This window comes from Xanthomonas sp. BRIP62409, from assembly GCF_003992965.1.
Classification (GTDB): Bacteria; Pseudomonadota; Gammaproteobacteria; order Xanthomonadales; family Xanthomonadaceae; genus Xanthomonas; species Xanthomonas euroxanthea.
The window spans coordinates 1-57,671 of the sequence record NZ_QEZJ01000026.1 but is presented as its reverse complement, the minus strand read 5'-3'; the positions used below and the strand labels follow the sequence as shown (position 1 = coordinate 57,671).

Sequence of the window (57,671 nt, the reverse complement as noted above, 5' to 3'; positions counted from 1 at the left end):
GGCATGAGCGAGTTGCTGCTGCAGACGCCATTGGACGGACGTCAGCAGGGCTATGCCAGCGCGATCCAGTCGGCAGGCAAGCATCTGCTGCGGCTGGTCAACGATGCGCTGGATCTGGCGCGGATCGAAGCCGGCAAGCTGCCGCTGGATTATCGCGACTTCGACCTGCGCCAGCTGATCAGGCAGGTGGCCGAGCTGGTGCGCCCGAGCGCCGAGCAGAAGCAGTTGGCCTTTGCGTGCGAGCTGGATGACGCGTTGCCGCCGGCATTGCACGGCGATGCCAGCCGGGTGCAGCAGATCCTGCTCAACCTGTTGTTCAATGCGGTCAAGTTCACCGAGCGTGGCAGCGTCAGCCTGCGTGTGGCGGTGGCGCCGCAACGCCCCGGGCGAGGCATCCGGATCGAGGTGTGCGATACCGGCCCGGGCATGAGCGCAGAACAGCGCGGGCGCCTGTTCCAGCGCTTCGAGCAGGCCGAAGGCGCAGTGACGCTTGCCCGGCATGGCGGCAGCGGCCTGGGCCTGGCGATCTGCCGCGAACTGGCGGCGGCGATGGGCGGTGCGGTGACGGTCAGCAGTGAACTGGGGCAAGGCGCGTGCTTTGTGGTCGAGCTGCCGCTGCGCTGGGTGAGTGCGCTGCCCGCGGTGCCTGCGTCTGCCCGCGCAACCTCGCCGCAGGCCCAGGCGCCATTGCAGTTGCTGCTGATCGAAGACGACCCGACCGTGGCGCAGGTGATCGTTGGCCTGCTGCAGACCCGTGGCCACCAGGTCACCCATGTCCTGCATGGTCTGGCGGCCTTGGCCGAGCTGAGTACGCGCAGCTTCGACGCGGGCCTGTGCGACCTGGACCTGCCAGGCATCGACGGTGCGGCACTGGTGACGCAGTTGCGCGCGCGCGGCGTGCGCTTTCCGATCGTCGCGGTCACCGCACGCGCCGATGCCGACGCAGAGCCGCAGGCGATGGCTGCCGGCTGCAATGGCTTCCTGCGCAAGCCGGTCACCGGTGAGTTGCTGGCACAGGCACTGGCGGGTGTGCTGGCAGATGCCGCCGATGCGCACGCCGCCCGGCTGGCGACTCACGGCGGCTAACGAAACGTGGCAAGCGCGCGGCAGCTGGATGCGGCCGGCGCGCCCAGCGCCGGAGCGTACAGGTGGCACACGCGGGTTCCGAGCACTGCCGCGGCCGCCTGGCGGCGCAGCGCTTTCGTCGGCCGCTCCGAGGTCATTCCGAAGCCACCTGCCGTGGAGCCGGAACGGTGCGGTCCCGTCAGGGAGTCCGCGCGGCCGCGCAGGCGGCGATGGGGAGGGCCGAGCATGGAGGGACGTGCTGCTCTCGTCGCTTGCCCCGTCGCACCGTTGCTGCTTGGCGCGCATGCAGCAGCGGTAAACCAGATCGACCCCGTGCAGGTGCCGGTTCGGCCTCGGGGTGAAAACGGATGCGCGGCGTGGCAAGCTCGCTCGGGCTTGCTCGCACCGCGCGTGGCCCGCACTATGCGGCGACTTGTCGTGAAACCTGTCCAGTGCGCCTTTTTTTGTGTTTTTCCTATTGGTTGATCGCGGCAGCGTCGCTGTGTCTGTGCGCCACGCTGCAGCCTGCATGGGCGAGCTCGCGCGCGCTGCTGACGCCGGTCCCCAGCCAGATCACGGTTGCCGACGGGCTGCCCTCGGACACCGTCAGCGAGCTTGCCGAAGACCAGCAGGGCTATCTCTGGATCGCCAGCGATGACGGATTGGCCAGATTCGATGGGCGCAACTACCGCATCTGGCGGATGGAAGAAGGGCTGACCAGCAACGCGATCTGGACCATCTGCGTCGATCGCGACAATCGGGTGTGGATGGGTTTCGAGAACGGCGGTGCCGGTTTTCTGGAGCCCAAGACACGTGCGTTCAGGCGCTTGGAGAGCCCGCAGTTTCCGGAGCTGCGCGAGATCACGGTGTGGGCGCTGGCCCACACGCCAAACGGCGATGTCTGGCTTGGCACCGCTGCCCATGGGCTGTATCGGCGGCGTCCCGACGGCAGCATGCAGCGATTTTCCAACGTGCCCGGCGACCCGACCAGCCTGCCGTCCGACAGCGTGATCGGGTTCGCGGTCGCGCCTGACGGAACCTTGTGGATCGGCACCCATGGCGGGCTGGCTCGCTGGGACGGCACGCACTTCCAGCGGGTGCCGCTGCCTGGAACCACGCAGGCGGTCAATCGGCTGTACATGGAACGCAACGGCGGCACCTTGTGGGTATCGGATGTCGTCGGCGATGCGTTTGGTGTGGACGCCAATGGCCAGGCGCGGCCCCAGCCGTGGCAGAAGGCGGTGAGCAAGCGGCGGGTCATGGGTGTGCTGCTGCATGATCGCAACGGGCGCTATTGGCTGGACACCGACGGCGGCCTGGGCCTGTCTACTGCAGGAACCGACATCAGCAGCGTGCCGGTCTACAGCCTGTCGGCGCATGGCCTGGTCCGGCGGAACTGGATTGCGGCCTACGAGGATCGGGAGGGCGGGCTGTGGTTTGCAGCGCTCGAAGGCGGCCTGTGGCACCTGCCGCCGCATTGGGACACTTTTGCGGTCGTGGCCTCCCACGGCGGCGATCCACAGTCGCTGACCAACCCGTCCGTGCTGGCGACGGCGCCGTCGGCTGCGGGCGGCGTCTGGCTGGCCGGCTCACGGCACGTGCTGGAATATCTCGATACGGTGACCGGCCAACTGCAGACCCACCTGGACAACATCGACGCCCGTCCGCCCGACTCCATGCTCGAAAGCCGGCGCGGCTTGGTCTGGATCGCTGTCGAAGGAACATTGATTCGCTATGACCCGCAGACCCGGCAGGCCAGACGCTGGCAGTTGCGTGAGGATGTCGAGCCCGATCCCGACGGTGCTGCGGACCGACCGGGCTGGATGGCGGAGGACGCGCAGGGCCGGCTGTGGGTGACGGTGCTGGAATACGGCCTGCAGATCCGCAACCAGGAGGGGCAACTGCTGCGGACCATCGTCCATGGCAGCCATGGACTGGAGCCATTGACCATCCTGGACATACGGCTTGGCCCCGATGGTCAGATATGGCTGAGCAATAACGCCGGTCTACGGCGCTGGGACCCCGCTGCCGACCGCTTCGTCCCCGTCGACGGCACGCCGTCCCTGCCGACGTACCTGTTCCGGCTTGGAGAGGGCGGCGTGGTCTGGACCGGCTTGGCTGGCGAGATCCGGCGCTATCTGTGGGACGGAAAGCGGCTCAAGCACCTGGATACGGTCGGAAAAGAGCAGGAGTTTCCGATGGTGGCGCCCAATGGCCTGGTGGTCGACGCCAGGGGCGTGGCCTGGGTGTCCAGCCAGCGCGGCCTGATCCGGATCGATCCCGGCAGCCGACTGGTGCGTGTGTATGGGGTGCACGACGGGCTCCCCAACCAGCAGCTGCAGATCAACACCCTGGTGCAGGCCGGCAGCGGGCGGGTCGTGGCTGCATCGCCCGACGGTGTGGTGGTGTTCGATCCGGCCACGATGCGCCCCAGCACACGCCGGCCGCCGTTGATCATCGAACGCGTGGGCTTGCGGCGCGGGGAGCGTGGCCTGGATATCACCGGGCAAGAGCCGCTGACGATGCAGGACGACGATCGCGACCTGCACATCGTCGCGCGCCTGCTCAGTCTGGCCGATTCGGAGTCCAACAGTTACCGCTTCCGGCTGAGTGGCTACGACCCGGACTGGATCGATGTCGGCCCCAGTGGCGAACGGCTGTTTTCGCGACTGCCCGCAGGGCATTACACGCTGGAAGTGCAGGGCCGCACCGCCGATGGAATCTGGTCGGCCAGCCAGACGCTGCGCTTCCAGGTATTGCCGCCGTGGTGGCTGGCGCCGTGGGGGCTGGTCCTGCTGGGCGTGCTCGCCCTGTGCATCGTTGCCGCGGCGGTGCTGTTGTATCGCCGCCGCCTGCGGCGCTTGAATGCCTGGCAACTGGCGGTGCACAAGCAGGAACTGGCCGAGCAGGCGTCGTTGGCCAAGACGCGTTTCCTGGCCACGCTCGGCCATGAGGTGCGTACGCCGATGACCGGTGTGCTGGGCATGAGCGAGCTGTTGCTCAAGACCTCGCTGGACAACAAGCAGCGCAGCTATACCGAATCGATCCGCCGCGCCGGCGCGCATCTGCTGCGCCTGGTCAACGATGCGCTGGACCTGGCGCGGATCGAATCCGGGCGCCTGGAACTGGACCTGGAGCCCTTCTCGGTACGCCAGCTGGTGGCCGAGGTGGAGGGCTTGATGGCACCGCTGGCGCAGGAACGCGGCCTGCGTTTCAGCCTGGAAGTGGGGCTGCTTGGCGACATCACCGCCAGCGGCGATGTCACCCGCATCCGCCAGATCCTGCTCAACCTGCTCAGCAATGCGATCAAGTTCACCGAGCGCGGGGTGGTGGGGCTCAAGCTGACCACGCTGGGGTCGTACCAGGGGCTGCGTTTCGAGGTGGCCGATACCGGGCCGGGCATCAACGCCGATCAGAAAGCACGCCTGTTCCAGCGCTTCGAACAAGGCGACGGCGCCAAGACCACCTCGCGCTACGGCGGCAGCGGTCTGGGCCTGGCCATCTGCCAGGAACTGGCGATGGCGATGGGCGGGCATATCGAGGTGATCAGCCGGTTGGGCGCCGGCACGCGCTTCGTGGTCGATCTGCCGCTGCGCTGGGTCGCTTCCAACGCCACGCTTGGCGGCGAGGTGGCACGCACCGGAGGCGCGGTCGCCCCGCAGCGCATTCTGCTGGTCGAAGACGACCCCACCATCGCCGAGGTCATCGTCGGCCTGCTGCGTTCGCAGGGGCACTCGGTGGTGCATGCACCGCACGGGCTGGCCGCGCTGACCGAAGCGGCCGACAACCCCTTCGACCTGGCCTTGCTGGACCTGGATCTTCCCGGGCTGGACGGCTTTGCGCTGGCGCGGCAGCTGCGCGTGTTCGGTTACGACATGCCGTTGATTGCGGTGACCGCACGCTCGGACGAAGAGGCCGAGCCCACCGCGCAGGACGCCGGCTTCGACAGTTTCCTGCGCAAGCCGCTGACCGGCGACATGCTGGCCGACACCATCGCCGAGGCGCTGCAGCGCGAACGCCCGCGTGATCAGATATAGCGCCATGTACCGCGGCCGGGATCGCACACGCCATTGACCCGCGCCGCGCTAGGCGATGTCGCCCAGCCATCGCTATTCGGCAACTTCCTCCACCTGCCTGGGATGCGGCCGCGTCTCGGCCAGTTGCCAGAAGATCAGCGTCGAGGACAAGGTGATGCCACCGACGCACAGAAAGGTCGCATGCAGCGCCGCCGTGGCGCCGTGGCTGTCGCCCAGATGCGTGTTGAAGGCGGCCAGCAGACTGCCCGCTGCCGCCGCGCCGAAACCGGTGGCCAGCATCATCACCATCGACAACAAGCTGTTGCCGGGGCTGGCCTGCTCGCGATCCAGGTCGCGCAGGGTGACGGTATTCATGACGGTGAACTGCAGCGAGTTCACCGCGCCAAAGCAGGCCAGCTGCAGCAGCCGCAGCCATAGCGGCTGGCCGACATCGACCAAGGCGAAACTGGCCATCGCCAGGCCCACCAGCACGGTATTGAGCATCAACACGCGGCGGTAGCCGAAGCGGCCGACCAGCTTCACGGCGGCCCGCTTGGCAGCCATGCCGGCCAGCGCCACCGGCACCATCATCAGCCCGGCATTCATCGGGCTCATGCCCAGGCCGACCTGCAGCAGCAGCGGAATCAGGAACGGCATCGAGCCACTGCCCACCCGCGCGAACAGGTTGCCCAGGATGCCGATGCGATAGCTGGCCACCTTGAACAAGGCCAGCGGAAACAATGCCGCCGGCGTACTGGCCGCATGCAGCCAGTAACCGGCCAGCGCAGCAAGCCCGCCGATTGCCAGCAGCATGACGAAGGCGTGGCGCAGGCCGAGTTCGGAGATGCCGTCCAACGCCAACGACAGTGCCACCATGCCGAACGCCAGCATCAGATAGCCGATCAGATCGAAGCGCTGGCGCGCATCGCCGTAGTGGTCGGGCATGATCTTCAGCGCGGCAATGAAACCGATCACGCCAATCGGCAGGTTGATCAGGAACACCCAATGCCAGGAGGCGACTTCGACCAGGTAGCCACCCAAGGTGGGGCCGATCAGCGGTCCGATCAGCGCCGGGATCGCGATGAAGCTCATTGCGCGCAGGAAGTCGGCGCGCGCCACGGTCTTGAGCACTGCCAGCCGGCCCACCGGCAGCAGCATCGCCCCACCGATGCCTTGCACCACGCGCGCGGCCACCAGTTGCGGCAGCTGTTGCGCGGCCGCGCACAGCAGCGAGCCCAGCGTGAACACGATGATCGCCGCCAGGAAGGTGCGCCGCGTCCCGAAGCGGTCGGCAATCCAGCCCGAGGCGGGGATGAACATCGCCACCGCCAACGCATAGCTGAAGACCACCGACTGCATCTGCAGCGGGCTTTCGTGCAGGCTGCGCGCCATCGACGGCAATGCCGTATTGACGATGGTCGCATCCAGCATCTGCATGAAGATCGCCAGCGACACCAGCCACAGCAGCGGCTTGATGGTGTCGTAGGCGCGCAAGGTGGGCACGGGCTGGGACATGAGCATCGCCATCGGGAAGACAGCGCATTATCCCTGCGCGCGTGCAGAACGTCGCAACACTATAGACGACGCCATTGCTTGAGCCCGTCGCAGCGTCGCATCGCCGCAGCGGCAACGAGTGAGACGCGCCGCACCCAATCCAATTGCGGACAAGCCCGGTGCTACGAATCGTCGGGAACGGGCTGTGGCGGCGTGCTAATGCCAGATCTGGCTTGCACCAAGCGGTTGTTTTGCTGGCGAATCGTTTTGCGCCTGCCACCGTCCAGCCACCGCAAGCGAGCGTTGGCTCACATCAGGGTGGATCGACCGAGGGCGGGCGAGGGGAGCGTTCGTAGAAAAAGCGGAATGCACGCTTGGAGCTTTGCCGACGGTCTGGTCAGGGATGGCGCGACTTGGGTCTGGCCGCCTTCCGAGCGCGCCAGTAGATCAGGTCGAAAGCATCCATGGAAAAGCAAGTCTTTGATGTAGTGCAGCGCGCCTATTTCCCAGGCGATCCCTTGGAGAAAATGCTGGGAAGGATCGCTGCACAACTGTCGCAGAGCGCGATCACGAACGGCGCGGTATGTAAGTTTGTCGCGGTGGAGCATCACGGTCCACCGGGGCCGGTTCTGGCAGAAACCCAGCCCCCGCCCACGCAGTGTTTTCCCGTCCAGCACGGCCGGCAAGTGCTCGGCACACTGAATGTCACGCCGGCTCAAGAACGAATGACCCCGGAGGCGATGACGCTGTGCCAGCAGATCGCAAAGTATTGTGCGTACCTGATCAAGCGCGATGCCGCGCGGGCGTTCGCGCAAGACCGGTTTGGTCGCGCCCTGTCGATCGTGGGCGTGAGCGAAGAGGTCTGGACGATCGACGAATTTGTCGAGCACGCCGCATACAGTCGCTTGCCGGTCATCGTGCGCGGCGAGTTCGGAACCGAGAAGGAAAAGGTGGCCGTTTTGCTGCATGCAGCTGCACCCTGGCGGGAGGGGCCGTTCGTTGCGATCGACTGCGCCGCTCCCGGCGACGCACCGGCAGCATGGTTCGAGCGCGCAATGGCAGGAACGCTGTTCCTGCAGGGCGTGGACGAGCTCGACGACGCGCTACAGCGCCAGTTGGCCGGGCAGCTTTGTGGCCTCGGCGGGCCATGGTCCGCCGTGGACGGCGAGGACTCGCCACGCGTGGTCGCCTCCACGACCGCTGATCTGTCGCGCCGCGTACGTGCCGGACGCTTCTCGCGGGCGCTGCTGTCGCAACTGGATGTCCTGTCGATCGAACTTACCCCGTTGCGCAAGCGACGGACAGATATCGGCTTTCACGTCGAGCACGTGCTGGATCGGCATGGACTGGATCACGGCCAGGTGGTCACCGAAGTGCTGATGGACGCCCTGATTTACTACCCTTGGCCGGAAAACCTCCAGGAGCTGGAGCGGGTGGTGCTGCGCCTGGCGGTCATGACCGCCTGCAGGCCGGTCGGCAGCGCCGACATCCAGCGCCACGCACCGCGTCTGTTGGAAGGCCGGGTGCAGGGAGCGCAGCACGATGCATGCGCGACGATGTCGCAACCGGCCGATCTTCCGGCTGAGCCTACGCAGCCGGAAACGCCGGTCGACTGGATCGCCGGCCTTCCGCATCGCCCCGGCCAGCGTCTTGCCAGCCTGCACGACGCACTGCGGCGCGCATTGGTGCATCTGGGCGAGCACTATGCCGAACCGCTGACCCTGGGCGATCTGGCCCGGCAGGCGCATGTCAGCCAGTCGCATCTGGGCTTTCTGTTCCGCGACGAACTCGGCACCCCGTTCAAACCGATGCTGCAGCAGCTACGGATCGAAAAGGCCAAGGAGCTTTTGCATCAGCAGCGCAGGCTGCGCATCACCGAAGTGGCGCTGAAGGTCGGTTTCGGCGACCTGAGCCATTTCGAAAAGAGCTTCCGACGGCTGGTGGGGGTGAGCCCGCGTGAGTTCCGTAACGCCGGCACAACCGGTGGGATCGACTGACCCGAGTAGTCGGGTTCTTAGCGCTTCGTGCCGGGCCCCTTGCGGATGGCCCAGCACGAAGTTCTATTGCGATAAATCCGATGGGCTCATGCCCTTCGCTGGCACGAGCATCCACGCGCAACTTTCAAGTTTGCTGCTGGAAGGTGGCAGTTTGCATTCCACCGCCCGGCGCGCCTACCAGCTCTACGACAATCCCGGCCGCATGATTCGGGTCTGAGATGTTATAGGTGTTGCCGACGATCAGATCGTCATTGGGATAAGGCGTGATTTGCGCGACGAGATACTGCGTAGGGTTACCTGGCTGGACCTGTATATTGTTGCCGGTCGCGACGGTGTTGAAGCCAGGCACTTCTTTCACTGTGGTAGTCATGAGGCATGTCCTTCAATGCTGCGAGGCAAGATGGGCGGCCTCGTGACGCCTTTGGGCTTGTCGATAAGTTCACGCAGTCGTGTCCAGCGTGGACCAACGCAAAGGGGCGGATTTGCTCGCGATGCGCAAGCTTTTGAGACTGCAGTGGCTACCGGCAGCAAGAAATAACTCTGGCACCTGGGTATTTTTCTCAGCTTTTCTGGTCCGGGAGCCAATCGGCCGCATCCTCCTTATATGTCAAGGCCGGCGGATAATCCTTGATGTCGCCCCATGTTCTTCTCCCATTTGCGATATCTTTCATCAGTGGATATAGATCTTCAGTATTTGACAGGTGATAGCCTCTGCCGGATTCTGCCAGATGGGTGATGATTGCCAACTCAAGCAGTTGCTGAGGGAGATCCGTCAAAAGGATGTCATCCCCAATAGCCCATAAAAGAAATTGCCTAGCAAGATCTTTGCCCTGACTTGGCTGCCCCCAGGCCCAATCCGCGATGGCTACATAACTGGATGGCTTGCGTCCCTTTACTCTGATCACGGGGTCGTAATCTTGCCACCCTCGACCAAGCGTGAACCCTATCGGGTCTAACTGAGTGTTGACATGCTCTATCAATTCCTGCCGATATTGGTTTCTTTTTATTTCGTCGGCACCTCCCCATACGTTGATCCACCAATAGCGGCCATAGTCCGTCAACAGTTTTGCCTCTCTCTTGCTCATTGCCAATTACCTCTTTAGTGATGAGGGTGGTGGGTTTGAGATAATCCCGAGTGTGTTTTTTTCTGGTCCGGGAAAATGACGAGTGATGAAGTTTAATTATGTTCTGTCAACTTGGATAAACGGGGTGCCTTTTTTTAAAGGCTATTGAAACAAGGGTGTGTAAAGTATTTCCTGGCTCAATGTCGGCCAATTTGCGACACGTTGGTCTTCAGTGATATCGAGCTTTGCGACGCGTTACACCACCTGCGCCACTGTCTTGATGGCCGCAAAGCGGATTTGGGATAGTTCCCGGCGTTGCGTATCAGTTCGGTGAGCAGCCGGCCGGTGGCGCGGACTTTTTTAGTGCGATTGCTGAAAATCTTCGGTGCTAGCGCTTCTTCAACAAGCGGACGAGCGTGCGCAGTCACTGCACGCTTGGATCGGGAAGATTCGAGTAGCTGAGGTCGAGTTCCAAGCCATCGCACGGCGTGCCGGGAAGCGACAGCACCGCATCCTGTTCGTATTGCCAGAGCATGGCCTGGGAATAACCGCAGCCGGCCGGATCGAAGGGCTGGACGTGCCGGATGTCGCCGGCGTAGAGGTGACGCCCTGCCGTGGAGACCCGCCAGGCCCAGACGCGCGGGGAGGGGCCGGGGCCGATCCGCGACAGCAATTCCACTGCGCGCGCGTGCGAGCAGTACAGGCCGGGCGAAAAACCATTGCCCAACAGCGCGGCGATCCACATACGGATGTAGTCGATGGCTGCCTGTGGCGGGCTGCCGCCATCTTCCCAGTCGAGATAAACCACCGCGCCATCGGGAAATCCTTCGGCGCGTACCAGCGCTGCGGCCTGTGCACCATCAAGGCTGCCCTGCCGGGCGGTGACGTCGTGCGAACCGGGGCCGATCGTCTGCTGACCAAGGTAGACGGGCGCCAGGCCCCAGCCTTGCGCGGTCAGTGCGTCGCGTTGGCCCATCCAGCCGGTGTCGGCATGGCTTGGCGCCGGTGCCAGGTAGTAGCCGCACCACGCCAGGTCGGCCTGGGTCTTGAGCCAGTCGAGGGCGGGCAATCCGGGGAATTGATCGGTATCGAAGCCTGTGTAGAACGTCATGTCGGAATTCCTTCGGATCGGGCATTGGCTGGGCCGAGGCGAGATGGCCGCGGCAAGTGGGGCTGCGCTGCTGGATCAACGTGGCGGCGGGGAGCCGGCAGACCGGCGCCAATGGGACCGGACGGGTTCATCGCGAGACCGGCTTCATCGCAACGCCGAAACGCATCGCTCCGTCAACTGGCTATTCCGTCGTCGGCGTTCGGAGTGGCCGGCGACGTCGCCGCCATTGCCTGCTCGGTCTGCTGCTGCGCGGCGGCCACCGCCGCAGCGGCGGCCTGTTCGGCCTGCTGCAGTGCCTGTTTTGCGCTATCGATCGCCTGGTCATTGCCAGCTGCGGCAGTCGCCGCGGTTGCGGCCTGCATCGCCGCCTGCACTGCCCTATCGCTGGCCGCCATCGCCTGATCGATCTGGGCTTGCGCCGCTTTCAGCGCCGCTTCGATCTGCGAGGATCCTGACGATTGAGCAGTGGAGGCTGGTGTCTGGTTCGGGGGCGTGGGCTGGATATCGTCGGACATGCTGGTATCTCCTGAAGTGGACGCGGAATGGAGCGGGGTGACGGCATCGGCACGCGATGGCCGCATCGGCGCGGCGAGTGGTGCGGTTTCGGTTGGACGCTGCGCTGCAAGCGCGCGCAGCCTCTCGCCCAGTGCGTGTTCGGCCTGCGCCATGCCCTGGCGTGCGGCCGCCAGGGCAGCGGCGCGACCTGCATGCACCGCTTCGCGCGCCGCGTCGGCGGCGCTGGCCGCAGGCGGGGCCTGGTCGCCGGCCGCAGCAGGCGGGGGCGGTGCGCTCACTGCGTGGCCTCCGCATCCGTGTCTTGCGAGGTGGTGGGTGATGCAGGTGCGGCACCGAAGTCGCGGAGCGAGATGATGCCGCCGTTGACCTGTAGCAGTGCAGCCAGGGCGTCGTTCTGCATGGAGAACACGCAGCTGCTGCCATCCTGGCCCAGCACGCCACGGCTGGGCCGGTTGGCCGCTAGAAATGCCTGCGCAGACTGCAAATAGAGGCGGATCGCATCGCTGGCCGCCTGGTCGCCGCCGTCGCCTCGGTAGCGGGTGTGCTGGACGATCTGCTGGGCCGCCAGCGATAGCCGCGCGAAGCCGATCTGGCGACCGCGTGCCAGCCATTCGGCAACGCTGCGCTCGACTTCGTTGGGCGAAGGTAACCCCTGCACCTGTGGGCAATCCAGGGTGGTGAACAGCTGCGGCAGCAGCGTCTGCAGCGCCGACGCCGCCGCATGCGCACGTTCGTCCGCAGCGGCGATGGTGGCGGTGCAGGCCAGGTAGAAGCGGTAGTAGTCGCAGAATTCCAGCGGCGTGCGCGCCTGCTCGATGGCGAATGCCGCCGCTTCCTGCTGCAGTGCCGGCGTCACGTTGTCCGGCGGCGCGTCGGCGGCCAGCTGGCGGAGTGCCAGGCTTTCTTCCATGTCCAGCGACTGGAACACGCCGGCGCCATCAACCTTCAACTGTGTCAGCAGGCTGCGGCCTGCGGCCAGGTCGCTTGCGGTGTACAGGGCGTTGTCGCGGAAGATCCGCTGCAGCTGCGCCTTGACCACCGAGCCAGTGTCTCCGGCTTCGGCCTGCGCCAGCGTGCCCAGGTCGGTCGGACTCAAGGTCATCAGCTTGACCGGGCTGACCCTCAGCTCCAGCTGCGGCAACAAGGCCAGGCGCGAGCCATGCAGGCCTTGCTGCACCTCGTCGAGCAAGCTGCTCTCGTCGGGAAAGTCGTAGCGCACACCGGGCGCCTGGATCGCCCATGTCAGCCACTGGGTGCCTCCATCGATGAAGGCCAGGCACTGCCTGCCCAGCGTCGAGAGCATCGTCGGCATCGAGATGAGGCGGCCTGCGATCGAAACGGACATTGCATGACTCCTTGTGAGTTTAACCAGCGGGGAAATTCTTCAGCACCAGGCCGGCCGCCGAACCGATCCTGGCGAAGTCGTCGGTGGCGCCCTGCATCAGTGCCTGCGCCTGGTTAAGTGCGGTGACGTACTTGTCATCGCCGGTGGCCAGGTACTGCGCCATCGCCACGCCGACGGCGGTGGTGGCGATCGTGGAGACATTGCGTAGCGCGTCGGTGGCGTCCTGCACCGCAATGGCGGTGGACTGCGCCACCGATTGGTAGGCTTTGCCGGCTCCGCTGGTCAGCACGACCTGCGGGCTCATGGTCGCCAGCTGCACCTGGTTGATGACATCGATGACCTGCGCATTGACCTTTGTCGGTTCCATCTTGGTTCCCATGGAATGATCGGCCGCCTTTCAATGAGGCCTGGTGGTAGGGGGAGCTGACCTCATCTCTGCAGACGGCCTATGACTGAGCAGGCGGCGCAGGTGCAGGTGCAGAGCTAGATGCAGATGCAGGTGCAACAGGAGTAGCAGGTGCAGATGCAGCAGCGACAGGGGGTGTGCCTGTAGCTGCAGCTGCGGGTGAAGTTGCGGCTGCAGCAGGAGCATCAGAAGTGGCAGCATGATCGAGGCCGGCACCGGAAGCGGGGGGAGTGGCGGGCAGGGGCGGCGGGACGCTCAGCGCATGCACTTCCATGAGGTCGGCAGTTGCGGTCGCGGCATCTGCCGAGGCGCCTTGTGCTTGCGTCTTCAGCACGTCGACGGCCACCTTGGCTTCGGCCGCGGCGGCGGCGATGAGCGCTGCAGGCGGGGGCGGTACGGGGGGAGGACCTGGCAATGGCGCGACCGTCGGTGGTGGTCCGGGTGGTGCAGGCGGTGGTGGCGGCGGAACCGGGAACGGTGCCGAGATCATCTTGGCGCAGGCGGCGGTGATCGCTGCTGCATTGATCATGCCGGCGCCTTGCTGCCGATTGACGGCGTTGTGCATTGCCATGCCCAGCGTCTCCAGCATCACGGCATCGAGCATGCCGAGCGCCTGTGCCGGTGCCTGACCGGTGGTCAGCGTCACGATGCTGCTCACCGCATCGACGATCTGGCTGTTCACGCTACTGTCGTCGATCATGACGAAGTCGCTCCCTTCTGGATGATTAAGGCAAGGATTTGAGTGAGAGCTGCATCGGCGAGCACCTGTCCGCGCTGCTGGTTGGCGACCGCGTTTTCCATTGCGAGCGCGATGGAATCCGACAGCGCCAGATAGGTCGCCCCCATCGCGAAGGCCGGCGCCTGGCCGATCGCCATCGCTGCACCTGTAGCGGCGGTACCGATCAGGCTGGCGACGCTTGCGACCTGCGCGCTTGGCTCCATGACGGGGCACTGGCATCAGTGTCCTAGGCCAACGACGGCCTGCGCTGTTCAACGCCAGCCGACGCCGAGAACAGCACGGTGTTCTGTGGTTCGTGTCTGCACGCGTACTGCAAGGCCACGCCATCGGGCACGCGTTCCAGGAATGCAAAATTGCCCTGCGGCACGTCGATCATGTTGCCCAGCTTCTGGCGATAGACCAACGGCTGCGCTCCGGGAATCACAGGCAGGACGCCGTCGAACTCGACGTTGATCACTGCCTTTTGATGCGGCGCGAATGTCGCCACGATGGTGCGGCCCCGGATCAGTCTGACGACGACATCCAGGGTGTTGGACGTAGGGATATGACGTAGTTGCAGCATGAGGCGTCCTTTCTCGATTCGGCCAGCGAACTGCGTGGTGGTTGCAAAGGCTTCGCGTATCGAACCAGGCGCCGCTCGTGCGGCAGCAGCGACGCCTGGTGGCCGATTAAGTCAACCCGGCGCTGAGGATTTCCCGGGTGGCGACACCATCGGACGCGGTATCGATCGAATACAGCGTGGACACGCCCTGAGTCGTCGACGCCTGCATCGTCACGTAGGACTGCTGCTGATTGTTGGTGGCGTTGTGGGCGGCGTTGGACAGTGCCTGGCTGGTGGCAACGAACAGGTTGCCCATTGCAATCGCCGGCGCATCGCCGAGGACCTTGGTGTTGACCTGGGAAACGGAATCGGTGATCTGGCTGTTGACGGCGGTCGGAAAGGCCATGGTGATAGCTCCTTGAGGTAGTGAAAGAACGAAGACGCTGCGGCGTTAGCGGTTAACCGAACATCTTCTTGGTGGCGGCACCCGTGGCGCCGGTATCGAGCGAATACAGCAGCGAAACGCCCATGGTGGTTGCTGCCTGTGCGGTGACATACATCTGTTGTTGCGCGAGTGTTGCGTTGTGTGCCGCGTTCGCCAGCGCCTGCGCGGTGGCCTGGTACAGATTGCCCATGGCTGCGGCAGGGGAGCTTCCCAGTACCTGCAGGTTGGCCTGGGTGACCGAGTCGGTGATCTGGTCGTTGACGGCGGTGGGAAATGCCATTGGCGAATGTCCTTGGCGTTAGCCGGGCCGTCAGACGCCCAGGATCTGCTTGGTGACCACGCCGGTACTGGCGGTGTCGATCGAGTACAGGGTGGCCACGCCCATGGTGGTGGCCGATTGCGCAGTGACGTAGCTCTGCTGCTGCGCGTTGGTCGCGTTGTGGGCGGCATTGGCCAGCGCCTGCGCGGTGGCCTGATACAGGTTGCCCATGGCGATGGCGGGAGCGTCGCCCAGCACCTTGGTATTGACCTGGGTAACGGAATCGGTGATCTGGTTATTGACGGCGGTCGGAAATGCCATTTTCTTCTCCTAAAGATGTGAGTTAGCGCGACACGAGTCCGGGCACGCCGGTGCTTAGAATCTGCTTGGTGGCTACGCCGGTGGTGGCGGTGTCGATGGAGTAGAGCGTGGCCACGCCCATGGTGGTGGCCGACTGTGCGGTGACGTAGCTCTGCTGCTGTGCGTTGGTCGCGTTGTGGGCGGCATTGGCCAGCGCCTGCGCGGTGGCCTGGTACAGATTGCCCATGGCGATGGCCGGGGCGTCGCCCAGTACCTTGGTGTTGGCTTGGGTGACGGAGTCGGTGATCTGGTCGTTGACGGCGGTTGGAAATGCCATGCTTTTCTCCCTGTTTCTCGAATGAGTGAAGCGCTTGAATAAACGTGACGATGTCGAGGTTCGGCAGGCGGCCTGCCTGTCCGGAGATGTGTTGCAGTGGCACCGCATCACCGTGGAGAAACAGTAAATCTCCTTGGTCCGGGAAAATTGGTTTAAACGACGGTAATGCCGGGCTTATCGACGTGAACCCGATCCGCTTTAGAGCGGTATGCGATGTAAAGACGCGTTTTGGAACGGCGTGCGGGGAATGTCGTGGTGAATCGCAAAGGCAGTTACAGAAGGACCATGCAGAACAGGCGGGCACGGGCTGTTCCTGACGCAAAGGCAGCAAAGCTCGCGTCCGCTTGGCGACTCTCTGCGGCAAGTTAATGGGCAGCCGGTACGCTGTCGGTGCCTTGCGAAACCGGAGCCCACGCGCGTGGATGATTGATCGCGTTGCGGTTGAGCTCGGCGTGCATCACGTCGCAGTGACGTCGGCAGGGCGCTCACTGCCGCACATCACTAGAGTGGCGAGATCACGTTCAACGGAACGAGGCGGGAGGGCCGTGTTTGGAGTAGATGCAGGCTTGATGCGGGTGACGGCATGGAGGCTGGCCTTGCTATCGCTGAAGACTGCCTTCGTCACTGTGCCGCATGCCTGGGGCGGCCTGGCAGCATCCCATAAGTATCGGCGGTGCTGCCGATCTATTGCCGATGCAGCCACCGCCCGTCATCACGCTCAGCGCGCGCTGCTCGGGTGCGCGCGCTGAGCGGCGGTCGACAGCACACCGGTGCGCTGTCGACCCGTGCCTTGGATTACCGCTTGCTCAGCGTCTGCACCGCGTCCACCAGCACGCCCACATGTTCGGGATTCATGTCTGGCGACATGCCGTGGCCGAGGTTGAAGACATGGCCTTCGCGCGAGCCGCCGTTGCCCTGGGCATAGCTGTCCAGGGTCTTGCCGACTTCGGCGCGGATCGCCTCGGGCGAGCCGTACAGGGTGGCCGGGTCCAGGTTGCCCTGCAGCGCGACGCGGCCACCGGCGCGCTGGGCGGCGTCGGCCAGTGCGATGGTCCAGTCCACGCCTACCGCTTCGGCGCCGCTGGCCGCCAGCTCGCTGACGTAGGCACCGTTGCCCTTGCCGAACAACACCAGCGGGGTGCGCTCGGCACCGTCGCCGCGTTCCAGCTCGCGCGCGATGCGGGTGAGGTAGGGCAGCGAAAACTCGCGGTACATCGCCGGCGACAGCACGCCGCCCCAGGTGTCGAATACCTGCAGTGCCTGCGCGCCGGCCGCGCGTTGCGCCGACAGGTAGGCGATCACCGCATCGGTGACGGTACCGAGCAGGTGATGCAGCACCTCCGGCGCATTGAAGGCCATGGCCTTGATGCGCGCGTATTCCTTGCTGCCGCCGCCTTCGATCATGTAGCAGGCCAGCGTCCACGGGCTGCCGGAGAAGCCGATCAGCGGCACCGCGCCATCGAGCTCACGGCGGATCAGGCGCACCGCATCCATCACGTAACGCAGCTCGGTTTCCATGTCCGGTACGCCCAGCCGATGGATCGCGGCCGCATCGCGCACCGGGTGGCGGAACTTGGGGCCTTCGCCTTCGACGAAGTACAGCTCCAGGCCCATCGCATCGGGAATAGTCAGGATGTCGGAGAACAGGATCGCCGCGTCCAGCGGGAAGCGTTGCAGCGGTTGCAGCGTCACTTCGCAGGCGATCTCGGGGTTCTTGGCCATGCCCAGGAAACTGCCGGCGCGCGCGCGGGTGGCGCGGTATTCCGGCAGGTAGCGGCCGGCCTGGCGCATCAGCCAAACGGGGGTGCGGTCCACGGGCTGGCGGTTGAGGGCGCGCAGCAGGCGATCGTTCTTGAGCATGGGGAGAGATGTCCTCAAAGCGGCGCGTCGGCGCCGCCGGTGATGAGTTGGAAGCCGCGTTTGAGGTGGGTGTCGCGCGCCTTGTCGAAGGCCCGGTCCGCTTCGTCCTGCAGCAGGTATTGGTCGCGTCGCAACTGCGAGCGTCCACCGATCTCGCCGCTCTCGCGCAGCAGCTCCCAGCCGCCGAACAGATCCGGTTGCAGGGTCAGCTGGACGTAGCGAAGCGGCGCGTTGCCGCCAGGATCGTGTTGCAAGTGGATGCGCATGGCGCCGATTGTAGCCGGGCGGTGCTGAAGGCTGGGAGGCAGTGGGCGCGCCGGGTTGCTCCGGGTGCGAAGGTCCAGTGGGCAGCGGTGGCAATCGGCGCGGTGGATGTCCGCCGGCCGGCGCGTCGAGTGGCGGCTCTCCGCCGCGCTGGTGAAGGGCGGGCGGCGCGGTGGCGGATGGGCGCTCTGCTTGGTCCGTGCAGGCGATCGGCGGGCAGGTATTGCGTAGGAGCGCACCTGGGCGCGATGGGGATTTATCGGGAAGGCCCCATCGCGCCCGGGGGCGCTCCTACGAAGAGCTGAGGTCGGGCGGTCGACGGCAGCGGGGCGCGGCCATCCAGCGTTCCGTGCGTGCCCGGCCGGCCTCAGCCCGCCAGGATCTCCAGCACTGCTGCCTCGTCGACGTCGGGCACCACCTCGGCCTTGCCGATGCCGCGCCACAACACCAGCCGCAGGCGGCCGGCGATGTTCTTCTTGTCCAGCCGCATGCGCCCCAGCAGGGCCTGTGGCGACAGGCCGGCCGGAATGTCGGTGGGCAGGTCGAAGTCGCGCAGCAGGGTGCGCAGCGCCTCGGTGTCCTGTGCATCGCTCATGCCCAGCGCAGCCGACAGCCGCGCTGCCAGCACCATGCCCACCGCGACCGCTTCGCCATGGTTGAGGTTGTCGTTGCCGGGCGCGCCGTAACCTTGTTCGGTCTCGATCGCATGGCCGAAGGTGTGGCCCAGGTTGAGCAGGGCGCGCTCGCCCTTTTCCAGCGGATCGCGCGCCACGATGTCGGCCTTGTGCTCGCAACTGCGTGCGATCGCCTGTGCGAGGGCGTCGGCATCGCCCTCCAGCAACGCCCGGCGTTCGGCATGTAGCCACTGGAAGAACAGCGGGTCGCGGATGGCGCCGTACTTGATCACCTCGGCCAGCCCGGCGCGCAGCTCGCGCGCGGGCAGGGTGTGCAAGGTGTCGGTATCGGCGATCACCGCGCGCGGCGGATGGAACGCGCCGACCAGGTTCTTGCCCTGCGGGATGTCCACCGCAGTCTTGCCGCCAACCGAGGAATCCACCATTGCCAGCAGGCTGGTGGGCAGTTGCACGCAGTCCACCCCGCGCATCCAGCAGGCCGCCGCGAACCCGGCCAGGTCGCCGACCACGCCGCCGCCCAGCGCGAACACGCAGGCGTCGCGGGTGGCGCCCAGTTCGGCCAACGCCGCAATCGCGGCACCGAAATTGTCCAGTGTCTTGGAGGCTTCGCCGGCAGCGATCACCAGCTCGCCCAGCTGCAGGTCCGGGCGCGCCTGCAACAGGGCCTTGCGCACCCCGGCGGCGTAATGCGGGGCCACCTGCGAGTCGCTGAGCAGCAGCACGTGGCGGCCGCGCACATGGCTGGCCAGGCGTACGCCGTCGGCCAGCAGGCCGGGCGCGATGGTGATGGTGTACGGCTGCGCGCCGTCGACATCGACGCTGCGCGAAGAACGGGGGAGTGTCATGCGGGGGTACTCGACATGCGCCATTGCGCGGCCAGGCGCAGCACCAGCTGCGCGGTGGCCTCGGCGGGGGAGAAGTGATCGGTTTCCAGGCTGAGGTCGGCGACCTCCTGGTACAGCGGGGTGCGCTGCGCGGCCATCGCGTGCAGCACCTGCTCGCGGTCGGCGCGTTGCAACAGCGGCCGGTTGCGGTCGCGTGCCAGCCGGGTGAGCTGTGCCGGCACGCTGACATGCAGGTACACCACGAACCCACGCGCGCGGATGCGCTGGCGGTTGAGCGGGTCCAGTACCGCGCCACCGCCGGTGGAAATGAGCTTGTTGTCCTGCTCCAGCAGCGTCTGCAGGGTCTGGACCTCGTGCTGCCGGAATCGCGCTTCGCCGTGCTGTTCGAAAATGGCCGGGATGCTGCTGCCGACCTGCTCGACGATGGCCTGATCCACATCGACGAACTCCAGCCCGAAGCGCTCGGCCAGGCGGCGGCCGATGCAGCTTTTTCCGGCGCCCATCGGGCCGACCATCACGAGATTGGGAGCGGGGTTCATGCGCAGGGATCGTAGCATTCAGGCCCGTGCATCGGGCTGGTCGGCATGGACTGAAACCATTTCCGCGGGCGCGCGTCGGCTGCGCGCCGCAGCTTCGACACCCCGCTGGGTGGAGATCAACCGCAGCCATGGCTGGCGATGGATCGGCGGCGCGCTCCGCGTGGCGAGCGCCTGGCGGCCAGGCGTCAGTGGCGCGAAGACGCCGGGAAACACGCCCCCGACGTGCCTTGCCGGGGTCGGCCGCAGCCCTGGCGGCGGGCACGCCGCTGTCGGCTGCCGCGCATAGGCGAAGCAGGCGCGATGCGCCCACAATAGGCGCCAATCTTGCTGCCCTTGCACCGTCATGACCGATCTGTATGCAGAAGCCCTTGCCACCTTTACCGCGCTGTACGCCGAGGCGCACGCCGGCGCCGAGCTCGAAGCCAGCGCAATGACCGTGGCCACCGCCAGCGTCGACGGCCGGCCGAGCGCACGCACCGTGTTGCTCAAGGCCTTCGATGCGCGCGGGTTCGTGTTCTACACCCATCTGGACAGCGCCAAGGGCCGCGACCTGCAGACCCATCCACAGGCCGCGCTGCTGTTCCTGTGGCGCAGCTTGCGCGAGGCCGGCATCCAGGTGCGCATCGAAGGCGGCGTGCAGCTGGTCGGTGCAGAGGAGGCCGATGCCTACTTCGCCTCGCGCCCGCGCATGAGCCAGATCGGTGCCTGGGCCTCGCTGCAGTCGCAGACGCTGGGCTCGCGCGAGGAGTTCGACGCGGCCATCGCCAAGGTGGAAGCCACCTTCGAAGGCCGCGAAGTGCCGCGCCCGGATGGCTGGGGCGGGTTCCGGGTGGTGCCGCAGGCGTTCGAGTTCTGGTACGGCGCCAAATTCCGCCTGCATGAGCGCTGGCGGTACGAGGCCGATGCGGCCAGCCATTGGAGCAAGCGGATGCTGTATCCGTGAGCACGCCGGCCGGGTGGCGGGTGCGCGCAGCGGTCGGTGCCGATGCGCAGGCCTTGCTGGCCCTGCGCCTGGCCTTGTGGCCCGATGCCGATGACAGCGTTGCCGACGATGGCGTCGCCGAACTGCAGGCCGCGCTGGCGCGTGCAGACGCCAGCCATCTGCTGGTGGTGGACGATGCGGATGCGGCGCTCGGGTTTGCCGAGGTGTCGGTGCGCCACGACTACGTCAATGGCACCGAAAGCACGCCGGTGGGTTTTCTGGAAGGCTGGTATGTGGCTCCGGCCTGGCGCGGTCGCGGGCTCGGTCGCGCGCTGGTGGCAGCGGCAGTCGCGTGGACGCGGGATCGGGGGTGCACGGAGCTGGCCTCCGATGCGCAGCTGGACGACGGCGGCGCCCAGGCGGCGCATGCGGCGTGCGGCTTCGAGCCAACTGAACGGGTGGTCTACTACCGCCTGCAGCTGGCCTGACCGGCTGACGTCCGGCCCTTTCTGCCGGTCGCGGACAGTCTGTAGTATGTCCGCCCATTGCACGCATGTTGCTGCATCACCGCAGCTCCATCACCGCAGTTGCTTCACCACCGCCGCATGACCAAAGGACAGGACATCGTATGACGCAGTACACCACTGTCGAATTGCACGGCCTGCTGGCCGAGCGCTACCGCGACCAGCCGATCGAGGTCGAGCTGATCGATGGGCTGGAACCGGCCATCAACCTCACCCTGGCCGACCATGGCGACATGCAGATCCAGGTCGCCGCCTCCGGCTCGCAGGTGTTCGTTTCCACATTGCTGGCCAACGCCGACCAGGTCAGCGACCGCGCGGCGTTCAACGACGCCTGCCTGCGGCTCAACCCGCTCAATCCCTTGTCCAACCTGGGCCTGGTGCAGGTCGACGGCAAGGATAGCTACGTGGTCTTCGGCGAACTGTCGGCGTCGTCCACGCTGGACCAGATCGACGAGGAAATCCAGACCCTGGCGGCCAATACGCTGGATGCCGCCGAATCTCTCAAGCCGTTCTTTTCCTAAAGGCGTGTTGTCATGAGTATCTTTTCAAAGCTGATCACGCTGCTGCGTGGCACTGCACACGAAACCGGCCAGAAGGCGGTCGACGCCAACGCGCTGCGCATCCTGGACCAGGAAATGCGCGATGCCGGCGCCCAGCTCACGCGTTCGCGCGAAGAGCTGACCAAGCTGATGGCGCAGAGCAAACTCGCCCAGCAGAAGATCGACGCGCGCGCCGGCAAGATGGCCGAATACACGCGCTATATCGAAGGTGCGCTGGCCAAGGGCGACGAATCGCTGGCCCATGATGTGGCGACCAAACTGGCCGCGCTGGAAAGCGAGGATGCCGGCGACAAGGCCTCCAAGACATCGCTGGACCAGTCGGTGGTGACGCTCAAGGCCACCATCCAGAAGACCGAGGACCAGCTGCGCGGCATGCGCCAGCAGATCGACACGGTCAAGGCCACCGACGCAGTGCAGAAGGCGCAGGCGGCGATTGCCGCGCGCCATTCCGGCGCCAGCAGCAAGATGGGCTCGGCGCTGGAATCGCTGGAGCGGATCAAGGCGCGTCAGGCCGAAACCTCCGCACGCATCGAATCGGCCGAAGAGCTGGAGGCATCCAGCGGCGATGGCGATCTGAACCGGCGTCTGGCCGCGGCCGGCCTGATGGAGGGCGAATCCAACGCCGCCGCGGTGCTGGCACGCTTCAAGAAGCCGGCCCAGCTCGGCCACGACAGCGCCGGCGGCAGCGCGCCGCTGATCGGCCAGGTGCGCGACGTGCAGCAGGTTCCGCGCAGCGACAGCTGACCGGCCGCACGGCACAGGACGCGCCATGATCATCGTCGGAAAGCTGTTGCGGGTGGTGCGGCGCCACGTGCGCCGCGTCAGCTGGGGCATGGTGGCGCTGGCATTGCTGGCGCACATGGGGCTGAGCTGGGTATTGCTGCTGCTGGCCGGCGAGCACACGCTCGTCGGCCTGGACGCATTCCCGTATTACTACATGACCACGGCCACCACCATCGGCTATGGCGACCTGTCGCCGGGCTCGGTGGCCGGGCGCTACATTGCCGCATTCGTGTTGATGCCGGGCGCAGTGGCATTGTTCGCCACGGTGCTGGCCAAGACCAGCGGCGTGCTCATCACCTTCTGGAGGCGCCACCACATGGGCAAGATGGCTTACGCCGATCTGCGCGGGCACACCATCCTGATCGGCTGGCAGGGCGCCGCGTCCACGCGCTTGCTGGAGCTGCTGCTGTCCGACACCGCCACCGACGACGAAGGCGTGGTACTGATCGCCGAGGGCGTGGCCGAGAACCCGATGCCCGACCACATGCGCTTCATCGCCGCCGAGTCGTACACGCACACCGAGGTCTACCTGCGTGCGGGCATCGCGGGCGCGGCGCGGGTGATCGTCAACCCGCCCTCGGACGACCAGACCCTGGCGGCGGTGTTCGCGCTGATGGCGCATGCGCCGCGTGCGCACATCGTGGCGCACTTCGCTTCGGCCAGCGCGGCGCGGCTGGTCGGTTGCCACTATCCGGCGATCGAATGCACACGGCCGATGACTGCCGAGATCCTGGCGCGCGCTGCGCAGGACCCGGGCAGCGCGGCGATCACCGCCGAGCTGCTGTCGGTGGACGATGGCCCGACCCAGTTCGGCCTGGCGGTTCCTGCGGATGTCGATCCGCTGGAGTACCGCGTGCTGGCCGCCGATTTCGGCCAGCGTGGCGCCCTGCTGCTGGGCCTGCGCGCGCCCGATGGCGCGCTGCGCTTGAACCCGCCCGCACACACCGCCGTGCCGGCCGGTGCCATGCTGTATTACCTGGCCGAGCAGCGCGTGCCCGTGCATGCCATCGCATGGCAGGCCCTGCGCGCTGCGGCCGTGTCCCGTTCCCCATCGCCACAAGGTGCATGACGATGAGTTTTTTCAGCAAGTTGTTCGGTCAACCACAACCGCCGCCGTTGCCCAGCTCCGGCACCGGCGCCATCGGTCACGCGCTGCCGCTGGGCTTGCGCGTGGGTGGGCAGCTGGAGATCGATACCACGTTGTACCGCATGGCACCGGAGGCCATGACCGCCGAGCTGCCGGGCGGGCATCAAGGCATTCCGTGCTACGGCCACGTCAATCTGGGCGATGGCTATTCCCTGCATCGGTTCTACCTGGACGATGACGCGTTCCTGCAGGTCACCACCGTGGGCGGCGATCTGGAGGCGATGAAGGCCTTCGTGTATTGCGAGACGGTCAATCCGCCCAGCAAGCAGGCGTTTCAGGAGTTCGTGATGCAGCATCCGCATCTGGGTGCGGCGCAGATCGACTACGCCGGCAAGCGCTGGCAACGCGCCACGCAGTCCACCGACGATGCTGCGCGGATTCCGCCGATCGCCTATGACGAGGTGCTGTACCGCTATCAGCCGCCGCGCCGCGATGGCGATCTGACCCACTACGCCATGCTCTACAGCCGCGATGTGCCGGAGCTGCAGCGCGAGGAATTCCTGCTGGTCACCGGCGAGGATTCCGGCCCCAATGAATTCTGCGTCACCTATGCGGTCGGCATCGATGTCACCGTTGCCGATCTGGATATCACCTGAGCGTGCGCGCTCGTCCTCCACTTACCCTGGTCCTGTCATGAACCCGATCAACCTGCAGAGTTTTCTCGCGTTTCTTTCCTACTTCGGCACCGGCCTGGGCGTGTTGATCGTGGCGGTGGTGCTGGTGACCCTGGTTACCCCGCACAAGGATTTCACCCTGCTTCGGCAGGGCAACGTGGCGGCGGCCACCGCCCTGGCCGGCAACCTGATCGGTGTGGCATTGCCGCTGCATTCGGCCATCACCCATTCGGTGAGCCTGGTCGATGCGCTGATCTGGGGCGCGGTCGCCTGCGGCATCCAGATCGTGGCGTATCTGCTGGCCAACCTGGTGGCCGGGCGCATCTCGCGGCAGATCACCGACAACGTCACCGCCGCCGGCATCTTCTCGGCCGGCGTGTCGATCGCGGTCGGGCTGATCAATGCCGCGGCGATCACGCCGTAACGGAGCGCAGGCATGAAGCGATCACGCAATCTCAAGCTCACCCTGATGGCCGCATTGCCGGCCGCCCTCGTCACCGGCTGCGGTTCCGAACCGGAGACAGGGGTGGTACTGCAGTCGGCCTCCGACTGCTACCAGATCAAGCAGGAACAGACCGACATCCAGCAATGCCTCAAGGCCTATGACGAGGCGGTGGCCAAGCATCAGCAGGCCGCGCCGCGCTTCAGTACGCGCTACGAGTGCGACGAGCAGTTCGGCAGTTGCACGGCGGTGCAGACGGCGCAGGGCCAGCAGAGCTGGATCCCGCCGATGGGCGGGTTCCTGCTGGGTTACGCGTTGGGCAACATGACCGGTGGTGGCGGTTACCGCTATGGCGGCGCGATGCCGCTGTACCGCGATTACCGCAGCGGCGGGTACTACAAGCCCAATGGCGATCTGGCCAGCAACCGCGTCGGCACCGTGCGCGGGCGCAGCGGCGCCATCGACATGCCGTCGCGTGCAATCACCGTGTCGCGCTCGGGTTTCGGCTCCAGTGCGGCCGCGCGCAGTTCGTTCGGCAGCGGCGGGCGCAGCTCCGGGTACGGCGGCTGACATGCTACGGATCGCAATCGCCGAGCGCCCGGACTGGCGCGAACAGGCCGAATCGCTCGGTTTCCATTTCCACACCATCGACGGCGAGCGCTATTGGGACGAAAGCGCGTACTACGCGTTTACGCTGCGGCAGATCGAGGACGACATCGAAGCGCCCACGCAGGAACTGCACGACATGGCGATGCAGTTGGTGGACGAGGTGGTGGGCTCGGAACAGCTGATGACGCAGCTGGCGATTCCGCCGTTCTACTGGGACTGGATCGCCACCTCGTGGAAGGACCGCGACCCGCATCTGTACGGCCGCATGGACCTGGCCTATGCCGGCAACGGCCCGGCCAAGTTGTACGAGCTCAATTACGACACGCCGACCTCGCTGTACGAATCGGCGTATTTCCAGTGGCTGTGGCTGGAACAGCAGATTGGCGCCGGTGCGTTGCCCAAGGGCACCGATCAGTACAACCTGATCCAGGATCTGCTGTGCGAAACCCTGGGCGCGTTGGCGGCCGATGGCGCGCTCGGCGCGCAGATGCATTTTTCCGCGGTGCGCGATTCGCTGGAAGACCGCGCCACGGTGCGCTACCTGCGCGACTGCGCACACCAGGTGGGCATCAGCACCGAGGAAGTGGCCATCGAGGACATCGGCCTGAGCGCCGATGGCTGGTTCACCGATGAGCAGGACCGGGTGATCCACACGCTGTTCAAGCTCTACCCGCTGGAATTCATGATGGAAGAACGCTTCGGCCCGGCATTGATTGCCAACCGTGTGCGCCTGATCGAGCCGGCATGGAAATCGGTGCTGAGCAACAAGGGCATCCTGCCGCTGTTGTGGGAGCGGCATCAGGGCCATCCCAATCTGCTGCCGGCGCGCTTTGCGCAAACCGGCCAGGCACCGACGGCAGGCTGGGTGCGCAAGCCGCTGCTGTCGCGCGAGGGCGCCAATATTTCCCTGGTCAGCGCACAGGGAGAGGCGGCGCACACAGACGGCCCGTATGTGGACGGGCCGGCGATCCTGCAGGCGCACCATCCGTTGCCGGTATTCGATGGCCGGCACGCCCTGGTCGGCAGCTGGGTGGTGGCCGATCGTCCTGCCGGGCTGGGCATGCGCGACGACGATGGCCCGATCACCCGCGACACCTCGCGCTTCGTACCGCACGTGATCGTGGACTGACGCAGCAAAGGGTGTGCGTCGCCACTGCGAGGTGGCGGTGCCGTGTGGCGCGATCGCCTTGCCTCCGGTGATGAGTAGGGTTCGTCTCGGGGGTAGCTGTGTCGGACGCCCGTGTCGCGCTGCACGGCGCAACTGCCGCTCCGCACCGCCTGACACACGCCGCGATGGCACGCAAGCCCCGCGCGGCCTGCCGGGCAGCGCAGGTTTTCCACACCCCCTGTGGATGGAAGTTGCACAAGGCTGTGGACAAGTGGGCGCAGGCCCCGGCCTGCAACGCTGTCAAGATGGGTGGTGAAAAAATGACCAGCCATTCGCGGGCGTGGTGTTTCCCTCGCGATCGCAGCGATCCCGGCAGGATCGGCAAAGTCGCGTGCGCCCCGATCGCTGCGATGCGCTGGCCTGCAGTGCGCCCTGCCAACGCGTGGTGCTGAGCATGCGAATCGTGCAGGGCGCACGTGCGGTGTAGGCAAGGCGCACGATACGCAGCGACCGACCGCGATGCGCCTGCGCTTGCGACCAGTGCTCGCCTGCGGCGACAGCTTGCGCACACCGCGCAGCCATCACACCCGCCGCGCCACGAAAAAGCCCGCAACGGCGAGCAGCCACGCCAGGGCGAACACGCTCAGGTACGCGGCCGAGGTCGCGGAGGCCAGCAGCGCGGCAAACAGCGCGCCGGCCAGCGCCAGCATGCCGGCCACCGCGATCGCCTCGCTCAACTGCAGCGCCGAACTGTTGGCGCCTTGCTGCGCCGGCGGCGACAGCGACAACGTCAACACCGACAGGCTCGGATACAGCAGGCCCATGCCCAGGCCGGTCAGCGCCCAGCCGGCAATCGCCACCGGCACCGGGATGACCGGCCACACCGCACCTGCGCTGATCACGATGCCCAGCGACATGAAGCACGCACCGGTCTTGAGCAGGCGTGGGCGCGACCAGCCGGCGCGGCTATGGCCCTGGTACCAGGAGCCACTGAACCAGCCCAGCGCACCGACGCTCAGCGCCACGCCGGCCAGCAGCGGCGACAGGCCACGTTCGCGCGACAGCAGCAACGGCAGGAACGCCTCGAACCCGAAGAAGGCCGCCGCTGCGATACCGCGCAGCGCGATCACGCTGGGCAGGCCGCGCGCAAGCCGCAGCGTGCCGGTCGGCAACAGCCGCCAGGCGCAGCACACGCTGAGCAGCAGTGCCGGCAGCATCGCCAGCAACGCGACCGGGCCGTGCAGCTGCCCGCCCAGATACACGCCGAGCACACCCAGGGCCGCACCGATCGCCCAGCGCAACTCAGAATGCGATGCGCCGGTGGTGTCGCTCGACCAGCTGCGCTCGCGGATCGCCGGCCACAGCATCAACCCGGCCGGGATCGCCAGCAGCGGCACCGACAGGAACACCCAGCGCCAGCCCACGTGCTGCACGATCAACCCGCTAATGCCCGGCCCGATCAACGAGGGCACCACCCAGCCGGCCGAAAACGCGGCAAACACGCGCGGCCGCAAGGCGTCCGGATACAGGCGCCCGACGATCACGTACAGCGCCACCGAATACGCGCCGGCGCCCAGGCCCTGCAGCAGGCGCCCGGCAATCAGCACGGGCATGCTCGGTGCCAGCCCTGCCACCAGCAGGCCGATCACAAAACACAGCAGGCCGTAAGCCAGCGCGCCACCCGGGCCGCGACGGTCGCTCCAGCGCCCGGCAGCCGTCATGCCGACCACGCTGGTCGCCAAGGTGCCGCCAAATGCCAGCGCGTACAGTGGCAGGCCGTTCAATGCGCGCGCAACGGTGGGCATGGCGGCGGCCACCGCCAGCGATTCGAAGGCGTTGAGCGACACCAGCGCCACCATGCCCAGCGTCGCCGCGCGATACGGAGCGGCCAGGATGGAGGTGGGGCGGGTGTCGCCAGGCGAGGCGGCGGATAGGGCGGTATCGGTAGTCATCGAACATCCAGGACGGCAGTGTGTAGAACCATGAGCACGGTGCTTGCACCGCTCGTGGCCGCGCAGCATCCTGCCTCAACCAAGGTTGAGGTCAAGGCAATGCAGCGTGAGTTGTCGGTGGGTGAGGTGGCCAGGCGTAGTGGCGTGGCGGTGTCGGCATTGCATTTTTACGAGCGCAAAGGCCTGATCCAAAGCCTGCGCACGGCAGGAAACCAGCGCCGCTATGCGCGCGATGTGCTGCGACGCATCGCCGTGATCCGCGTCGCGCAACGGCTCGGCGTGCCGTTGCAGCAGGTGCTGGACGCGTTCTCGGTGCTGCCGGACCAGCGCACGCCCACCCGTGCGGAATGGGCACGCATGTCGGCGCGTTGGCGTGGGCAGCTGGATGCGCGTATCGCCGAGCTGCAGGCCTTGCGCGACCAGCTCACCGACTGCATCGGCTGCGGCTGTCTGTCGCTGCGCCGCTGCCGGTTGAGCAATCCGGGCGACACGCTGGCCGAAGGTGGGGATGGTGCCTTGCGATTGTCGCGGCTTGCTGCCGACTGAGATGGCGTGCGCGGGCTGCGCCGCGGGCGTGATCGGCATCTGCAGGCCGTGCGCGGGCCGCAGCTGCTGCGCCGCTTGCATGCCCGGGGCGCGCCTGTCGCCGTCCCGGGTTCACAGCCGCAACCGGGACCAATGGCAGTGCCGTGAGGGGCGAAGGCGACCGTAGGATGGGAGTTCCCTCCGCCGCAGGACCTTACGCATGTTCCCCACCTTGCGCCGATCGCTCGCCGTTGCGCTGTCGCTGGCGTGCATCACCGCCAACGCGCAGGCCGCGCCTGCAACCAACGCCACCGCGCCGGCGAGCGCGTTCGATCCGCTGGCCCTGTTCGCACCGCTGCAACTGCCCGACGCACCCAACGCCTACCGCAGCGGCAGCGGCGTGCCCGGGCCGTTGTTCTGGCAAAACCGCGCCGACTACAGCCTCGACGCCAGCATCGACCCGGCAACGCACACGCTCACGGGCGAGGCGGCGATCCACTACACCAACCGCAGCCCGGACACGCTGGACGTGCTGTGGCTGCAGCTGGACCAGAACATCTACCGCGCCGATGCGCGTGCTACCGCCAGCCGGCCGTCGCGCCGGACCCAGTTCACCGACGGCATGCAGATCGCCAGTGTCGAGATCGACGACGGCGGGCGTCGCCAGCCTGCGCACTTCGTGGTCGACGACACCCGCATGCGGGTGGACCTGCCGCAGCCGTTGGCGGGGCAGGGCAAGGCGCTGACCGTGCATATCCGCTACCGCTACACGATTCCGGGCACCTGGGGCGGGCGTACCGCGGTCAGTGCCAGCAAGCAGGGCGAGATCTACGAGATTGCGCAGTGGTATCCGCGCATGGCCGTGTACGACGATCTGCGCGGCTGGGACACGCAGCCGTACCTGGGCTCGGAGTTCTATCTGGAGTACGGCGACTTCGACTATGCGGTGACCGTGCCCGAGGGCTTCCTGGTGGCCGGCTCCGGCGCACTGACCAATCCGGCCGAGGTGCTCAGCCGCACCGAACAACAACGCCTGCAACAGGCGCGTGGCAGCGATCGCACGGTGCTGATCCGCACGCCCGAGGAAGTGGGCGCGCGCGCTGCTAGGCCAGCGGGGAGCAGCACGCGCACCTGGCGCTTCCATATGGACAACACCCGCGATGTGGCGTTTGCCGCCTCGCCTGCGTTTGTATGGGATGCCGCACGCATCAAGTTGCCGGGCGGCAAGCAGTCGCTGGCGATGTCGGTGTATCCGCTGGAAGGCGTGGGCGCGGACAAGTGGAACCGCTCCACCGAATACGTCAAAGGCGCGATCGAACATTTCTCGCAGTGGTACCCGTATCCGTGGCCGGCCGCGATCAACCTGGGCGGCTACGGCGCGGGCATGGAGTATCCCGGCATTGTCTTCGACGGTTTCGAAGATGGCGGCAAGGAGCTGTTCTGGATCACCGCGCACGAGATCGGCCACACCTGGTTCCCGATGATCGTCGGCTCCAATGAGCGCCGGCATGCATTCATGGACGAAGGCTTCAATACCTTCATCGATGTCTATGCGTCCGATGCCTTCAACAAGGGCGAGTACGCACCCAAGCGCGACTCGGAATATGCGCCCAAGGGCGGCAACCCTGTCGATGAAATCCTGCCGTTGCTGGCCGATACCCGCGCGCCGACGTTGATGGACAATGCCGATTCCACCAGCGAGACCTACCGCCATCCACTGACCTATTTCAAGGGCGCATTGGGGCTGGTGCTGTTGCGCGAGCAGATCCTCGGGCCGGAACGCTTCGATCCGGCCTTTCGCAAATACATCGCAACCTGGGCCTACAAGCACCCCACGCCATCGGATTTCTTCCGGCTGATGGAAAGCGAGAGTGGCGAAAATCTGGCCTGGTGGTGGCGCGGTTGGTATCTCAACAACTGGCAGCTGGATATGGGCATCAGCGAGGCCCATTACATCGATCACGATCCTGCCAAGGGCCTGCAACTCACGCTGCGCAGCAGCCAGAAACTGGTGATGCCGGTGACCGTGCGGGTGGATCTGGCCGACGGCAGTCATCTGGACCGCCGCGTGCCGGTGGAAACCTGGCTGCAGACCACCGCGCCCAAGCTGACGCTGCCGACCACGCAGAAAGTGCTGCATGTGACGCTGGATCCGGACCATGTATTGCCCGATGCCCAGCGCGGCGACAACCAGGTAAACACGATCGGCTAGCGGCTGCCGATGCATGCATCGGCGCTGCAATGGCGCAGCTGTTGCAGGCTTGCACCACACGCGTCCACTGCCGCCAACGGCGCAATCGATTGCAGCGATTGCGCCGTTTTTCGTGGCGGCGTGCGGCCGATGTCATGCGCAGACGCGCCGCGATGCACGCGCATCGGCGCCAGCTGCCAGGTGCACGCGTCGCCGAGCGCATCGGCACTGAAGGCTGCCGCGTTGCGATCACCGCGACGCTTTGCGCAACGGTTCCATGCCGTGTCCGCGCTGCGCGGCAATGAGATGCGGCAACGCCATTGCGGCGCAATTCTTGCGGTCGCCCGCTGGTAACGCTTACAGCCACGCTGCGTCTGCATCCGGGCTGCGGACTCAAGCGCGCGCGGTGTTTCGTGCCTGCGTGTGGCCTTGTGTGTTTGCTGCAACGCACGGTGACAAGCCCCGGCACGCGTGACTAGGCTGCGCCGCGTGTTAGCGCTATCAGTCCTGCATCGCGTGCTGGCACGGGGTTGCGCGCAGGGGCGCTCGATGGCACGCGGGGCGCAGGCGTTCCGATTGGGAAGGCAGTCGCAGGTGCTGTACAGGTCGAGGCGCAGGCCGCGTTCGTCAGGAACGTGGCACACGCACGGCTGGCATCAAGGGGGATCTGCCGGCGTTCGAGGCGGCGGGTCGGATGAAGTGCTGCAGGCAGACAGGTCGTGTGCCGTCCAAGGTGCGTGGCCAGGCAAGCGCCGCGTCGCATTCCGCGACCACGGCCGTGGGTGTTGGACCAGACCCGAGGATAGATCGATGCGTCGTACGTTGAGCAATGTGAAGTCGAAGGCCATGTTCACCTTTGTCGGTGGCATCCTGGTGATCAATCCGGCCTTCGCGCAGGAGGCTCCTGCGCAGCAGGTGTCGCCGCCGCAGTCCAGCGCACAAACCGCCACCACGCTCGATGCGGTCAACGTGACCGGCATCCGCAGCAGCCTGGACCAGTCGATGGGCATCAAGCGCGATGCTGCCGGCGTGGTGGATGCGATCAGCGCCGAAGACATCGGCAAATTTCCCGACACCAATCTGGCCGAGTCGCTGCAACGCATCACCGGCATCTCGATCGAGCGCCGCGACGGCGAAGGCGCGCAGGTCACCGCACGCGGCTTTGGCCCGCAGTTCAATACGGTCACCCTCAACGGCCGCCTGATTCCCGGCGCCGATGCATTCGGCGCGCCTGGCCAGACCCCGATCGGGGGTGTGGATGTGGGCACGCGTGCATTCAATTTCGCCCAGCTCGCCTCCGAGGCCATCACCGGGATCGAGGTCTACAAGACCAGCCGCGCCACCGCACCCAGCGGGGGGATCGGCGCCACCATCAACATCCAGACCGACAAGCCGTTCAACCATTCCGGCGTGGTGGCCAATGCCGGCGCCAAGATGGTGTCGGATCGTTCGCAGCCGTTCGGCGATTCGCTCACCCCCGAAGTCTCCGGCATCTTCAGCTACACCAATCCCGACAAGACCTTCGGTATCGGCTTGAGCGGCAGCTATCAGAAGCGCCACGGCGGCTCGGTGCAGGCCACCGAAAACACCTGGAACATCCAGCGCTGGACCGGCACCGATCCGGCCTTGCGTCCGGATGCGGTGGTGACCAACGCCCCGGCGATCGGCCAGTTGTACGGCATGCCCAACGACCTGCGCTATGCCTTCGCCGACTTCCAGCGCGAGCGCACCAACGGCCAGGCGGTGATGCAGTTCGCCCCCAGCGACAGCCTGACCCTGACCCTGGACTACACCTATTCGTCCAACGAGATCCGCGAAGAACGCGGCGAGCAGGGCATCTGGCTGCAGCGCGCCAACAGCTTCACCGATCTGACCTTCGACACCGGCCAGGCGGTGGCCACGCCGGTGTATCTGCGCGATGTGCCCAACGGTGCCAAGGACTTCGGCATGGAGCAGCAGCGCAACGAGCAGAAGTACACGCTCGGCTCGCTCGGCTTCAATGCCGATTGGCAGGTGAACGACCGCTTCCAGCTGTCCTTCGATGCGCACAACTCCAAGACCAAGAGCCTGCCCAACGACCCGGTCACCGGCGGCAGCGCCACGTATTTCAGTTTCGCCGGCACCAACAACTGCAGCAACGGCCCGTCCTGCGGCGGCCAGTGGGGGCAGGAGCTGCGCTTCAATGGCGGGCTGCCGATCGGCGCGCGCACCTGGTATCCCACCGCGGCCGATTCGCTGGCCGGCACCAACGGCGTGCTCAACCCGGACTTCACCCCCGCCGAACTCGGCTCGCAGGTCCTGCGCATCTTCTATCAATCGCAGGTCACCGAGATCAAGGAAGGCCGCATGGACGGCACCTTCGACTTCGAGGACGGGCGCTTCCAGTTCGGCGTGAGTACCGCCAATACCACCATGAACCGGCTCACCAGCGACACCAACTCCACGCTGGGCGACTGGGGCGTGGCCAACGCCGGCAACGAGCCCGGCATGCAGGCGCTGCTGCGGCCGGTGAGCATCACCGGCATGTTCAAGGACTTCAACGCCAACGGTGCCGCGCCCAATGCATGGCGCGGCGATGCCGATCAGCTGGCGCTGTGGGGTGGCAGCCAGTACGGCGCCACGACCCGCTACAACCCGCAGTACAGCGCCGATAACCAGGTGGAAGAGAAGACCCGCGCCGCCTACGTGCAGCTGGAACTGAAGGGCGACATCTCCGGCATGACCACCAATACCCGGCTGGGCCTGCGCTACGAGCGTACCGATGTGGAATCCACCTCGCAGGTGGCCACGCCCACGGCGTTGCTGTGGCAGGCCAACAACGACTTCCAGCTGTTGCGTTCCACCGAGCAGCAGCCCTTCAGCGAAAAGACCAGTTACAACTACATCCTGCCCAATCTCGACTTCAGCATCGACATCTCCGATCAGCTGAAGGGGCGCGCCTCGTTCGGCCAGACCATCGCACGGGCGCCCTACAACAACCTGATCGCCGGCCCGACGCCGAATACGCCCAATGGCTCGATCCTGATCAATCCCTCCAACCGGGCCGGCGGCAGCGCGCAGAATCCGCAGCTGGATCCGCTGGAATCGGACAACCTCGACCTGGCGCTGGAGTGGTACTTCGCCGATGCCAGCTACGTGTCGGCCACGTTCTGGAACAAGCGCGTCAGCAACTTCATCGGCAATACGGTCTCGCGCGAATCCCTGTACGGGCTGAGCGATCCCACCTCCGGCCCGGATGCACAGTCAGCGCTGGCGTTCCTGCAGAGCGGGGCCTGCGCAGCGCAAGTGGGGGCGTCGGGCAACGACGTCGCCGCCGCGTGCTCGGCCAACGACACCTCGCTGTTTGCGGCGATGGCCTTGCTGCGCAACGCCGCAGCCACCGGCGGGCTGGCTGCCTACAACGGCAGCTCCGCGCAGAGCCTGGCACTGGAGAACGCCTACGACATCGTCGGCAATGCCTCCGACCCGTTGTATCAGTTCGATGTGTCGCGCCCGGTCAACCAGAACAAGGCCAATATCCACGGCTGGGAACTGGGCGGGCAGTACTTCTTCGACACCACCGGCTTCGGCATCTATGCCAACTACACCATCGTCGAAGGCGATGTGGGCTTCGACAATACCGTGATCGATCGCGACCAGTTCGCGCTGCTCGGCCTGAGCGACACCGCCAATGTGATGCTGATGTACGAAAAATACGGCTGGAGCGCGCGTCTGGCCTGGAACTGGCGCGACGAATACCTGATCGCCGCCAACCAGGACAATGCCAACCGCAATCCGTACTACGTCGAGGCCTACCAGCAGTGGGATCTCAGCGTCAGCTACAGCTTCAGCAAGCAGCTTTCCGTGGGCTTTGAGGCGATCAACCTGACCGGCGAAGACGTGCGTTGGCATGGGCGCTCGGACAAGCAGATCATCCGCCTGATCGACCAGCAGCCGCGCTACACGCTGGGTGTGCGTTACGCGTTCTGACAGGCCGGCTGCGCTCAGCTCTCCTCCCAGTGGGCGCAGCGACGCGGCTTGCGGCAGGGCTGGCTCCCATGCTGCTGTGCCGCTTGCCGGCCTGTCGCTTTTTGGCAATGCTCGCCACGGCAGGCGCGGCACCGGGCGGCGCGATCGACGCATTTCTCGTAATGCGGTGCTCCATCGTGGAGCACCGTGGGAGTTTCAGATGACGCGATACGCAGTGCTCAACAACGTGGCGCATCACGATCTGCGCGTCATCCTGCGCTTTGGTGCCGAGTTCGGCGACGCGCTCGGCCTGGTGCCGGCGTTTGTCACCGAGTACGCCGAGCTGCAGCGCGAGTATCCGTTGTTCTTTCGCAAGGATCCTGCCGCCGGCGGCTACCAGTCGGTGGCGCTGCTGGGCTTTGCGCAGGACGAGAACCTGTTCCTGCAGGAGGGGCGCTGGGCAGCGAGCTATCTGCCGGGCATCGTGGCCAAGGGGCCATTTTTGATCGGCTTCCAGGAGCAGCGCGTCGATGGCGTGTTGGCACAGGAGCCGGTGATCCACGTCGATCTGGAGCATCCACGCGTCAGCCGCCATGAAGGCGAGGCGGTGTTTCTGCCGCAGGGTGGCCACAGCCCGTATCTGGAGCATGTCATCGATGTGCTGCGCGGCATCCGCGACGGTGTGGATGCCGGCCAGGCGATGGCGGCCGCCTTCGACACCTTGGGGCTGATCCAGCCGGTGCAGCTGGATGTCACGCTGGATGCCACCCACGCGACCACGCTGGAAGGCCTGTTCGTCATCGACCGCGAGCGGCTTGCCGCACTCGATGCGTCGTCGTTGCAGCAATTGCACCGGGCCGGCCATCTGGAAGCTGCGTTCCTGATGCTGGCCTCGCTGCACAACGTGCGCCGGCTGATGGCCGAAAAGCAGCGCCGCCTGCAGCAGGTGCACGCTGCATCTGCGACCGCCGCATTCGCCTGAGCGCATGACGACCGGCGCAGCCATTTCCTCCATCGCGCCCATCGCCGAGTGCCGCGATTGCCATCCCGGCGCGCTGCCGCTTGCTGCGCTGTGCGAGGCGGCCGAGCCGGTGGTGCTGCGTGGCATCGCACGCGACTGGTCACTGGTGCAGGCCGGGCTGCGCAGCGCCGACGAGGCGATGGCGCTGCTGCGCGCGCACGATGGCGGGCGCGCCTTGCAGTATTCCCATGGCGGCCCGGAGATCGCCAGCCGCCCGTTCTACAGCGACGATTGCAGCGCGCTGAATTTCGATGTGCAGCGCGGCAGCCTGAGCAGCTTGCTGGAGGCGATCGTCACGCATCGCGATGACCCGCAGCCGCCCACCTACTACCTGGCGTCGTTGCCGATCGACGACAACCTGCCGGGCTTGCGCGCGGGCAATGATCTGGATGTGGCCGCCAGCGGCATCGCGGTGCAGCCGAGCATCTGGATCGGCAATCGCGTCATCGCCTCCTGCCATTACGATGTCCCCAACAACCTGGCGTGCTGCGCGGTGGGGCAACGTCGCTTCACGCTGTTTCCGCCCGCGCAGGTGGCCAACCTGTATCCCGGCCCGCTGGATCCCACGCCGGGCGGGCAGGTCGTCAGCATGGTGGATATCGCCAACCCGGATCTGCTGCGGTATCCACGCTTTGCCCAGGCGCTAGCGCAGGCACGCACCGCCGTGCTGGAGCCGGGCGATGCCCTGTTCATTCCCGGCATGTGGTGGCATCACGTGCACTCGCTGCAGCCATTCAACGTGCTGATCAACTACTGGTGGAACAGCGTGCCTGCGTACCTGCCGGCGCCGATGCCGGCGCTGTATCACGCACTGTGGTCCATCCGCGACCGCCCGGCAGCGGAAAAAGCGGCATGGCGCGCCCTGTTCGACTACTACGTGTTCGGTCCGGCCGAGCGCGCGGGCGAACACCTGCCCGAGCAGGCGCGGCATGCGTTGGGCCCGATCGATCCCACCCTCGCGCGACAGCTGCGTGCGATGCTGATCGGCAGGCTCAACCGCTGATGTGCGCGATCGGCGTCCAGGCGACTGGCCGGGCCACTGCGCAGCTGCGCCTGCCGGCGCAACCGGTGTGCGGCATCCGCATGGGCCACCCAGGCGAGCGGTCACTGCGTGGCTTCTGCGTCACCCACACGTTCGAGCACGATGCTGTGCCGGCCAACCGACATCCACCCCACAGGAGCGCGCAGTGAGCCAGGCCCCGATTCGCAAGGTCGTCATTGCCGGTGGCGGCACCGCCGGCTGGATCGCCGCCTGCGCGCTGTCGCACCAGTTCCGCGACCTGCTGGAGATCACCCTGGTCGAGTCCGAGCAGATCGGCACCGTGGGCGTGGGCGAATCCACGGTGCCGCCGATCCGCAGCTTCCATCGTTTCCTGCAGATCGACGAGCAGGAATTCCTGCGCGCGGTGGCCGGCACCTTCAAGCTGTCGATCTCCTTCGAGCATTGGCGCCGCCAGGGCGAGCGCTACATCCATCCGTTCGGCATCACCGGGCAGAGCACGCTGGTGTGCGCCTTCCATCATCTATGGCTGGAAAGCCAGCGCCGCGGCATGCCGGGCAGCTTTGGCGATTACTGCCTGGAAACCGTGGCATCACGCCTGGATCGCTTCGCACTGCTGCGCGAGCCCGCGGTCAATTACGCCTATCACCTGGATGCCGCGCTGTATGCCAGGTTCCTGCGCACGCGCAGCGAGGCCTGCGGTGTCAGGCGCATCGAGGGCAGGATCCAGCAGGTGACGCTGCAACCGGACAGTGGCGATGTCGCCAGCCTGGTGCTGGAAGACGGGCAGGTGCTCGAGGGCGACCTGTTCATCGATTGCAGCGGCTTTCGCGGCCTACTGATCGAACAAGCGCTGCACACCGGTTACGAAGACTGGAGCCATTGGTTGCCCTGCGATCGCGCCGTGGCGGTGCAGACCCAAGCGCTTGGCCCGCCGGTGCCGTACACCCGCGCCATCGCGCACGAGGCCGGATGGCGTTGGCATATTCCATTGCAGCATCGTGTGGGAAACGGCCTGGTGTTTTCCAGCAAGCACCTGTCCGACGACGAAGCGCATGCCAGGCTGCTGCGCGATGTGGCCGCGCCTGCGCTGAAGGATCCGTGGCTGGTGCCGTTCCGCACCGGACGCCGGCGCAAGGCCTGGAACCGGAACGTGGTGTCGCTGGGCCTGGCCAGCGGCTTCATCGAACCGCTGGAATCCACCAGCATCCATCTCACCATTGCCGCGGTGGTGCGGCTGATCACCCTGTTCCCGGCAGACGGTATCGCGCCCTCGCAGGTGGAGCTGTTCAACGACATCAGCCGCGCCGAGATGGAGCACGTGCGCGACTTCATCATCCTGCACTACCACGCCACCCAGCGCGACGAGCCGCTGTGGCGCCAGTGCCGCGCGATGGAGCTGCCCGCATCGCTCGCGCTGCGCCTGCGCGCCTGGCGCGAACGCGCACATGCCTGGCAAGCGGCCGATGAACTGTTCCGCGTGGACTCCTGGACCCACGTCTTGATGGGGCAGGGCATCGTGCCCGCGCAGCATCACCCGCTGGCGCGCGCGATGTCCGATCACGATCTGCGTCGCCTGCTCGACGGCATTGCCCAGCCGATCCGGCAGGCGGTGGACCAGATGCCCCCGCAGCAGGCATTCATCGACGCGTATTGCAAGGCCGGGGAACGCGTGTGGGGCTTGCGCAGCCCGGTCGTGGCGTAGGCAGGCGACCAACCGCGATGCAGTGCCGCTTGGTGGTTCATATGCTGCCCGCACGACGTTTTCGATCTCGCATCGCTGATCGCGCCGCGAGGGAGTGCCGTCAGCCGCAGGTGGGCCACGCTGGCAACAGCACGCGGCCAGTCCATCACCACGGTGCCCAGCTGCTCGCCTACAACCGCATCAGATCCCTGCCGACCACAATCGGCCCGGCGTAGTGCTTGCGCGCGCCCGCGCTCCACATGGCATCGGTGATCGTCGGGTCGCCGCCGGGCACGAAGTGATTGAGCACGAGCATCTTTGCATTGGCTGCCGCTGCGATCCTGCCGACGTCCTCGCTGGTGGAGTGGCTCTTGAGCAGATGGTCGAGCAAGGTCGGCGCGTTGTCGTTGGTCTTGAGCATCCTTTCCAGTGCGGGCAGGTACATCACCTCATGCACCAGGATGTCGGTGTCCTTCGCGAACTCGGCCAGTGCGGGCAGGTAGCGCGTATCGCCGGAGAACACCACCGTGCGCTCGCGCGTGGCGAAGCGGTAGGCGAATGCGGGCTTGAGGGTGTAGTGATCCACCAGCGTGGCGGTGACGGTGACCTGCTCGTTCTGCAGCACCATGCAGGGCTGGTCGAACTCGTGCACCTGGATCAGCTGTCTGAACGGCGGGCGGCCTTCTTCGCGGATGCGCGCATCGATGTCGATGGCATTCATGTCGACGAACGCGTCCACCATTTTGGCGATGCCGGGCGGTCCGTAGAGATGCACCGGCGTCTGCAGCCCGCTCGCCCAGGCCAGCCACACCACGTTGAGCAGGTCGGCGTTGTGATCGGAGTGGTGGTGGGTGAGAAAGATGTCGCGCAGCGCGGGCAAGCGGATGCCGGCTCTGGCCAGCTGCTGTGCAACGCCGTTGCCGCAGTCGATCAGATAGGGCTGCCCGTCGATGACCAGCGCATTGGCGGCTGCGGCGCGCAGCGGTGAGGGCGTGGGGCCGCCCTTGGTGCCGAGCAGGACCAGCACGCTGCCGTTGGCCGGGAAGGGCGCTGGCGATGCCGGGTCCGCTGCCGCAATGGCGTCCTTCGGCTCGCGCCGGAGTGCGGCACCCAGCGGGCTCGCCACGCCCAGCGTGCCCGCGGCCAGCGCGAGGCGCAGCATCTGGCGGCGGGAAGTGCGTGGAGAAGATGCGGACATGACGGCTCCTGTCGAAGCATGGGGAGGATGTGCCAGGCGGCGCGCGGCGCTGCGTCAGACGATCGCGAGGTGGCCGGGCCTGCGACTGCGTCACGCAAATCCCGGCACGGATATCCGCGCGCCCGGAGACCGGAGCGCGGCAGCTGCGGCGTACGCTGCGGGCGGGGGAGCTGCGCTGGATCGGTCGCGCCGATCCAGCCGTCGCGCTCGAACGGTGAGCTTGCCGCAATGGCCGTCAGAGCTTGTGCGCGATGAACGCGTTCAACGCGGGCGAACGATAGAACGCCATGCATTGCGCAAAGATCCTGTTGAACGGCCCGCGGCGCGCTTCGTCCTTCATCGGCACCTCGGCGCGATGGAAGCCCGCCGTCTGCTCGGCCACGAAGCGATGCAGCCGCTCGGTGGCGCCGACCTTGGCATTGTCGAGCGCATAGGTCGTCAGCAGATACGAGCGGTCGCGTAGCTGGTCGGAAGTGTACTTGCCGCTGCGTTCGTAGTTGTTGTCCAGGCACAGCTGAAGCGCGTATGCCTTGACGTCGTCGCGATTGGCTGGTGCGCCGGCTGCGCTGGCGGTGACCTGTAGCGACAAGGCCAGCAGTGCAGCTGCGGCAACGAGGTGAGGAGTGCGTTGAACGGGCATGCCGATCCAGGTGAAGGAGGATCTGCCAAGTCTGCATCATCCGCACGCTGCAGATGAAGTGCTGCAGGCGGCTCGACGCGCGTGTTCGATAATGTTCCCAGGGCGACGCAGCACCATCGAAGCACAGAGAACGGGGCAACTGGATCTATCCATCAGGCGCGCCGAAACATCAACCGCATTCGGCGCAGGCCAGGCGTCGTCGCACGTGGCAGGCGAGACCCCGCCTGCCACGTGCATCACCCGCTTATTGGCCGAAGTAGGTGGAAATGCTGGAATACACGTCCGAGAAGCGCGAGTAGTAATCCGGATCGGTCTGCGCGGTGCAGTACGAGTAGCCGCCGTACAGGCCGCCGCGCAGCTGGTACGCGCCACCGCTGGCGACGGTGAACAGGCCCGAGCCGGACGAGCCACCCTCGGTGACGCCATCGTTCCACACCACCCGATACAGCGGACTCTTGCCGTCGATGCTGGTGCTCAATCCATTGACGGTGCCCAGCGAATACTTCTTGACGTCGCCGGAGGGGTGGTGGATGCCGACGATCGACGTGCCGGTCGCGCCGATCGCCGCGCTGTTCCATGCCGCGTAGAACGCGCCGCTTGGCGGTGCGGTCTTCAGCTCCAGCAATGCGGTGTCACGCGTGGTGTTGGCGTGGCGCAGGAACGCACCGCCGGTCAAGGTGGTGGCCTGCGCGCTGGCGGTGTTGCCGTTGCAGCTGGCCGCATCGTAGAACCAGTACGTCTGCAGTGTGTTGGCGACGGTCTGCGTGCTGATGCAATGTGCCGCGGTCCAGAACAGGTTGCGCTTGGGCGAGTTGGTGTTGTTGAGCAGCGTGCCGGTGCACAGGAACGAGCCCTGGCTGGTGGTGAACACCATGCGCGCCACCGCCTTTGCGGCATTGGTGAAACCGGCGGTGGGATTGGCGCGGCAGACGACATCGTTCTGGCAGGAATCGCTCTCGCCGATGGCAATTGTCATCATGTCGCGTGGGCTGGCGGTGGGGCTGATGTCCAGATGCGACAGCTGCGGGATGCTCAGGCTGAAGTTCTCCGGATACTGGCCGGCCGGCAGCGACAGTTCCACCAGCAGGTTCTCGCCGCTGACGGTGGGCGACCAGCCGATCGCATCGCCGCCGGCGGCGAAGCTGGCACCGGATTGTTCGAACACCCGGCCGTCGTCGCCGGCAAAGCGCAGCGTCACCTTGGACGGATCACCCGGGGTGGCGCCGGCGCCACGCAGGATCAGCGACGCACGCAGCGAGGCCGCCTGCGCGGAGCCGACCTTCAGGGTCGCCACGCGCGAGCCATCCTTGGCCATCTGCCAGTCAAGCGTGGCCAGGTTGACCAAGGGCTTGGCGACCGTGCGCGAAAAACCGATCTGCAAGGGCTGCCCATGTTTGACCTGTGCGATGCGGCGCTCACGCACGCGACTGATCTCGGTACCGGTGGGCGCAGTGAGTTGCACCACACGCGTGGGCAGGATGCCGCCACGCAGACTTGCCGACTGCAATGTCGCCGCACCAAGTTTGGCCGCTTGCGGCGCGGTGTTCACCGGCGCTGCGTCCATTTCGGTCGGCGGCGCTGCCAGTGCGGAGCCGGAAACGGCGGAAAACAGCGCCAGGTACAACGCATTCTTGCGATTCATGGGTAGTCCTTCTCGTCAGGGAACGGCAGGCTGCGGCGGGGGCCACGTCCTGCGGGCGCCATCGTTGGCGCCGAACGAGACTAGCGAATGTTTAAAGCTGAATATGTGCTGAAAATCTCGTTCAGAGATTGGCAGTCCACAAAAAGATAATCGCGTTCTGCGCGCAACTCCACGCGGGCACGCGCAGCCATCTTGCCTTGCACACGCGCGAGGCGCTGCAGCGCAAGCGCGCCTTAATCGTTTGCACCACGTACACCGCCATACAGGCAGCAACGCGATCGTGCACTGCATCTGCAGCGACGCCTGGATCGAGCCGTCAGGCGATACAGGCAGGCCGCATGCGGGAGGGCCTGCGGCCCTCTCCGCGCAGGACTGAAGGTGGCGTGCGCTACCCGGATGTCGGCACGGGTAGTGCCTGTAGGCGAAGGCGCTGCAGGTTATTCCAGCGCGTCGCTGGCGCGGAAGTCGGTCGAGCGGCCGCTGGCCTTCAAGAACGCCAGGACCGCAAGGCCGATCACCATCCAGGCGGTACCGCCAAGTTGCGCATGCCGGTCGGCATTGATCAGCACGTAGGCCAGGATGAGGATGCCGATCAACGGCGTCGCAACATGCAACAGCAGGCTGCGGCCCCGTCCGCGAAAATGCCACAGCACCGCCACGTGCAACAGGATGAAGGCGGTCAGTGCGCCGACGTTGCACAGCGAGGACAGCAGCGCGATCTGTCCGACGAAGACTTCGCCCAGCACCATGCTCAAGCCTGCCACCAGCAGGATGGCGCGCTGCGGTACGCCGGTGCGTGGATGGATGTAGCGCAGGAAGGCGGGCAGCTGGCGGTCGCGTGCCATGGCGAACAGCAGCCGCGAGGTGGCGGCCTGCGCCACCAGTGAATTGGCGATCGCCGCACTGATTGCCACCGTGAGCGCAATGACGACCTGCAACCACGGCCCGGCGATCAGGCGCCCGATCTCGAAGAAGGCATCGTTGGAGGCCTGCGCGCTGGGATAGCGTTGCAAGGTGGGTTGCAGCAGCGCGGCCAGCCAGGTCTGCAGCACGAACAGGCCGGCCACCAGCAACAGCGCCAGCAGGGTTGCCCGGCCGACCACGCGGTTGCCGCCACGGGCCTCTTCCGACAGCGTGGAGATCGCATCGAAGCCCAGGAACGACACCACTGCCACCGACAAGGCGCTGAAGATCAGCTGCGGCGAAAAGGCCTGCGGGTTATAGAAGGGGCGCAGGCTCCACTGCGCACCATTGACGCCATGCTGGATCGCCAGGCTGGCCAGCACCACGAACACCGCCAGCACCACCAGCTGCGCGTAGAGGAAGAAGCGATTGGCACGCGCGGTGGTTTCGATGCCGCGCAGGTTGACCAGCGTGTTGAGCACCACGAAGAAGGCGATCCAGGCCGGCTGCGGCACCGCCGGCAGCACGTTGTGCATGGCGTTGGCGCCGACCACGTAGAGCAGCGTGGGCACCAGCAGATAATCCAGCAGGATCGCCCAGCCGGCCAGAAAGCCCATGCCGCTGCTCAGGCCGCGGCCCACATATGCATACACCGAGCCGGCCACCGGAAACGCCTGCGACATCTGCTGGTAGCTCAATGCGGTGAACAGCATCGCCACGAAGCCGACCAGGTAGGTCAGCGGCACCATCCCGGCGCTGATGTCGAACACGCCGCCGAAAATGGAAAACGGCGCGGTCGGTACCATGGACACCAGACCGTAGATCAGCAGGTCCTTGAGCGTGAGCTGCCGCTTGAGTTCCTGGGTGTAGCCAAAGCGTTCCAGCGTAGCCGCGTCGTCGCGGCGGGGTGTGTCGGTCATGCAGGTGTCCGCTGAAAGGAGTGCCGGGTCGCGACGCAGACGCGGTAGAGCGTCTGAACGGCGATGCTGCAGTGCAACTGCCGGCCAGGCATTGTGACCATAATGTGGCCGCCAAGCCCATCCATTGGTAAAAATGCTAGGTTTTCCATGCTGGATGCGCTCCAGCGGCATACGTCGACACCGAAGGACCCACCATGTTCGACACTCTGGCCAGCCTGGGCCGCGACCTGCAGGCGCTGCACACGCTCAATGCCTGCCTGGATCGGGTGTTTGCCGATGTCTGCGGACTGGGCTTCCAGTCGTTGGTCTACGACTACGCACCGGTCCCACTGAGTCTGGAAGGTGCCTTGATCACGCCGTCGGTCTTCATGCAGCGCAACGCGCCGGGCGATATGCAGCACGTCTGGTGCGAGCACGGGTATTACCAACATGACCCGGTTCAGCAGCGTGCCACGCGGCGTACCACGCCATTCGTGTGGTCCTATCGCAACGATGGCGACATGGAGGGCGTGGAATACGTCGGCAGCCAGCATCGGCAGGTCACGCGCTATCTGTGCGACAGCGGCATGGGAACCGGTGTCACCGTGCCCTTGCATCTGCCAGGCGGCGCGTTTGCGACATTCAGTGCCGCAGTGGACGCCGTCGCGGGCGAGGCGCCACGGCTGGCCGAGGCGCAGCTGTCGCCCTTCCTGCTGCTGGCGCATGCCTTTCAGGCACGTGCGCAGGAGTTGCTCGATCCGCAGGAACGCCGCTGCCACCACATTGCATTGACCCGCCGCGAGCGCGAATGCCTGCAGTACTCGGCCAGGGGGCTGACAGCCAAGAGCATCGCCGCTGCGCTCAACCGTTCCACCGCCACGGTGAACCTGCATCTGAACTCGGCAGCACGCAAGCTGGGTGCGCGCAATCGCGTCGAGGCCGTGGTGCGTGGCATGCATTACCGGTTGCTGGAGCCGTAGGCGCGTCTGGTTCGGCGGCTGCGCCGACGCCTCAGCGATAGACGACGGACGATAGCGAGTTCGCGCTGGCCAAGACCTGCGAGTGGCGCGTGCCATCGCGGTGCTGGTCGATGGCCATCCGGGCCACCAACGGCATGCGCAGCTGGATCGCATCGCCTTCGTCGGGCGTCTGTCCCCGCAAGCAGCGCGAACCTGGGAGTTTTGCCAGTTAACGCGCGGCGGTTCGCCCGCTAGGCTCGGCGCTCATTCTTGCCGTCAGCAGGCGTAGGTCATGCAGTCCACCGAGGGTTACGTCCAATTCCATGGGTACCGCACCTGGTACCGCATCACCGGCGACCTGCGCAGCGACGCCTGCCCGCTGATCGTGCTGCACGGCGGCCCCGGCTGCACCCATGACTACGTGGACAGCTTCAAGGACCTGGCCGCCAACGGCCGCGCGGTGATCCATTACGACCAGCTCGGCAACGGCAAGTCCACCCATCTGCCCGATGCCGACCCCGGCTTCTGGACGGTGGGGCTGTTTCTGGACGAGTTGCAGGCCTTGATCACGCAGTTGGGGCTGTCGCAGTACGCGTTGCTGGGGCAGTCCTGGGGCGGGATGCTGGCCGCCGAGCATGCGGTGCGCCGGCCGGCCGGCCTGCGTGCGTTGGTGATTGCCAACTCGCCGGCGTCGATGGGCCTGTGGCGCGCTGCCGCGCTACGGCTGCGCGCGCGCCTGCCCGAGGACATCCAGGCGGTGCTGGATGCGCACGAAGCGGCCGGCACCCTGGACGCCCCGGCCTATCGCGCCGCAAGTCAGGTGTTCTACGCCCAGCACGTCTGCCGCGTGCTGCCGTGGCCTGCCGACGTGGCGCGCACCTTCGCCGCCATCGATGCCGACCCGACCGTGTACCACGCCATGAATGGTCCGACCGAATTCCACGTGGTCGGCAGCCTGCGCAACTGGAGCATCATCGAGCGCCTGCATCGCATCAGCGTGCCCACGCTGGTGCTGTCGGGCAAGTACGACGAAGCCACGCCGGAAACGGTGGAGCCGTACGCGCGCCTGATCCCGGACGCGCGGTGGCATGTGTTCGCCAATTCCAGCCATATGCCGCATGTGGAAGAGCGCCCGGCGTGCATGCGCCTGGTCGGCAACTTCCTCGACGACCACACGCCGTGGCCCGGTGCGGAACTGGCGCATGCGTCCACGCTGGCCAGCCGCGCGGTGTGAGCCGGTGGGGCGGGGCGCGTGAGTCCGCGCGATCCCGAGCGTGCCCGGCCTGCCGGGCGCTGCTGCGGTGCGTCTCGATGCAGCCTGCGCTGCGGCCTGCGCATCGCAAGCGTCGGTGTGGCAACGTTTTAAGAGTCGTCGTCTTGGGACACGCAGATGCGCCGCAACGGCGTGTCGCTACCTCCACGCATCCACTACCGATCGCCACGCTGCGGTCGGACATTCCCTCAGGCACCACGTGGTCGGGCTGAAGTGACCTGACCTTGCCGATAGACTTGTCATGGCGCCAGCGCTCGCCCACTGTCGCGATTGATCCAAAGCGCAGTCACGCCTCGTCTTCAGCAACGCGCATGTAATGCCGCGCAAATCGCGCGCCGGTGCGATGGCACTGCTGCTACGCACCACTACCTCTGACGACTCACAGCACGCGGTCGTGTGCAGCTACCACCGCGTCGCGTCCGGTAAATGCATATGGATTCTTGGAGAGCGCATTTGCCACTAGCAACTGCGGTCGAAAGCGCGCGTGAGCAGACCGGCATCAGTCTGCGTTTGCATGCATGGAAAACACATCTGCCTACATAAGAAAACAGCGCGCACGACACAGCGCTGTCCTGTCCCGGGTGTCTTCCGCTGTCTCTTTTGCATGTCCTGCCAGAAGAACACCGTGGTGCGTCAAAGTTTCAGTGATGGATAATTGTTTTATGTTTTAAATCGCGCGAAGAATGCGGCCCCCACGCACCGCTTTGCTGTTGTCGTCGCTACGGCGCAGGCAGCACGCATCGCTTTTCCACTTCTTTGGGAGAGGCTGCATGATGATCAAGACATTCCATGGCGCACTGGCGCTTGCACTGTCCGCTTGCGCTGCGGGCGCCATTGCCGGCCCGGTCGGGTACGGTGCCGCCACCACCGGCGGCGGCAACAAGACACCGGTCAACGTGGCCACCTTCGAGGCCATGCAGGCGGCCATCGACAGTTACTCCGGCAGCGGCGGGTTGGTGCTCAACTACACCGGCAAGTTCGACTTCAGCACCATCAAGGACGTCTGCGCCCAGTGGAAGTTGCCGGCCAAGACGGTGCAGATCAAGAACAAGAGCAACATCACCGTCAAGGGTGCCAACGGCTCGTCTGCCAACTTCGGGCTATGGGTGGTGGGCAATTCCAGCAACGTCATCATCCAGAACATGACCATCGGCCTGCTGCAGGGCGGCGAGGATGCCGACTCGATTTCACTGGAAGGCAATTCCAGCGGCTCGCCGTCCAACATCTGGGTGGACCACAACACCGTGTTCGCCTCGTTGACCAAGTGCTCGGGTGCCGGCGATGCGTCTTTCGACGGCGGCATCGACATGAAGAAGGGTACCCATCACGTCACCGTGTCCTACAACCACGTCTACAACTATCAAAAGGTCGCGCTCAACGGATACAGCGACAGCGACACCAAGAACTCAGCCGCGCGCACCACCTATCACCACAACCGCTTCGAGAACGTCGAATCGCGCGTGCCGCTGCAACGTCGCGGGCTGAGCCACATCTACAACAACTACTTCAACAACGTCACCACCTCGGGCATCAACGTGCGCATGGGCGGGGTGGCCAAGATCGAGTCCAACTACTTCGAGAACATCAAGAACCCGGTGACCTCGCGCGACAGCAGCGAGATCGGCTACTGGGACCTGATCAACAACTACGTCGGCAGCGGCATCACCTGGAGCACCCCGGACGGCAGCAAGCCTTACGCCAACGCCACCAACTGGATCACCACCAAGGTGTTCCCCGAACCGCTGGGCTACACCTACAGCATCACCCCGGCCGCACAGGTCAAGGCCAAGGTGATCGCCACCGCCGGTGCGGGCACCAACCTGGCCGAGTAAGCGGCAACGGCCTGCGCGCGCATCGATCCCCGGCATGTCCGGGGATTTTTGTCGGTGCGAGGCAGCAGGTTCGCGCATCGCCGGTTGCGGCCAGCCACGGCCGTCACTGGTGGTAGCGCACCGGGAGGCCGTGGTCCCCGTGCGGTGGATGCGGGCAAGAGCGCTTCCGGGCTGATCGACTCCCGCTCCCGGGCCGGCGTCAAGAGGCGCGGCAGGCGCCGCGACGCGGTATCGTGTCGCGATCCCATCCATCCAAGCCCGTCCATGCCGCTTCCGACCGATCCCGTTGCTGAGCACGCTCCGTCCGCCACGCCCGCGTTGCGCCATGCGCTGAAACCGCGGCAGTTGATGATGATGGGCCTGGGTACGGCGATCGGCGCCGGGCTGTTTCTGGGCTCGGGCGTGGGGATCCATGCGGCGGGGCCGGCAGTGCTGGTGTCCTATCTGATCGCCGGAGCGCTGGTGATCATCGTGATGAACGCGCTGGGCGAAATGGCGGCCTCCAAGCCGGCCAGCGGGGCGTTCTCGGTGTACGCGGCCGATGCGATGGGCCCGACCGCCGGTGCGACAGTGGGCTGGTTGTGGTGGCTGCAGATCGTGGTGGTGATCGCCGCCGAAGCGGTCGGCGCGGCGGGCCTGCTCGCCTCGGTCTGGCCGGCGTTGTCGGTGCCGTTGCTGGCAGTGGTGTTCATGGCCACCTTCACCGCGATCAACCTGCTGGGCGTGCGCAATTTCGGCGAGTTCGAATTCTGGTTCGCCATCCTCAAGGTCGTGGCGATCGTGGTGTTCCTGCTGATCGGTGTGGCCCTGCTGGCCGGCTGGTTGCCCGGCGTGGTGTCGCCGGGGCTGTCCAACTTCACCCAGAACGGCGGGTTCGCGCCGAAGGGATTGGCCGGCATCGGCTCGGCGTTGCTGGTGGTGGTGTTCGCCTTCGGCGGCACCGAAATCGTGGCGGTCGCCGCTGCGGAAACCGCCGACCCGGGCCGCAGCCTGGCACGCACGATTCGCACCGTGGCCTGGCGCATCCTGGTGTTCTACATCGGCTCGATCAGCGTGATTGTGGCGGTGGTACCGTGGACCAGCGCAGCGCTCAGCTCGCCGTTCGCTGCGGTGCTGGAGGTGGCGCGCATTCCCGGCGCGGCCACCGCCATCACCCTGGTCGCCGTGGTGGCCTTGCTGTCGGCGCTCAACGCCAACCTGTATGGCGCCTCGCGGATGATCTTCTCGCTGGCGCAGCGCGGCGAAGCGCCGCGGGTGCTTGGCAGGACCAGCGGCGAGCAGGTGCCGCTGGTGGCGGTGATCGCCAGCGTGCTGTTCGGGTTTGCCGCCGCCGCGCTGGAACTGCTGTACCCCAACAAGGTGTTGCCGATGCTGCTCAACATCGTCGGTGCCACCTGCCTGCTGGTGTGGACGATCTCGCTGCTGTCGCAGCTGATCCTGCGCGCACGCGCCGACCGCGCCGGCGTCGTATTGCCGTTCCGCATGCGGGGTTACCCGTTTCTGACCCTGCTGGCCCTGGCGATCCTGGCGGTGATCTTCGTGCTGCTGGCATCGTCGGTGGACACCCGCGCGCAGTTCCTGTCGATGGTCGGTCTGACTGTCTTCATCGCCGTGGTCAGCGAGCTTGCCCGGCGGACGCGCGGCGCCGCCTAGCATGCCGCAGCGCCTTGAACGCTACCATCTGGCGGCAGGACAGGCGCGACGGTTTGACGCAGATGCGACCCCGTGTCGCATCGGGAACCCGCTCGAGCGTCCCTATCATGATGCGGTAGCGTAGGAGGTCGCGATCGGCCACCGCAGCGAGTCTCGGCGATCGATCTGCACCCGCTGCGCTGCGGTTTCCCCATTTTCCTGGAGGACTCTCCATGGATGCCTTGCTGTTATCGCGGATCCAGTTCGGATTCGTCATCGCATTCCACGTGCTGTTTCCCGCATTCACCATCGGGCTGTCCAGCCTGCTGGCATTTCTCGAATGGCGCTGGCTGCGCACCCGGCTGCCGGTGTGGCGCGAGCTGTATTTCTTCTGGCAGAAGATCTTTGCCGTGTCCTTCGGCATGGGCGTGGTCAGCGGCATCGTGATGGCCTTCCAGTTCGGTGCCAACTGGCCGGAGCTGAGCCGGATCGCCGGCAGCGTGATCGGCCCGTTGCTGAGCTACGAAGTACTGACCGCGTTCTTCCTCGAGGCCAGTTTCCTGGGCGTGATGATGTTCGGCTGGGGGCGCATCTCCGAGCGCCTGCATTTCCTGGCGACCTGCATGGTGGCGCTGGGCACGCTGTTTTCCACGTTCTGGATCCTGTCGTCCAACAGCTGGCTGCAGACCCCGGCCGGCTATGAGGTGGTCGACGGCATCGTGCATCCGGTGGCGTGGCTGAAGATCATCTTCAACCCCTCGTTTCCATATCGGCTTGCGCACATGGCGCTGGGCTCGTTCATCACCACCTGCTTCGTGGTCGGCGCGGTCGGGGCGTGGTATCTGCATCGCGGCGTGCATCGCGAGGCGGGGCTGCGCATGCTCAAGCTGGCGGTGGCCTTCGCGGCGATCACCGTGCCGCTGCAGATCTTCGTCGGCGACATGCATGGCCTGAACACGCTCGAGCACCAGCCGATGAAGATCGCGGCGATGGAAGCGCACTGGCATGACGAGGGCCAGGACAAGGGCTTCCCGCTGGTGCTGTTCGCCTTGCCCAACGCGCAGGCCGAGCGCAACGATTACGAGGTGGCGATCCCGCGCCTGGGCAGCCTGATCCTGACCCACAGTCTGGAAGGCAGCATCAAGCCGTTGACCTCGGTGCCGGCCGCCGATCGCCCGCCGGTGATGCCGGTGTTCTTCGCCTTCCGCATCATGGTCGGGCTGGGCTCGTTGATGCTGCTGGTGGCCTGGGTCTCGGCGTTCGCCTGGTGGCGCGGCAAGTTATTGCAGTGGCGCTGGCTGTTGGCGGCCTGGCGCTGGATGCTGCCGAGTGGCTTCATCGCGCTGGTCTCGGGCTGGTTCGTCACCGAGATGGGGCGGCAGCCATATGTGGTCTACGGGCTGTTGCGCACCGCCGATGCGGTGGGCCCGCAGTCGACGTTGATGACCGCGATCTCGCTGGCGGTGTACGTGCTCGGCTATGCCTTCGTGTTCGGCTGGGGCATCTGGTACCTGGTCAAGATCGGCAAGATCGGGCCGACCCCGCATGACGCGCCGCAGCTGGACCACGGCGAGCACACGCCGGCACGGCCGCTGTCGGCGGCCGATGAACCGATCGACGGAGCCGCATGATGGACATGAGCAGCGTATTGCCGGTGGCGTGGTTTGCGGTGATCGGCTTCGGGGTGCTGATGTACGTGGTGCTGGATGGCTTCGTGCTCGGCATCGGCATCCTGGCGCCGTTCCGCAAGGACGAGGCGCAGCTGGACCTGATGATGAACACCGCCGCGCCGATCTGGGACGGCAACGAGACCTGGCTGGTGCTGGGCGGGGCAGGGCTGCTGGCGGCGTTTCCCAAGGCGTATGCGGTGATCCTGTCGGCGCTGTATCTGCCGGTGTTGCTGATGGTGATGGCGCTGGTGTTCCGCGGCGTGGCGTTCGAGTTCCGCTTCAAGGCGCATCGCTCGCGGCGGCTGTGGAGCAATGCCTTCGCTGCCGGCTCGATCCTGGCGACATTTGCGCAGGGCGTGATCCTGGGCGCGCTGGTGCAGGGCCTGGCGATCGAAAACGACCGCTATGTCGGCGGCATCTGGGGCTGGTTCAGTCCCTTCGCGATGCTGACCGGCGCCGCACTGGTGTTCGGCTACGCCTTGCTCGGCAGCACCTGGCTGATCCTCAAGACCGAAGGCCACGTGCAACAGCTCGCGCGCCAGCTGAGCCGGCCATTGACGATCAGCGTGTTGATCTTCATCGGCCTGGTCAGCGCGTGGCTGCCATCGCTGCAGTCACATGTGATGGACCGCTGGTTCAGCGATGCCCATTACCTGTGGCTGATGCCGGTGCCGGTGCTGGTCGCCCTGGTGGGGTTCGCGCTCTGGCGTTCCACCGACGCGGGGCGGCCGGATACGCCGCCGTTCCTGTTGGCGATGGGCCTGTTCGTGCTCGGCTTTCTCGGCCTGGTGCTGGGCATGTGGCCGTATCTGGTGCCGCCGGTCTACACGATCTGGCAGGCCGCCGCGCCGCCGTCTTCGCAGTTGTTCGCGTTGATCGGCCTGGTGGTGCTGCTGCCGCTGATCCTGGGGTATACGGTGTGGTCGTACCGCGTGTTCCGCGGCAAGATCACCGCCGATACCGGGTACCACCATTGATCGAGCGGAGACGCATGCGCGCGGCGAGCCGCCCGCTCAGCGCAGGCGCTGCCTGAACATCCATTCCCACATCGCCGGGTCCGCGTAGGTCGCGTCCCAGGCGTTGTGGTTACCGTCTGGATATTCGCTGTAGCGCACATTGGCGCCGATGCCCTTTGCGGCCCGGTACAGCGCGCGGTCGTCGTGCGGTGGCACCGAGTCGTCCTTGGCGCCATGGAACATCCAGATCGGCACGTGCCTGAGTTGGGTGACCGCAGCGGTGTACGGGTCGGCTTCCTTGGCTACCAGGCTGACGTAGAGCGTGCGACGCTCGTCGCGCGGCGCCTTGAGTGCGCCGCAAATCGGCACGATCGCGGCAAACCGCTGCGGCTGCATCAGCCCGATTTCCCAGGCGCCATAGCCGCCCATCGAGATGCCGGTGAGATAGGTGCGTTGCGGGTCGGCACCGAATTCGGCACTGGCCGCATCCAATGCGGCGATCGCCATGCGTGCATTGATGCCCAGCCACTCCTCGTCGTCGGGCACCTGCGGCAGCACCACCAGGGCAGGGAACTCGGCGGTGTGTGCGCTCAGGTAGGGGCCGACGCCCACTTCGGCCTGATCGCGCCCGTTGTCGCCGCGTTCGCCCGAGCCATGCAGGAACAGCACGATGGGGCGCGGTTGCGGCGCCTTGGAGGTCGGCACGAATACCTGATAGCGGTAGAGCCGTCCTTCCAGCTCCAGCGTGCGGGTGACGAAATGGCCGCGGCGTCCGTCGTGGTGGCGCTCAGCCATGCTGGAACAGCCGGCCAGGACCAGCGCCACAATCGCAAGAACAAGACAACGACGGATCACGCAGACCTCCTGACCAATGACAGACCCGCAGTATCGCCGCATGCAGGTGTGCTGGCATGTCGCGCTGCGGCGATTTTGCCGACTCTTCATCCGATCCTTGCCGCTGTATGCCCGGCACGACGTTCGGCGCAAGCGCCGGGTACGGCGGCTACGGCAGCAGGATCAGCGTCGCCAGGCCGAGGAAGCTCAGGAACCCCATCACGTCGGTCAGCGTGGTCAGGATCACGCCACCGGCCAATGCCGGGTCGAAGCCCAGCCGCTTCAGCGTCACCGGGACCAGTACCCCGCCGAAGGCGGCGGTGAGCATGTTCAAGGTCAGCGCGGTGCCGATCACCAGCGACAGCATCGGCTGGCGGAACCACGCCAGCACGATCAGCCCCAGCCCGATCCCCAGCACCATGCCGTTGATCAGCGCGACGGTGAGTTCCTTCTTCAGCAAGGTCATCACGTTGGAGGAGCCGATCTGGCCCAGCGCCAGGCCGCGGACCATCAGCGCCAGCACCTGGGTGCCGGCGTTGCCGCCCATGCCGGCAACGATCGGCATCAGCGCCGCCAGGGCCACCAGTTTGGCGATGGTGCCTTCGAATTCGCTGACGACGCTGGAGGCCAGGAACGCCGTGCACAGGTTGATGCCCAGCCAGATCAGGCGGCGGCGGAATGCGCGCCGCGCCGGGCTGAACATGTCCTCGTCCTCGTCCAGGCCGGCCGCGCTCATGGCCTGGTGCTCGGCCTGTTCGCGGATGATGTCGACCACGTCGTCGATGGTGATGCGGCCGAGCAGGATGTTGTTGTCGTCCACCACCGGCGCGGAGATCCAGTCATGGTCGGAGAAGCGCCGTGCGACCTCGTCGGAGCCATCGCCCACGTCGATCGCCGGTTGTTCGTCGTCGATCAGGCGATTGACCGGCGTGCTGTCCTCGTGCGTGACCAGCGCGGCCAGCGACACCCGGCCCAGATACTGATGGCGTCTGCTCACCACGTACAGGTGATCGGTGTGATCGGGCAGCTCGCCGCGCAGGCGCAGATAGCGCAGCACCACATCGACATTGACGTCGGCGCGCACCGTCACCACGTCCGGATTCATCAGGCGGCCGGCGGTGTCCTCCGGATACGACAGCACCTGCTCGAGCCGCTCGCGGTTCTCGCGGTCCATCGACTTGAGCACTTCGTCGATGACGGTGTCGGGCAGGTCTTCGACCAGGTTGGCCAGATCGTCGATGTCGAGGTCTTCGACCGCGGCGACGATCTCGTCGGTGTCCATGTCGGCCAGCAGGCTTTCGCGCACTTCATCGCCGACATGCAGCAGCACTTCGCCGTCGTCTTCCGGGTCGACCAGGCCCCACACGACTTCGCGCTTGCCGGGCGGCAGCGACTCCAGCAGGTTGCCGATCTCCGCCGGCGCCAGTGTATTGACCAGCCGGCGTACCGGGCCCAGGCGTCCGCTATCCAGCGCATCGGACAGCAATCGCAGCTGTCGCGCGGTCTTGTCGTGGCGGACGGCTTCGGCCATGCGCGGCTCCCTGCAAGAGTGGACACGTCCCGATGGAAGACGCGGTGCTGAGTCAGCACGGCATTATCGCTTGCGCATGGTGACGAAACATACAGTGCGAAGGGCAACGCGCAGGAACATCCCCTGCGCGATGACGCAATCGCTCAGCGCATCAGGCCCTGCGCGACATTGGCCAGCCACTTTTCGATCCCCTTGCGGTCGCGCGCGCGCAGCAGTTTTTCGCCATGCACGCGCAACTCGCCCAGGTGGATGTCGCGCACCGCACGGCGTACCTCCAGCAGCGTGGCCGGATGCAGGCTGAACTCGGTGAGCCCCAGGGCCAGCAACATCGGGACGAAGCGCGGGTCGCCGGCGATCTCGCCGCACACCGCCACCGGCTTGCCGAACGCGCGCCCGGTGGCGATCACCTGCGCGATCAGGCGCAGCACCGCCGGATGCAGCGGCGAGTACAACTCGCCCAATGCCTCGTTGTTGCGGTCCACCGCCAGCAGGTACTGCACCAGATCGTTGGTGCCGATCGACAGGAAATCGATATCGTCGATAAAGCAGTCCAGCGCCAGCGCCGCAGCCGGCACTTCGATCATTGCGCCGAGCGGAATGTGCTCGGCGATCTCGTGGCCTTGCTCGCGCAATTGTGCGGCCAGCTTCTTGATCTGCCGGCGCAACAGCTGGACTTCCTCGCGGCCGCTGACCATCGGCACCAGGATGCGCACCGGCCCGTAGCCGGAGGCGCGCAGGATCGCGCGCAACTGCGCCTGTGCCACCGCAGGCCGGGCCAGCGACAACCGCACCCCGCGCAGACCCAGCGCCGGGTTGTCTTCGTCGCTCAAGGTCAGGCCGGTGCGGTCGGCCTTGTCGGCGCCCAGGTCCAGGGTGCGGATGGTGACCGGTCGCCCGCTCATGCCCAGCACGGTGTCGCGGTAGGTGTGGAACTGTTCCTCTTCGTCCGGCAGCTCGTTGCGCTGCAGGAACAGGAATTCGGTGCGATACAGGCCAAGGCCACTGGCGCCGAGTGCGTGCGCCTTCGCCACGTCCTCCAGCGATTCGGCATTGGCCAGCAGCGTGATATCGACGTTGTCGCGCGTGCGCGTGGGCTTGGAGCGCAGCCGGCCCAGTTCGCGCTGTTCCTTGGCCAGCGCGCGCAGGCGCTCGCGGTAGTCGCGCAGGTGCTCGGGCTTGGGATCGACGATCACCTGGCCGGAACCGGCATCGACGATCAATACATCGCCATCGTCGATCCGCTGCACCGCATCGCTTACCCCCACCACCAGCGGCAGGTGCAGGCTGCGCGCCAGGATCGCGCTGTGCGACAGCGCGCTGCCGGCGGTGGTGACGATGCCGACCACTCCTTGCGCCTGCAGCTGCGCCAGCTCCGACGGCGCCACGTTGTCGCAGACCAGGATCTCGCCGGCCACGCCCTTGAGATCGGGCGCGCGCTTGTGCAAGAACGCATGGATGCGGCCGATGACGTGATCCAGGTCGTCCATGCGGCTCTTGAGGTAGGCGTCCTCCATGCCGTCGAACACCGCCGCCAGCCGGTCGCGCTGCACGCGCAAGGCGTAGTCGGCGCTGTAGCGGTGGGTGCGGATCAACTCGTCCAGGCCTTGCAGCAGCTCCGGGTCGTCGAGCAACAGCGCATGCAGTTCGAGGAACTCGCCGACCTCGCGCGCAAGCGCGCCATGCAGGCGGTCGCGCAGCTGCTGCATCTCGGTGCGTGCCGCGTCGATCGCCACGTGCAGACGCTGCAGCTGGGTTTCCACCTGGCTGGCGGGCACGCGTTGCTCGGCCACTTCCAGCGTGTGGCTCTGGCGCACGCGCGCGCGTCCGAGTGCGTTGCCGCGCGAGGCGGCATGTCCACGCAAACGCACGCTCATGTGCGGCCCTGGCGCGGACGCGCCCTGTCGGTCAGCCCAGCACCGACGCGGCGCATGCTCAGCTGTCCTCGTCGAAACGACGCTCGAACAGGTCCACCAGCGCCTGCAGCGCTTGCGCTTCGTCCTCGCCATCCAGCCGCACCACAACGCTGGTGCCCTGGCCGGCGGCCAGCAGCATCACGCCCATGATGCTCTTGGCATTCACCTCGCGGCCCTTGGCCGCCAGGGTGGCGTTGCTGCGATAGGACGACAGCGTCTGCACCAGCTTGGCGGTTGCCCGCGCATGCAGTCCGAGTCGGTTGGAAACTATGAGTTCGCGTTCAAGCATCGTCGATGATCGCTCCGTTGCGGGTGCCTGCCGCCGCGGTGGCGGGCAGCTCCTGCAATCCTTGTTCGGGGTAGTTCATCACCCGCAGCAGCATCGGCAGGCTGAGCGCGGACACCCGGCGAACCGGCGTGCCGAGCTTTGCCAACCGGCTGGCGAGATTGCTGGGGCTGGCGCCGTACAGGTCGGTCATGACCAGCACGCCGTCGCCGCTGTCGACCCGTCGCATCGCCGACGAGGCCTGGGGCAGCAAGGCGTCCAGGTCTGCATCGAGCGGCACATCGAACGCTTCGGTCTTCAGCGGCAACTGCCGCAACAGCCCCGTCGCCACGTTCAACAACGCCGCGCCGATGCCGGGATGAGTAATGAGGAGAATGCCACAGGCCATGCCGAAACGTTAACAGGTCGGCATGACCGCGCGATAGCGTCTGCCGGCACCGATGTGTTGCGAAATGAATAGCCGTTTAGGACCGTCGCACCGTGACGCGCACGATGCCTGCAACACATGCGTTGCCGCCGGCACGGCAATGACCCGTGACCTCGCCAGTCTCCCGATGCGTCCCCCATCACAAGCGAGCGCTGCAGTTCGCAAGTGGCAGGCCGTGCATGATCAGAATGTGCGCGGACCTGCACCGATGACACGCGTTCTTGCAGACTGCATGACACCGCTCTGACGATTCCCCAATCCCCAATCC

52 protein-coding genes and 1 other RNA gene (1 of these 53 running past the window's edge) are annotated in these 57,671 nt (G+C 66.1%); 24 read left to right on the top strand and 29 right to left on the bottom strand.

All coding sequences use genetic code 11. From position 1 onward, the window contains the following. Positions 1–1,086: the 3' portion of a hybrid sensor histidine kinase/response regulator gene (locus EO170_RS15905; RefSeq protein WP_126946408.1), read on the top strand. Its footprint begins 2,490 nt before the window's first position; the window shows 1,086 of its 3,576 coding nt (coding positions 2,491–3,576); the start codon falls outside the window, past its left edge; the stop codon is at positions 1,084–1,086. Here the strand turns inward: EO170_RS15905 and EO170_RS15900 are convergent. After that, positions 1,081–1,157: non-coding RNA, sX9 sRNA (locus EO170_RS15900), on the bottom strand. The genes EO170_RS15905 and EO170_RS15900 overlap by 6 nt on opposite strands. A gap of 360 nt (positions 1,158–1,517) precedes the next feature. Between EO170_RS15900 and EO170_RS15895 the strand changes: the two genes are divergently transcribed. Then, a complete protein-coding gene (locus tag EO170_RS15895; RefSeq protein ID WP_126946405.1) occupies positions 1,518–5,102 on the top strand; it encodes an ATP-binding protein in 3,585 nt (1,194 codons plus the stop codon). 72 nt (positions 5,103–5,174) lie between these two features. Here EO170_RS15895 and mdtD read toward each other — a convergent pair whose 3' ends face one another. Continuing rightward, a complete protein-coding gene (mdtD, locus tag EO170_RS15890; protein WP_104583133.1) occupies positions 5,175–6,596 on the bottom strand; it encodes a multidrug transporter subunit MdtD in 1,422 nt (473 codons plus the stop codon). Positions 6,597–7,039: 443 nt separating this feature from the next. Between mdtD and EO170_RS15885 the strand changes: the two genes are divergently transcribed. Further along, positions 7,040–8,572: a helix-turn-helix domain-containing protein gene (locus tag EO170_RS15885; protein WP_126946402.1), complete on the top strand. Its 1,533-nt coding sequence runs from the start codon at positions 7,040–7,042 to the stop codon at positions 8,570–8,572. Between the two features lie 124 nt (positions 8,573–8,696). On the opposite strand, the gene EO170_RS15880 is transcribed toward EO170_RS15885, so the two are convergent. The 17 genes from EO170_RS15880 to EO170_RS15800 form a co-directional block, all read right to left on the bottom strand. Beyond that, positions 8,697–8,942: a hypothetical protein gene (locus EO170_RS15880; RefSeq protein ID WP_126946399.1), complete on the bottom strand. Its 246-nt coding sequence runs from the start codon at positions 8,940–8,942 to the stop codon at positions 8,697–8,699. 190 nt (positions 8,943–9,132) lie between these two features. After that, positions 9,133–9,657: a hypothetical protein gene (locus EO170_RS15875; RefSeq protein ID WP_126946396.1), complete on the bottom strand. Its 525-nt coding sequence runs from the start codon at positions 9,655–9,657 to the stop codon at positions 9,133–9,135. Positions 9,658–10,060: 403 nt separating this feature from the next. Further along, positions 10,061–10,747, bottom strand: a complete 687-nt coding sequence (locus tag EO170_RS15870) for a glycoside hydrolase domain-containing protein (protein WP_126946393.1) — start codon at positions 10,745–10,747, stop codon at positions 10,061–10,063. Positions 10,748–10,920: 173 nt separating this feature from the next. Beyond that, positions 10,921–11,541 carry a hypothetical protein gene (locus EO170_RS15865; protein WP_126946390.1) on the bottom strand — a complete coding sequence of 207 codons (621 nt, stop codon included), beginning with the start codon at positions 11,539–11,541 and terminating at the stop codon, positions 10,921–10,923. After that, complete coding sequence (locus EO170_RS15860; protein WP_126946387.1) at positions 11,538–12,608, bottom strand: hypothetical protein; 1,071 nt, start codon at positions 12,606–12,608, stop codon at positions 11,538–11,540. Before EO170_RS15860 ends, EO170_RS15865 begins: the two co-directional genes overlap by 4 nt. 19 nt (positions 12,609–12,627) lie before the next feature. After that, positions 12,628–12,975: a hypothetical protein gene (locus tag EO170_RS15855; RefSeq protein WP_011051981.1), complete on the bottom strand. Its 348-nt coding sequence runs from the start codon at positions 12,973–12,975 to the stop codon at positions 12,628–12,630. Between the two features lie 79 nt (positions 12,976–13,054). Continuing rightward, entirely contained in the window at positions 13,055–13,714 is a 660-nt protein-coding gene (locus tag EO170_RS15850) for a RebB family R body protein (protein WP_126946384.1), read from the bottom strand. Continuing rightward, positions 13,711–13,956 carry a RebB family R body protein gene (locus EO170_RS15845; RefSeq protein WP_011051980.1) on the bottom strand — a complete coding sequence of 82 codons (246 nt, stop codon included), beginning with the start codon at positions 13,954–13,956 and terminating at the stop codon, positions 13,711–13,713. The genes EO170_RS15850 and EO170_RS15845 overlap by 4 nt, the downstream gene beginning before the upstream one ends. 23 nt (positions 13,957–13,979) lie before the next feature. Continuing rightward, entirely contained in the window at positions 13,980–14,315 is a 336-nt protein-coding gene (locus EO170_RS15840; protein WP_126946381.1) for a hypothetical protein, read from the bottom strand. 106 nt (positions 14,316–14,421) lie between these two features. Continuing rightward, a complete protein-coding gene (locus tag EO170_RS15835) occupies positions 14,422–14,700 on the bottom strand; it encodes a RebB family R body protein (RefSeq protein ID WP_011051978.1) in 279 nt (92 codons plus the stop codon). Between the two features lie 52 nt (positions 14,701–14,752). Beyond that, positions 14,753–15,019: a RebB family R body protein gene (locus EO170_RS15830; protein WP_011051977.1), complete on the bottom strand. Its 267-nt coding sequence runs from the start codon at positions 15,017–15,019 to the stop codon at positions 14,753–14,755. A gap of 30 nt (positions 15,020–15,049) precedes the next feature. Then, a complete protein-coding gene (locus EO170_RS15825; protein ID WP_011051976.1) occupies positions 15,050–15,319 on the bottom strand; it encodes a RebB family R body protein in 270 nt (89 codons plus the stop codon). A gap of 22 nt (positions 15,320–15,341) precedes the next feature. Next, on the bottom strand, positions 15,342–15,635 hold the full coding sequence (locus tag EO170_RS15820; protein WP_011051975.1) for a RebB family R body protein: 294 nt from the start codon (positions 15,633–15,635) through the stop codon (positions 15,342–15,344). A gap of 795 nt (positions 15,636–16,430) precedes the next feature. Continuing rightward, complete coding sequence (gene hemE, locus EO170_RS15815) at positions 16,431–17,495, bottom strand: uroporphyrinogen decarboxylase (protein WP_104569691.1); 1,065 nt, start codon at positions 17,493–17,495, stop codon at positions 16,431–16,433. Positions 17,496–17,509: 14 nt separating this feature from the next. Continuing rightward, the gene (locus tag EO170_RS15810) at positions 17,510–17,761 is read right to left on the bottom strand and encodes a WGR domain-containing protein (protein WP_104533988.1); all 252 of its coding nucleotides are present in this window, start codon (positions 17,759–17,761) and stop codon (positions 17,510–17,512) included. Between the two features lie 365 nt (positions 17,762–18,126). Then, the gene (aroB, locus tag EO170_RS15805) at positions 18,127–19,239 is read right to left on the bottom strand and encodes a 3-dehydroquinate synthase (RefSeq protein ID WP_126946379.1); all 1,113 of its coding nucleotides are present in this window, start codon (positions 19,237–19,239) and stop codon (positions 18,127–18,129) included. Further along, complete coding sequence (locus EO170_RS15800; RefSeq protein WP_047129095.1) at positions 19,236–19,778, bottom strand: shikimate kinase; 543 nt, start codon at positions 19,776–19,778, stop codon at positions 19,236–19,238. Before EO170_RS15800 ends, aroB begins: the two co-directional genes overlap by 4 nt. 343 nt (positions 19,779–20,121) lie before the next feature. Between EO170_RS15800 and pdxH the strand changes: the two genes are divergently transcribed. The 9 genes from pdxH (at position 20,122) to EO170_RS15755 (ending at position 26,508) form a co-directional block, all read left to right on the top strand. Beyond that, entirely contained in the window at positions 20,122–20,721 is a 600-nt protein-coding gene (pdxH, locus tag EO170_RS15795) for a pyridoxamine 5'-phosphate oxidase (protein WP_104648176.1), read from the top strand. Beyond that, positions 20,718–21,188: an aminoglycoside 6'-N-acetyltransferase gene (gene aac(6'), locus EO170_RS15790; protein WP_126946377.1), complete on the top strand. Its 471-nt coding sequence runs from the start codon at positions 20,718–20,720 to the stop codon at positions 21,186–21,188. Before pdxH ends, aac(6') begins: the two co-directional genes overlap by 4 nt. A 140-nt stretch (positions 21,189–21,328) precedes the next feature. Next, a complete protein-coding gene (locus tag EO170_RS15785) occupies positions 21,329–21,745 on the top strand; it encodes a YjfI family protein (protein ID WP_005995044.1) in 417 nt (138 codons plus the stop codon). A 12-nt stretch (positions 21,746–21,757) separates the two neighbouring features. Then, a complete protein-coding gene (locus tag EO170_RS15780) occupies positions 21,758–22,528 on the top strand; it encodes a PspA/IM30 family protein (protein ID WP_126946375.1) in 771 nt (256 codons plus the stop codon). 25 nt (positions 22,529–22,553) lie between these two features. Continuing rightward, entirely contained in the window at positions 22,554–23,636 is a 1,083-nt protein-coding gene (locus EO170_RS15775; protein WP_126946373.1) for an ion channel, read from the top strand. Then, positions 23,633–24,310, top strand: coding sequence for a YjfK family protein (locus EO170_RS15770; RefSeq protein WP_164739157.1), 678 nt, complete (start codon positions 23,633–23,635; stop codon positions 24,308–24,310). Before EO170_RS15775 ends, EO170_RS15770 begins: the two co-directional genes overlap by 4 nt. A gap of 37 nt (positions 24,311–24,347) precedes the next feature. Beyond that, on the top strand, positions 24,348–24,752 hold the full coding sequence (locus EO170_RS15765; RefSeq protein ID WP_047126964.1) for a DUF350 domain-containing protein: 405 nt from the start codon (positions 24,348–24,350) through the stop codon (positions 24,750–24,752). Between the two features lie 12 nt (positions 24,753–24,764). Beyond that, positions 24,765–25,340: a DUF1190 domain-containing protein gene (locus EO170_RS15760; RefSeq protein ID WP_104583026.1), complete on the top strand. Its 576-nt coding sequence runs from the start codon at positions 24,765–24,767 to the stop codon at positions 25,338–25,340. A gap of 1 nt (position 25,341) precedes the next feature. Continuing rightward, on the top strand, positions 25,342–26,508 hold the full coding sequence (locus EO170_RS15755) for a glutathionylspermidine synthase family protein (protein ID WP_126946370.1): 1,167 nt from the start codon (positions 25,342–25,344) through the stop codon (positions 26,506–26,508). Between the two features lie 560 nt (positions 26,509–27,068). Here the strand turns inward: EO170_RS15755 and EO170_RS15745 are convergent. Beyond that, a complete protein-coding gene (locus EO170_RS15745) occupies positions 27,069–28,439 on the bottom strand; it encodes an MFS transporter (RefSeq protein ID WP_126946366.1) in 1,371 nt (456 codons plus the stop codon). A 99-nt stretch (positions 28,440–28,538) separates the two neighbouring features. Here EO170_RS15745 and soxR point away from each other — a divergent pair, with 99 nt between their 5' ends. The 6 genes from soxR to EO170_RS15710 all read left to right on the top strand — a co-directional run bounded on the left by soxR (position 28,539) and on the right by EO170_RS15710 (position 38,829). Beyond that, a complete protein-coding gene (gene soxR / locus EO170_RS15740; protein ID WP_104583137.1) occupies positions 28,539–28,985 on the top strand; it encodes a redox-sensitive transcriptional activator SoxR in 447 nt (148 codons plus the stop codon). Positions 28,986–29,184: 199 nt separating this feature from the next. After that, positions 29,185–31,176: a M1 family metallopeptidase gene (locus tag EO170_RS15730; RefSeq protein ID WP_164741069.1), complete on the top strand. Its 1,992-nt coding sequence runs from the start codon at positions 29,185–29,187 to the stop codon at positions 31,174–31,176. 789 nt (positions 31,177–31,965) lie between these two features. After that, positions 31,966–35,124, top strand: a complete 3,159-nt coding sequence (locus tag EO170_RS15725) for a TonB-dependent receptor (RefSeq protein WP_164739155.1) — start codon at positions 31,966–31,968, stop codon at positions 35,122–35,124. Positions 35,125–35,323: 199 nt separating this feature from the next. Beyond that, positions 35,324–36,085, top strand: a complete 762-nt coding sequence (locus tag EO170_RS15720; RefSeq protein ID WP_126946364.1) for a SapC family protein — start codon at positions 35,324–35,326, stop codon at positions 36,083–36,085. Between the two features lie 4 nt (positions 36,086–36,089). Continuing rightward, positions 36,090–37,127, top strand: a complete 1,038-nt coding sequence (locus tag EO170_RS15715) for a cupin-like domain-containing protein (RefSeq protein ID WP_126946362.1) — start codon at positions 36,090–36,092, stop codon at positions 37,125–37,127. A gap of 184 nt (positions 37,128–37,311) precedes the next feature. Beyond that, positions 37,312–38,829: a tryptophan halogenase family protein gene (locus tag EO170_RS15710; RefSeq protein ID WP_126946360.1), complete on the top strand. Its 1,518-nt coding sequence runs from the start codon at positions 37,312–37,314 to the stop codon at positions 38,827–38,829. Between the two features lie 169 nt (positions 38,830–38,998). Here EO170_RS15710 and EO170_RS15705 read toward each other — a convergent pair whose 3' ends face one another. From EO170_RS15705 to EO170_RS15690, 4 genes are all read right to left on the bottom strand, one after another. Further along, positions 38,999–40,006 (bottom strand): MBL fold metallo-hydrolase, encoded by a 1,008-nt coding sequence (locus EO170_RS15705; RefSeq protein ID WP_126946358.1) that lies wholly within the window; start codon positions 40,004–40,006, stop codon positions 38,999–39,001. A 235-nt stretch (positions 40,007–40,241) separates the two neighbouring features. Next, entirely contained in the window at positions 40,242–40,646 is a 405-nt protein-coding gene (locus EO170_RS15700) for a hypothetical protein (protein ID WP_126946357.1), read from the bottom strand. A gap of 244 nt (positions 40,647–40,890) precedes the next feature. Further along, positions 40,891–42,288, bottom strand: a complete 1,398-nt coding sequence (locus tag EO170_RS15695; protein WP_119131181.1) for a trypsin-like peptidase domain-containing protein — start codon at positions 42,286–42,288, stop codon at positions 40,891–40,893. 437 nt (positions 42,289–42,725) lie between these two features. Continuing rightward, entirely contained in the window at positions 42,726–44,111 is a 1,386-nt protein-coding gene (locus tag EO170_RS15690; RefSeq protein WP_126946355.1) for an APC family permease, read from the bottom strand. Positions 44,112–44,305: 194 nt separating this feature from the next. Between EO170_RS15690 and EO170_RS15685 the strand changes: the two genes are divergently transcribed. The 6 genes from EO170_RS15685 to cydB all read left to right on the top strand — a co-directional run bounded on the left by EO170_RS15685 (position 44,306) and on the right by cydB (position 52,433). Next, entirely contained in the window at positions 44,306–45,070 is a 765-nt protein-coding gene (locus EO170_RS15685; RefSeq protein ID WP_126946353.1) for a LuxR family transcriptional regulator, read from the top strand. A 271-nt stretch (positions 45,071–45,341) separates the two neighbouring features. Beyond that, entirely contained in the window at positions 45,342–46,283 is a 942-nt protein-coding gene (locus EO170_RS15680) for a proline iminopeptidase-family hydrolase (RefSeq protein WP_104583041.1), read from the top strand. A gap of 809 nt (positions 46,284–47,092) precedes the next feature. Further along, positions 47,093–48,154 carry a polysaccharide lyase family 1 protein gene (locus EO170_RS15675; RefSeq protein WP_104648161.1) on the top strand — a complete coding sequence of 354 codons (1,062 nt, stop codon included), beginning with the start codon at positions 47,093–47,095 and terminating at the stop codon, positions 48,152–48,154. Between the two features lie 264 nt (positions 48,155–48,418). Continuing rightward, a complete protein-coding gene (locus EO170_RS15670; protein ID WP_115677660.1) occupies positions 48,419–49,807 on the top strand; it encodes an amino acid permease in 1,389 nt (462 codons plus the stop codon). Positions 49,808–50,019: 212 nt separating this feature from the next. Beyond that, positions 50,020–51,417: a cytochrome ubiquinol oxidase subunit I gene (locus tag EO170_RS15665; RefSeq protein WP_104648159.1), complete on the top strand. Its 1,398-nt coding sequence runs from the start codon at positions 50,020–50,022 to the stop codon at positions 51,415–51,417. Beyond that, positions 51,417–52,433 (top strand): cytochrome d ubiquinol oxidase subunit II, encoded by a 1,017-nt coding sequence (gene cydB / locus EO170_RS15660; protein WP_126946531.1) that lies wholly within the window; start codon positions 51,417–51,419, stop codon positions 52,431–52,433. The genes EO170_RS15665 and cydB overlap by 1 nt, the downstream gene beginning before the upstream one ends. Positions 52,434–52,469: 36 nt before the next feature. On the opposite strand, the gene EO170_RS15655 is transcribed toward cydB, so the two are convergent. From EO170_RS15655 to EO170_RS15635, 5 genes are all read right to left on the bottom strand, one after another. Next, the gene (locus EO170_RS15655; protein ID WP_164741068.1) at positions 52,470–53,309 is read right to left on the bottom strand and encodes a prolyl oligopeptidase family serine peptidase; all 840 of its coding nucleotides are present in this window, start codon (positions 53,307–53,309) and stop codon (positions 52,470–52,472) included. Positions 53,310–53,415: 106 nt separating this feature from the next. Further along, positions 53,416–54,777, bottom strand: a complete 1,362-nt coding sequence (gene mgtE, locus EO170_RS15650; protein ID WP_104583046.1) for a magnesium transporter — start codon at positions 54,775–54,777, stop codon at positions 53,416–53,418. Positions 54,778–54,920: 143 nt separating this feature from the next. Next, positions 54,921–56,651, bottom strand: coding sequence for a phosphoenolpyruvate--protein phosphotransferase (gene ptsP / locus EO170_RS15645; protein WP_126946351.1), 1,731 nt, complete (start codon positions 56,649–56,651; stop codon positions 54,921–54,923). Between the two features lie 58 nt (positions 56,652–56,709). Then, positions 56,710–56,979 carry an HPr family phosphocarrier protein gene (locus EO170_RS15640; RefSeq protein WP_016904613.1) on the bottom strand — a complete coding sequence of 90 codons (270 nt, stop codon included), beginning with the start codon at positions 56,977–56,979 and terminating at the stop codon, positions 56,710–56,712. Continuing rightward, a complete protein-coding gene (locus EO170_RS15635; RefSeq protein ID WP_016904612.1) occupies positions 56,972–57,364 on the bottom strand; it encodes a PTS sugar transporter subunit IIA in 393 nt (130 codons plus the stop codon). Before EO170_RS15635 ends, EO170_RS15640 begins: the two co-directional genes overlap by 8 nt. Positions 57,365–57,671 lie beyond the last annotated feature (307 nt).

Coding starts and splice junctions, on each gene's coding strand:
- EO170_RS15845 (WP_011051980.1), bottom strand. CDS start 13,956: ATGGAGCCAAGCGCGCAGGTCGCAAGCGTCGCCAGCCTGATCGGTACC.
- EO170_RS15670 (WP_115677660.1), top strand. CDS start 48,419: ATGCCGCTTCCGACCGATCCCGTTGCTGAGCACGCTCCGTCCGCCACG.
- EO170_RS15685 (WP_126946353.1), top strand. CDS start 44,306: ATGTTCGACACTCTGGCCAGCCTGGGCCGCGACCTGCAGGCGCTGCAC.
- EO170_RS15800 (WP_047129095.1), bottom strand. CDS start 19,778: ATGAACCCCGCTCCCAATCTCGTGATGGTCGGCCCGATGGGCGCCGGA.
- mgtE (WP_104583046.1), bottom strand. CDS start 54,777: ATGGCCGAAGCCGTCCGCCACGACAAGACCGCGCGACAGCTGCGATTG.
- EO170_RS15700 (WP_126946357.1), bottom strand. CDS start 40,646: ATGCCCGTTCAACGCACTCCTCACCTCGTTGCCGCAGCTGCACTGCTG.
- EO170_RS15755 (WP_126946370.1), top strand. CDS start 25,342: ATGCTACGGATCGCAATCGCCGAGCGCCCGGACTGGCGCGAACAGGCC.
- cydB (WP_126946531.1), top strand. CDS start 51,417: ATGGACATGAGCAGCGTATTGCCGGTGGCGTGGTTTGCGGTGATCGGC.
- EO170_RS15765 (WP_047126964.1), top strand. CDS start 24,348: ATGAACCCGATCAACCTGCAGAGTTTTCTCGCGTTTCTTTCCTACTTC.
- EO170_RS15720 (WP_126946364.1), top strand. CDS start 35,324: ATGACGCGATACGCAGTGCTCAACAACGTGGCGCATCACGATCTGCGC.
- EO170_RS15780 (WP_126946375.1), top strand. CDS start 21,758: ATGAGTATCTTTTCAAAGCTGATCACGCTGCTGCGTGGCACTGCACAC.
- EO170_RS15655 (WP_164741068.1), bottom strand. CDS start 53,309: ATGCGGCGATACTGCGGGTCTGTCATTGGTCAGGAGGTCTGCGTGATC.
- EO170_RS15860 (WP_126946387.1), bottom strand. CDS start 12,608: ATGTCCGTTTCGATCGCAGGCCGCCTCATCTCGATGCCGACGATGCTC.
- EO170_RS15870 (WP_126946393.1), bottom strand. CDS start 10,747: ATGACGTTCTACACAGGCTTCGATACCGATCAATTCCCCGGATTGCCC.
- hemE (WP_104569691.1), bottom strand. CDS start 17,495: ATGCTCAAGAACGATCGCCTGCTGCGCGCCCTCAACCGCCAGCCCGTG.
- EO170_RS15690 (WP_126946355.1), bottom strand. CDS start 44,111: ATGACCGACACACCCCGCCGCGACGACGCGGCTACGCTGGAACGCTTT.
- EO170_RS15885 (WP_126946402.1), top strand. CDS start 7,040: ATGGAAAAGCAAGTCTTTGATGTAGTGCAGCGCGCCTATTTCCCAGGC.
- EO170_RS15745 (WP_126946366.1), bottom strand. CDS start 28,439: ATGACTACCGATACCGCCCTATCCGCCGCCTCGCCTGGCGACACCCGC.
- EO170_RS15785 (WP_005995044.1), top strand. CDS start 21,329: ATGACGCAGTACACCACTGTCGAATTGCACGGCCTGCTGGCCGAGCGC.
- EO170_RS15840 (WP_126946381.1), bottom strand. CDS start 14,315: ATGCTGCAACTACGTCATATCCCTACGTCCAACACCCTGGATGTCGTC.
- EO170_RS15675 (WP_104648161.1), top strand. CDS start 47,093: ATGATGATCAAGACATTCCATGGCGCACTGGCGCTTGCACTGTCCGCT.
- EO170_RS15835 (WP_011051978.1), bottom strand. CDS start 14,700: ATGGCCTTTCCGACCGCCGTCAACAGCCAGATCACCGATTCCGTTTCC.
- EO170_RS15725 (WP_164739155.1), top strand. CDS start 31,966: ATGCGTCGTACGTTGAGCAATGTGAAGTCGAAGGCCATGTTCACCTTT.
- EO170_RS15680 (WP_104583041.1), top strand. CDS start 45,342: ATGCAGTCCACCGAGGGTTACGTCCAATTCCATGGGTACCGCACCTGG.
- EO170_RS15760 (WP_104583026.1), top strand. CDS start 24,765: ATGAAGCGATCACGCAATCTCAAGCTCACCCTGATGGCCGCATTGCCG.
- EO170_RS15850 (WP_126946384.1), bottom strand. CDS start 13,714: ATGATCGACGACAGTAGCGTGAACAGCCAGATCGTCGATGCGGTGAGC.
- EO170_RS15770 (WP_164739157.1), top strand. CDS start 23,633: ATGACGATGAGTTTTTTCAGCAAGTTGTTCGGTCAACCACAACCGCCG.
- pdxH (WP_104648176.1), top strand. CDS start 20,122: ATGACCGATCTGTATGCAGAAGCCCTTGCCACCTTTACCGCGCTGTAC.
- EO170_RS15640 (WP_016904613.1), bottom strand. CDS start 56,979: ATGCTTGAACGCGAACTCATAGTTTCCAACCGACTCGGACTGCATGCG.
- EO170_RS15705 (WP_126946358.1), bottom strand. CDS start 40,006: ATGTCCGCATCTTCTCCACGCACTTCCCGCCGCCAGATGCTGCGCCTC.
- EO170_RS15695 (WP_119131181.1), bottom strand. CDS start 42,288: ATGAATCGCAAGAATGCGTTGTACCTGGCGCTGTTTTCCGCCGTTTCC.
- ptsP (WP_126946351.1), bottom strand. CDS start 56,651: ATGAGCGTGCGTTTGCGTGGACATGCCGCCTCGCGCGGCAACGCACTC.
- EO170_RS15830 (WP_011051977.1), bottom strand. CDS start 15,019: ATGGCATTTCCCACCGCCGTCAACGACCAGATCACCGACTCGGTCACC.
- EO170_RS15880 (WP_126946399.1), bottom strand. CDS start 8,942: ATGACTACCACAGTGAAAGAAGTGCCTGGCTTCAACACCGTCGCGACC.
- EO170_RS15715 (WP_126946362.1), top strand. CDS start 36,090: ATGACGACCGGCGCAGCCATTTCCTCCATCGCGCCCATCGCCGAGTGC.
- EO170_RS15820 (WP_011051975.1), bottom strand. CDS start 15,635: ATGGCATTTCCAACCGCCGTCAACGACCAGATCACCGACTCCGTCACC.
- EO170_RS15810 (WP_104533988.1), bottom strand. CDS start 17,761: ATGCGCATCCACTTGCAACACGATCCTGGCGGCAACGCGCCGCTTCGC.
- soxR (WP_104583137.1), top strand. CDS start 28,539: ATGCAGCGTGAGTTGTCGGTGGGTGAGGTGGCCAGGCGTAGTGGCGTG.
- EO170_RS15855 (WP_011051981.1), bottom strand. CDS start 12,975: ATGGAACCGACAAAGGTCAATGCGCAGGTCATCGATGTCATCAACCAG.
- aroB (WP_126946379.1), bottom strand. CDS start 19,239: ATGACACTCCCCCGTTCTTCGCGCAGCGTCGATGTCGACGGCGCGCAG.
- EO170_RS15635 (WP_016904612.1), bottom strand. CDS start 57,364: ATGGCCTGTGGCATTCTCCTCATTACTCATCCCGGCATCGGCGCGGCG.
- EO170_RS15775 (WP_126946373.1), top strand. CDS start 22,554: ATGATCATCGTCGGAAAGCTGTTGCGGGTGGTGCGGCGCCACGTGCGC.
- EO170_RS15875 (WP_126946396.1), bottom strand. CDS start 9,657: ATGAGCAAGAGAGAGGCAAAACTGTTGACGGACTATGGCCGCTATTGG.
- EO170_RS15665 (WP_104648159.1), top strand. CDS start 50,020: ATGGATGCCTTGCTGTTATCGCGGATCCAGTTCGGATTCGTCATCGCA.
- EO170_RS15730 (WP_164741069.1), top strand. CDS start 29,185: ATGTTCCCCACCTTGCGCCGATCGCTCGCCGTTGCGCTGTCGCTGGCG.
- EO170_RS15825 (WP_011051976.1), bottom strand. CDS start 15,319: ATGGCATTTCCGACCGCCGTCAATAACCAGATCACCGATTCCGTTACC.
- mdtD (WP_104583133.1), bottom strand. CDS start 6,596: ATGTCCCAGCCCGTGCCCACCTTGCGCGCCTACGACACCATCAAGCCG.